Source organism: Paenibacillus sp. PvR133, from assembly GCF_017833155.1.
Lineage (GTDB): Bacteria > Bacillota > Bacilli > Paenibacillales > Paenibacillaceae > Paenibacillus > Paenibacillus polymyxa_B.
Map to the genome: position 1 here is coordinate 535,001 of NZ_JAFIBS010000001.1, position 56,374 is coordinate 591,374.

Sequence of the window (56,374 nt, forward strand, 5' to 3'; positions counted from 1 at the left end):
TAGAAAGAGCGATAAGCTCATTTTGAAACTGACGAGATAAAATATCTCTTGTTTGCTTCCATTTTATACAGCCTGACGGCATGTACCAAAATTTCAGCGTTGGATTTTGTAAACAAAATCCGTACTCACTCGTTGTTCAGTTTTCAAAGATCAAACTTGCATAATGTCTTACTTTGCTTCGTCACCGCGTCTCAGTGGCGACCTTTATAATATATCATCTCTTTTTAGAATTTGCAAGAGTTTTTTTAATTTCTTTTTTTCGAGCAAATCCTTCAAAAAGGAACGAAAATTAATTTACCATGAATATTGAATAGAGTCAATACTTTTTTTGATATCAGAAAGTATAATCTTTTTAAAATAGTTTACTTCCTGATATCTCTGATATAGTTTCATCTTATCTTTTCATTGTTTGGTTTGTGGGACTCGCCCTCTGCGAGCATATTTTGATAGTTCCTTGGCGGGTGCAAAACGGGCATACATGCGAAAGACTGTTTTATATCGTAGTGCGATTGCGTAGCGAATATCTTGATCCAATCGAGTATCGCTCATATCAAGCAGCATTTCATCTAGCTCCTTACGAAGAACGTAGTCAAGTTCCTTGCATTCTTTTTCGTTAAACAGCATTCCCAACATATGACCATACTCCCTTATCAGCAGATTATATAGTACTTATATTTGCTCAACTATTGTTCCAATCTTTACCTGTTTTTAAACTCAACTGCTAAGGTTTCAAACTTACCCCGATTAATCTTCAGCTTCTCTTTAGGCTCTCCCCTTTGTTATGTTCAATTTTCAGGAAATATATAAATAATTGGCCATAATATTTTATTGTGACAATAAACGATAAGTTATGCCACTCTCAATTGCAGCTGCTATAAGCAGTAAGATGACAGACCATATGGACACCCTCAACGTTTGTTTCATAAATAAATCCCACACTGGGCCAGTTCCTTTGCGCTTTAGCCCTATGCTTGTACCTACAGTAGACATTATGTTGATTCCAAACTTCAATCCGAAGGCACAGGCGATAATCAAAACAGGCAATTCAATCACACCGTGAGGCAGTAACCCTTTGACAACAACTTCATACATACTTCTTCCCATATCTGTCTGCAAGTGTACTACAAACCCTAAAACCATACCGTTCACAATTAAAAATATAAACGGTACGATTCCAAATACTGCCCCCATAAATATAACCAGCACACATTTAATTGCATTATTGAAAAAGATGAATACAAAAAAACTCCATTGTGGATGCTCAGAATTCTGCAAGCGCTGCGCTACTTCTCCCAGTCCCTCCATTTGTTGCGCCAGCATGGATTGAATAGTGCCTGTACTTAACCATCCCACCATAATACTTGTGCAGAAAAGAAATGCAGAGATTAAAATTAACCGTCTTGTCGTGTGTAAATCGTGAAAAAATGCTTTTAATCCCATTTGATAATTCCTCCTATTGGTTCAATGGAATAATTGACAACCCCCGGCATAGCTTTAAGTAAACAAGCACTTCGATGAAAGGGGCGTTATTAACCATGAATTCTTTTTTCTATGTATTGAACGGTAAAAAAATCAAACGATTCTTAATCGTAATGGCTGCAGCCGTCTTTACTGTTGGAGTCATTTATGTAGAAACCGATAATGTTACGGTTTTTTCCGAGGAAGCACCAACCGCTATTTATAGTGTACCCACGGACAAAAAGCTGATCGCTCTCACCTTTGATATTAGTTGGGGTGATAAGCGTACTGCCCCCATCTTAAAAGTCCTTGAGGATAAAAAAGTGACTAAGTCCACCTTTTTTCTTTCTGCCCCTTGGAGTAAAACACATCCAGAGCTTGTGAATCAGATTAAAGAAAGTGGATTTGAGATCGGCAGTCATGGCCATAAACACGAAAATTACAGTAGCTTAAGCGATGAAGATATTCGTAAGCAGATTTCCATTGCTCATACCACATTAACCGAACTGACGGGACAGTCCCCGAAGTTGATCCGTATGCCTAATGGCGACTTTGATAAAAGGGTCCTTCAGGTTGCCAGCACTTTAGGCTACAAAACCATTCAGTGGGATACAGATTCCCTGGACTGGAAAAACCCTGGTACTCAGGTCATAATCGACCGTGTTGTAAATAAAGCGCATCCTGGCGATATCGTCCTTCTGCATGCCAGTGATTCCTGTAAACAAACACATGAAGCCTTGCCCGTCATTATCGACAAGTTGCGCGCACAAGGCTATGAATTCGTGACTGTATCTGAACTGCTCCAACAGGGTACAGTAAAAGGCAAAGAGGTGCGCGATCAGGCACTGGGTCTTTAAGGAGTTATTTTACATCGTTCTCAGCTAAAAACCAAAAGCAAATCGACATATTTCCCCGCATTCATCCGCATACTATCCACATTCATGATGAAGGAGGAATACGGCCATGAATTGGACTCGTTTGCGATTTGTTAGCACGGTATGCGTACTGGGCGTTGCACTGAGTGGCTGCGGCTCGGATCAGGGTTCTGCGCCCCCCCAGAACAGTTATAAAGAGATGAAAACGATGGTTGTCGATATCTTGAAAAGCGATGACGGAAAAAAAGCCGTAGAGGAAGCTTTAACCGGGGAAAGCACTTCAAAAGAAGGACAATCCGGTCAAAGCAGTGAAGAGGGTGGGGCTGGTGGTGGATCTGGTGGAAGCATGGGAATGAAAATGCTTATGCCCATGCAATCGGCTGAACAGATGAAGATCGCAGTCAAAGATACTTTGGTATCACCTGAATATAAAAAAGAAATCGAAAAAATTATGACTGATCCGCGTTTTGCCGGAGAATTTGCCAAAGCCATCAACAGCCAAAGCAAACAGCTTCATATGCAACTTATAAAAGACCCTTCTTATCAAAAATCAATTGAAGCGATGCTTAAGTCGCCAGAACTGACCAAGATGTATATGGACTTAACTAAAACTCCTGAATATCGCAAACAATCTATGACAGTCATGCATGATGCCATGCAGAATCCGATTTTTCGGCTTGAAGTCATGAATTTACTTAAAACTGTCGTACAAGAGGAACTCCAACCTAAGGTTGAGAAAAAAAGCGGTGAGCAAGGTGGCTCTGCTGATCAGAAGCAAGATGGTGGTGGTGGTGGAGGCGAAGGAGAACAAGGTGGAGGCCAATAATAAAAAGGCTGGTTCAAACAACCAGCCTTTTTTTCTTATTCAAATTCCGCGTGCAACGTCGTAATTTGAGCAGCAATATCATTGTAAATTGCCCCTGTCGCCGACTCGGATTTATATACGGATGGAGAAAAGTCGGCTTCTGAAGGGTGATTGTCTGGGATACCCAGCGGAATTTGCGCCAGCAGCTTCGTATGAAGGGTATCTGCCAGCATAGCCCCGCCACCGCGTCCAAAAACATAGTCCTTTTCTCCGGTGGAGGATACATAATAGGACATGTTCTCCACAACACCAATGACCTTATGATCTGTTTGGAGCGCCATAGCCCCTGCACGTGCAGCTACAAAAGCTGCAGTTGCATGTGGGGTAGTGACAATGATTTCTTCACTCTGCGGAATCATTTGATGTACGTCAAGCGCTACATCGCCAGTCCCTGGTGGTAAATCGAGTATCATATAATCCAGTTGTCCCCATTCAACATCACTAAAAAACTGTCTGAGCATTCTCCCCAGCATGGGACCTCTCCAAATCACCGGATTGTTCTCTCTGACAAAGAAGCCCATAGACATGATTTTGATACCGAATCGCTCCACCGGCTGAATGATACCATCTTCGACAGAAGGAACCTCCTCCACCCCGATCATATCCGGCACGCTAAATCCATAGATATCCGCATCAATTAAACCCACACGCTTCCCCTGTCTAGCTAAAGCAGCAGCCAAATTTACAGCTACTGTCGATTTTCCGACACCACCTTTTCCGCTTGCAATGGCAATAAACCGGACGCCAGATGCTGGGCTAAGCAGCTCATGTTCTTCCATACCGACAGCATGTCCTTTGGTCAAAACCGGGTCAGCGGCTTCCTCGGTATTCTCCACAGCTTGAATTGCGGACTTTTCATGCTCAGATGCCTCACGAATACGAATATGGACGTGGCTTAATCCCGCCTCTTCTAACGTCTGCCGGATTTCCCGCTCCAGTTCTGCACACGTCTCTTCCTGGCTATTCAAACTAATAGCGGTCAGGGATACCCGATCCTCTTTAACAACCACATCCCGAATAAAATGGAGATCGACTAGACGGCGTCCTGTTTGAGGCTCCCGCACTTGTTGAAGTAGCTCTATAACTTGCTCTCTTGATTGCATGAATTATCAGCACCTCTGCTTTAATGAATTACGGAGTGGTAAACACTTACAGTATACCACTATCTGGCCTCAGGTGCTGGTGAGATCCCCTTTTCCCCGGCACTGTAACGCAAAATCCCCTTATATATGGACGCCGCCACCTGCCTTTGATAGTTCACGTCACTTAGTCGTCTAGCTTCCTCTGGATGGGACAAAAATCCGACTTCTACAAGGGCTGATGGCATTTTGAGAGCTTTCAATAAATAAACTGTGTTCACGGTCTTAGCCACTCTGTCCGTATTTTCCAAGTTGCGTTTGATTTCTTCCTGAATTAAAGACGCCAAATTCTCGTTATCTGCATGGTTAGGAACGTAAAAGGTCTGGGCTCCACTCCAACGGCTCGACGGAATACTGTTCATATGAATACTTAGAAAGAGGTCCGCTTTCTGCTCCTCAATTATACGCACACGCTGCTTCAAATCCTCCGTTTTTCTTCTGGAATAACCTTTAGTTTCTTGCTGCGCCAGGTCGCGGTCATCCTCACGTGTCATGACAACAACAGCACCTGCTTGCTGCAAATAATCCCGCAAATAAAAAGCGATTGCCAGATTAATATCCTTTTCAATAATTCCTTCTTTGCTAACCGCCCCTCCATCAGGCCCTCCGTGTCCAGCATCTATAGCAATTACTTTACCAGTAAGGGGTAAACTCCAATGGGTCCAAGCTCTCGAAGCAGGTATCTCATACAATGCCAGTGTAATAAATAGAACGGCGAGACAACAGCCCAACAGCATTTTTTGCAACGTCCGATAGCGAATCCACAGTGTAACCTCGTTTTTACGATTATTTTTTTGCATAACAAAACGCCTCCGTCCTATACAGATACTAATAATCTATATGGGACGAGGCGTGTAGATAGTACAACTCAGGCATGAACAAATTCCTTCATACCTTCAATCAGCACTTGAGCAACTTCCGGTCGTGTAAATTCAGGTGGCGGGCAAACCCCAGAGCGCAACAATTCCCGTACCTTGGTGCCCGAGAGCGTCAAATGATGCTCCTTGGGATGTGGGCATGTTTTACTTGAGGCCATATTTCCACATCGAGTGCAATAAAAGCTGTGTTCAAAGAACAATGGAGTAATCCCCAGCTCTTCAGGTGTAAAGTGCCTGAAAATTTCCTGTGCTTCGTAGGTACCATAATAGTCTCCTACCCCGGCATGATCCCTTCCAACAATAAAATGGGTGCAGCCATAGTTTTTTCGCACAATAGCATGGAAAATGGCCTCTCTAGGACCCGCGTATCGCATGGCAGCAGGAAATACCCCCAGAAAAGTCCGATCAGCCGGATAATAATTGTCCAGCAGCACCAGGTAGCTCTTCATACGCACATCTGCCGGAACGTCATCTGACTTGGTTTCACCAACGAGTGGGTTTAGAAACAAAGCATCCACAATCTCCATCGCGCTTTTCTGGATGTACTCATGCGCCCGGTGTACGGGATTTCGTGTTTGAAAACCGACCACTGTTTTCCAGCCTTTTTCTACAAAATAGTCGCGTGTCTGTGATGGTGTATAGTAAAACTCACTAAATTGTGTGGGCTCCGGCCGATTCAGCACTTGCACAGATCCACCAACATATGTAGAAGGTCGATCTAACAGTTTGTTTACGCCAGGATGAGCAGGGTCATCGGTCTTGAATACTCGTCTGGCTTCCTCAGCCTGATCTACCTGATAAATACTTTCAATATCAAGTACAGCATAGATAATATCGTCTGTTTCACCCACCAAAGCCACCTGCTGACCTAATTTCAGTTCACTGGCTACACTTTCTACAACTGCAAGAGTAATGGGAATACTCCAGACTGTACCATCGGCAAGACGCATATCTGTTACCACCGACCGATAATCAGATTCATTCATAAACCCCGTCAAAGGAGAGAAAGCTCCCACTCCAATCAAATCCAGATCAGAAATGGTCCATGAGTTTACACGGATAGGAAACAATTCTCCTGCAGCCTGCAAAAGTGCTTTTTGCTCCGGTCCTGTAATGATTTTATCAACAAGTGTTCCGCCATGCGGAAGAATTGCAGTCATAATGCACTTCCCTTCTCTTCATAAATACGACTCATAGTTACCTGAATACCATTTTATTGATGGAGCCCACACTCTGTTTTCTCATTGCCTGACCAGCGACCTGCACGAGGGTCTTCACCTGGTAGAACTTCACGGGTACATTGCTCACAACCGATACTGGGATAATTGCGGTCATGCAATGGATTATACAGTACTTCATGAGTACGGATATAGTTCCATACATCCTCGGATGTCCAGCTTGCCAAGGGATTAAATTTAACGAGTCCAAACTTTTCATCATACTCTACCTTTTTTGAATTCGCACGGGTAGGGGCCTGATCCCGGCGAATACCAGTAATCCATGCATCGTATTGTGACAAAATGCGTGTCAGGGGCTCAACTTTGCGTATACCACAACATGTGTTAGGATCTGTTTTCCACAGTTCCTCTCCATGCTCAGCCGCTTGCTCTTCAGGAGTAATTAAGGGAGAGACCCTGACAAAATCCAAATTATATCTGGCTTTCATCTGATCTCGCGTATCGTAAGTTTCTTGAAAATGAAAGTCGGTGTCCAAGTAAAAAATGTCGGTGGAAGGGCTAATTTTTTGAAGCATATCTACTAGTACTACATCTTCTGCTCCGAAGCTACAAGCAAAGGTAAGATTGGGAAATGTAAGAACAGCATACTGGATAACTTCCTCTGGCGTAGCCTCTTCCAGTTCAATTGCCTTGACTCTAATCAACGCTTCTTTCTCCAATAAATTCATTATCAATGCGCCTCCATATGAAGATTCATAAATAAGTGGCATTTCAATACCGACTAAACTAATAAGATTAAATACAGTATAAAACTTTCACAATCATTGTCAATCCAAGGCAAAATGTCCTGATGTAAGCATTTATCTACCCAAATTTGCAGGAATGTTGTTCTGTCAGCATTCTTTAATGCTTTCTTGCGTATCCAACCAAGTTCATTGGCTTTATATAAAATATTCTTATACCAAACACTTGAAAATGGTCCATAGGCTCTTTGGTTACTAAAAATAACTAGTGTAGCTGAAGGTATGCTTGAATGGAGGCTTTTTACGTCAACAAAGACGGCTTGTTCTCTACTCTGCTGAAGACAAAGGCGTACCACCAGTACGCTTTTAAACAAAGGGCTTTCTTATATAACATTATATGGGAATAGTTTGGTCCTTGAAGGAATACATCCTATAGTTTTGACTTTGGAAGAGCAAGCCGAACGTGCGGATAAGCATTTTTTTGACAACCTACCTTGCTACGCAAAATTACTTAGTTGAATGATTTCTATAGCCAAAATGTATTATTGTACTATACATATGCTTGTGGATCTTCTGAGTGAAATGCTTTAGAGGCATCTAGGAGCAGCGTATCCTAATCTTGGCCTAGTGCGCGGCAGCCATCGATAATGCTGAACAGCTTTGGGTTGCTTGATCAAGCAAGAATCATCTGTAGAAGAAAGCAACATCGTTTCTGAATCTAAGATTATCGAAGGGTGCTAACCGAGGGAATTGAAAATAACTTTAGGTTTCAAAGCTCTTATTTTGCATTCCAAAGATGAAGTCCGTATGTGGACGAGTTCAGATGAAGGCAAACTAGCCTTTACTCGAATTTTTAACCAGATGAAATCGACTACACTATTCTGGAGCTCTGGCGTCAGCGATGCTTTCATTGTCTAAATTATAAAAGAAATGACTGCGCGCTGAACTCTTATTATGCCTCTATCCAATCCTAAAGTGCTTATAGAGGCAATTCCCGAGGGATTGATCCCTGGACACAAGCAAGACTCTTATCGCTACTGGAAGCCTATTTAAAGCCTGACATCAAGATGGGTCAATTTTATAAGGGTAGACACAGTCGGACAATACATAGTGCTCCCGGTTATAGTTTGGAGCGATTGCTGTGTAGACTATTTCCATTACCAGTAACATGTACATCGCCGTTGCAATTGCAGTAGCCTAGGAAGCAGACAGTGCTAGGCTAAGGAGCGTCCTTCTCTCAGTGCACACAAATAAAAAGAGGTATTCCTTGCCGTATCCCTAGCTGCGCCCAAAACAGCTGTACAAGAGGCATAGACAGTACCAGCCAGAACATATCAAGGGACTTTACATAAACAAGTGAAAGCAAAGTATCTCGTGAAACAGCAGTTAGCAGAGAATATTAAGATGAGGCTATATTGAATAGTCGAACATTATATTTTAGTCACAGGTTATAAACATTACAGAATAAACTCCGTGGAAATAGCCAACTGTATTTGTGTATAACAATATCGTCTTCAATTACATCGTGGATAACTTTTCGTGTTCCATGCATTTGCATGCGGTTATTTATGTATTCGCAGAAACATGCTGAAGCCTATGAATTTTAGAGTAGGTCTACTTATCCACATGTGGATAATAATCAGGAAATGACTAAATAAAAAAGAACCCTTTCCATAAGGAAAAGGTTCTTCTGTATTCGAAATATTAACGTTTCGAGAACTGTGGTGCACGACGAGCGGCTTTGAGACCGTATTTTTTACGTTCTTTCATACGTGGGTCACGAGTCAAGAAGCCTGCTTTTTTCAAAGCTGGACGGAATTCCGGATCTGCTTTCAACAGAGCACGGGAAATACCGTGGCGAATTGCGCCGGCTTGACCAGAGATACCACCACCATGAGCGATAACGAGTACGTCATAGCTGCCAACTGTTTCTGTCAGGTTCAGTGGTTGTTTTACGATCAGTTTGAGAGTTTCCAAACCGAAATATTCATTAATATCACGCTTATTGATGACAATGCGTCCTTCACCCGGTACGAGACGAACACGAGCTACCGAATGTTTACGACGACCTGTCCCATAGTATTGTACTTGTGCCATGAAACTGTCCTCCCTTTTAATTATCCGCGAAGTTCGTAAACTTCAGGTTTTTGTGCTGCATGTGGATGCTCAGTGCCTCTGTAAGCTTTAAGTCTCAGCTTCATTTTCTCGCCTTGACGAGTTTTAGGAAGCATACCGTGAACAGCCAATTCCAACATACGCTCAGGCTTGTTCTTAACCATTTCTTGTGCAACCGTTACTTTCAGACCACCCGGATGCAGGGAGTGACGGTAGTATTTCTTGTTCTCCATTTTTTTACCGGTCAATACGATTTTTTCCGCATTGATTACAACAACAAAATCACCTGTGTCCACATGTGGTGTAAATTGTGGCTTGTGTTTGCCGCGAATCAACGCAGCCGCTTCGCTTGCCAGACGGCCGAGCGTTTTGCCTTCGGCATCAATGATGTGCCAGTTGCGCTCAACTTCATTTGGCTTCGCCATATACGTAGTACGCATGAAAAGTATCCTCCTTAAGTTCGTTAACAGAAATCATCATTTATCTTCGTTCGTTAAGTTGCTGCATTATTGATGGATTAGATGTTAATTTAAAGTGATTATCTTAATTGGGGCTGTGGGAAAGCCATTAAGAAAACACAACTTTTATATTACAGGATAACCATCAATTCCGCAAGGGTAAAATCAATGTTTTTTGATGTTTTCGTCGTACTCTACATTCCAGAGCGTTAAAGCGTGTCCAACGGCCGTAGGTCCGGCCTTTGAACGATTTTTCGCCTCCAAAATGGAAGGAATATCATCCGACGATTTTTTGCCTTCTCCCACTTCCAGCAAAGTACCCATAATAATCCGAACCATGTGCTGCAAAAATCCGCTACCTGTAATATAAGTATGGATAATTCCCTGATCATCCGAGTCCGGACGTGAAAAGGAATGGTCTACTGTCATATAGGCTTCGTAAATAGTGCGAACATGATTCGTCTTTTGGGAACGTCGAGATGCGAACGAAGTATAGTCAAAGGTGCCAACTAAATGAGCTAACCCTTCCTCCATCGCTCTTACATCCAGACTCGTTGGATGATGGGCCTGTGTACGACGGTGAAAGATGTCCGGAAACCGGTTCGCATTAATACTGTACCGATATGTCTTCCGCTTCGCCATGCGGCGTGCATGAAAGGACAGTGGCACCTCTCTCGCATCCGTAACGATGATATCACGAGGCAACCAGGCATTAAGTGCCAGACACCAGCGCTGTAACGGAATCGGCGATTCAGTGTGAAAATTGAATACCTGCCCGTATGCATGTACACCTGCATCTGTACGGCCTGAGCCTGTAATTTTAAGACGCTCGCCCGTCAATGAGTAAATAGCATGTTCAAGGCAGTCCTGAATGGTGTTACCGTTAGGCTGCGTCTGAAAGCCATCATAGTGGGTTCCGTCATAGTTCACCTTCATGCACAAGTTCCGCATGCTTCTCACACCTTTGTAGGGGTAGTCTCTGGCCTTACAAGGAATAACCGAACATAACAAAGGAGAAGCCCCTCAAGGACTCCTCCAAGAGAAAAAAAGGGTTGTTCAGAATCAAGCCGATTCTGTCCACCCTTCCCTCATCTTCGCCTGTTTACGCGCGGTCAACCAATTCCAGATATACCATTGGAGCGGCGTCGCCACGACGAGGTCCCAATTTCAGGATACGAGTGTATCCACCTGGACGCTCAGTGTAACGTGTAGCCAATTCGCTAAACAGCTTTTGGATTGCATCCTGCTCACCATCCAAAGTTTCACGGCGAACGAACGCAGCCACTTGACGACGTGCGTGCAGATCTCCTTTTTTCGCTTTGGTGATCAGTTTTTCAGCAATAGAACGAACTTCTTTCGCTTTAGCCTCAGTAGTTTGGATACGCTCATACAAGAACAGATCGGTTACCAAATCACGAAACAAAGCTTTACGGGCACTGGAGTTACGGCCCAATTTTTGGTATGCCATGTAATTTCCCCTCCTTCACAAAAACGTTGCTGTACTATTCTTCCGTACGAAGTCCTAAACCAAGTTCCTCGAGCTTCTCTTGTACTTCTTCCAAAGATTTGCGACCCAAGTTACGGACCTTCATCATATCTTCTTCAGATTTAGTCGTGAGTTCTTGTACCGTATTGATACCAGCGCGCTTAAGGCAGTTATAAGAACGGACGGAGAGATCCAGCTCTTCGATCGTCATTTCAAGAACTTTTTCTTTCTTGTCTTCTTCTTTTTCAACCATAATTTCAGCATCTTTTGCCTCGTCCGTGAGACCCACGAACAACATCACATGCTCGGTCAAAATTTTGGCTCCAAGGCTCACTGCTTCCTCGGGACGAATACTTCCGTCAGTCCAAACCTCAAGTGTCAGCTTGTCATAATTCGTAACCTGGCCGACACGCGTATTTTCTACGCCGTAGTTCACGCGTGCAATCGGAGTGTAGATGGAGTCGACGGGAATGACGCCGATCGGCTGGTCATCACGTTTGTTCCGATCCTGCTTAACGTAACCGCGACCGCGATTGGCAAAAATACGCATGTGAAGTCTCGAACCCGGTCCGAGCGTAGCAATGTGAAGATCCGGATTAAGAATTTCCACATCACTATCCGCACGGATATCTCCTGCCGTTACAACTCCTTCGCCTTCCGCATCGATTTCGAGTACTTTCTCTTCATCCGAGTGGATTTTAAGCGATAAAGCTTTCAAGTTCAGAATGATCTCCGTTACGTCTTCCTTCACACCGGGAACCGTTGCAAACTCGTGCAGAACCCCATCGATCTGAACCGATGTGACTGCTGCCCCCGGTAACGAGGATAACAGAATACGGCGAAGCGAGTTTCCCAGCGTCGTACCGTATCCGCGTTCCAGCGGTTCTACTACGAATTTTCCATAGGTGCCATCATCATTGACGTCAACCGTCTCAATTTTCGGCTTTTCGATTTCTATCACTGCAATATCCCTCCTTCAAAACGTCGCTCCTATATGAAACATTCACCTTATCCATAGTCTATCATGCAGTATACCTAAACATCCATTCTTGGCAGTTTGTGCCGGATCTATACTACACGCAGAGGAGAAATCTCATTAGACGCGACGACGTTTTGGAGGACGGCATCCGTTATGAGGTACCGGAGTTACGTCTTTGATCAGGTTAACTTCCAAACCAGCAGCTTGCAAAGAGCGGATTGCTGCTTCGCGACCTGCACCAGGTCCTTTAACCATGACTTCGACAGTTTTCATGCCGTGTTCCATAGCAGCTTTAGCAGCAGTTTCTGCGGCCATTTGCGCTGCAAATGGAGTAGATTTACGGGAACCACGGAATCCCATGCCGCCTGAGCTGGCCCAAGAGATTGCGTTACCGTGTGGATCTGTGATCGTAACGATCGTGTTGTTGAACGTGGAACGGATGTGTGCCACGCCAGTTTCGATATTTTTACGGTCACGGCGTTTTGTACGTACAACTTTTTTCGGTTTAGCCATTGAATGTTATCCTCCCTTCTTATTTCTTTTTGTTCGCTACAGTCCGACGAGGACCTTTACGGGTACGAGCATTAGTTTTAGTACGTTGTCCGCGAACAGGCAACCCACGACGGTGACGAACACCACGGTAGCAGCCAATCTCAGTCAGACGTTTAATATTCAAGGAAATTTCACGACGCAGATCGCCTTCTACTTTAACTTCTTTGTCGATCGTTTCACGTAATTTGCTCACTTCATCTTCAGTCAAATCACGAACACGCGTGTTTGCACTGATGCCTGTTTCCTTCAAGATTTTCTGAGAAGTCGTTTTACCGATTCCGAAAATGTAAGTCAAGGCGATCTCAACGCGTTTGTCACGTGGCAAATCCACACCAGCTATACGAGCCATTTTACGCTACACCCCCTTCTATTAACCTTGTTTTTGTTTGTGTTTCGGATTTTCGCAAATAACCATTACGTTCCCTTTGCGGCGAATGACTTTGCATTTTTCGCAAATAGGTTTTACAGAAGGTCTTACCTTCATGTTGATTACCTCCTCCAAGCTTTACCCTGGTAAAACTCGCTTCGTGAACATTCACATCGTTTTGCCGAGCAAAACAAGTTTTTTAAATGACATACGTTTAATAAAAACCTGCATGAATTACTTGCGGTACGTTATACGGCCTTTGGTTAAATCGTAAGGCGATAACTGTACAACCACCTTGTCGCCTGTCAAAATACGGATAAAGTGCATCCGCAGCTTTCCGGAAACATGAGCAAGAATTTGATGACCGTTCTCCAGCTCTACCTTGAACGTAGCGTTCGGCAGTGGCTCGATTACCGTACCTTCAACCTCAATGACATCTTCTTTGGCCAAAGTCAGTCTCCTTTCTCTTCAGCTTGGTATTCGGACGAGTCCAGGAAAGTTTTCACTGCATGGCGCAGCTTTCCATTCGTCACCCGACCGCTTTCGTTTAAACTGTTTACAATCTCGCTACTAATCTTTGGCTGAGGCACCAAATGAAGAACATTTTTCTTCTTCGCTTGATCAAACTTTCGTTTATCCCCATCCGCAATATATACAAACCTGCTATCTGCTACTGAAACGACAACCGCAATCTGTCCGGCACCTCTGCCTTTCAGAATCTTCACCAGCTGACCGATTTGCAGGTTTCCTTGCTGAATCATTCCAATCACCTACGCACTCAGTTTCGTGAAAATGTCCATGCCGCCCGTTTCGCACGTCACCGCTTGCTCGTTATGAGCACATGAGGTTACGTTCATCGTAACGACCGTCCAGTTGTCTTCCAGCGTCCCTACATGGTGAGAACCTATCTGAATCATTGATTCAATAGCCAGCCCAATGCCGGTTTTCAGCCTCGGCCCCTGCTCAGGAATACCACGGTTTGGATTCTCAATATATTGCCGAATGGCATGCGACATTGTAAACTGGCGAGTTTTCGCGATGATATCGCCTTTGTTTAACTTGCGTTTGCCGGGAAATCCGTGCACCAGTTGTTCGTTGACTGAAGCGCAAATGCTAGCAGGAAAACCGTTATAACCTTTAAAAGACGGCACAGCTCCCTGACTGCGAATATACCGATCAGCTAAATGATCAAGTTCACCGGTCGTAATACCGGGCTCGATGTGTCCTGCCAAGAGATGATCCGTTTCCGTATCTATTCTCTTAGCTTTCCTCATAAAGCTTGATTCCGTCCCCGACTTGCAAATGATCATTACAGCTAACCCCGCAACAAGGACACGATATTTTGGGAAACCACATCAATATCCTGTTCTCCGTCAATATGACGCAGAAGATTCTGGTTCTCATAAAACGTGAGGAGTGGTGCTGTTTTATTACTATATTCGTCAAGTCGTGTTCTTACGCTATCTTCATTATCGTCAGGACGCTGATAGAGTTCCCCACCGTCTTTATCGCAAATGCCTTCAACCTTAGGAGGATTAAAGACAATATGATAGCTAGTTCCGCAGCTTTTACAAACCCGCCGTCCTGTGATTCGTGCCAACAAGTTGTCACTATCCACTTTCAGGTTGATGACGTCATCTAGCTTCGTATTCAAACGACCCAAAATTTGATCCAAGGCTTCAGCTTGAGTCAAAGTTCTTGGAAAACCGTCCAGCAAGAACCCTTTCTTGCAATCTGGCTGTTGTAGCCGTTCTTCAACGATACCGATTGTTACGTCATCCGGAACAAGTTCACCCTTGTCGATATATTCTTTAGCTTTAATGCCAATAGGTGTTCCCTGTTTCATCGCTAGGCGAAAAGCATCACCTGTCGAGATATGAGGAATGCCGAATTCCTTCACAATGACATCTGCTTGTGTACCTTTACCAGCCCCCGGAGGGCCCATGATCAAAATATTCACAATCTGTCACTCCTCAAGACGACCCCTACACAAGAAACAGCACAAAAGGTGCCGGTAAGCATGCGAACATCCTAAGCCGGTACCTATTGCCTATTTGTTGATGAAGCCTTTGTAATGGCGTTTGATCAGTTGGCTTTCGATTTGCTTCATTGTATCCAATGCTACACCAATGATAATGAGCAATGAAGTACCGCCAATTTGCACGGAACGAGGCAAGCCCGAAAGCGAACCGAAGAATACCGGCAAAACGGATATGACTGCCAGAAACAAGGCTCCTGTCATTGTCAAACGTGACATTACTCGTGTCAAGTATTTCTCCGTGGCTTTACCCGGGCGAATTCCCGGAATATAACCGCCGTTTTTCTTCATATTGTCGGCCATTTGCTGCGGATTCATCTGTACAAAGGTATAGAAGAATGTGAAACCGATAATCATTACGACATACAAAACCATGCCCAGCGGCTTGTCATAATACAAATAAGTGGTAACCCACTTAGCCCAAACATGATCTGCCCAGAAACTCGCAATAATTGTCGGGAATTGCAGCAATGATACCGCAAAGATTACCGGAATAACGCCTGCCGCATTAATTTTCATCGGAATATGCGTATTCTGGCCACCGTACATTTTGTTGCCAACTACACGTTTCGCGTATTGTACCGGGATTTTCCGAATACCTTGCTGGATGTAGATAACACCAACAATAATCAGAACAATCACCAGGGCAATTATAATTGCCTTCAGAATATTCATAAACAGCTGATCTGCCTGAATAAACTGAGATTCTACAACCGTCCGAATATGTCTTGGAATACCCGCTGCAATCCCTGCGAAGATAACAATAGAGATACCATTGCCGATTCCCTTTTCGGTAATTTGCTCACCGAGCCACATAAGGAACGTAGTTCCTGCTGTAAGCACAATGGCAATGACCAGATAATCTGCAAAAGTGGCTCCTGGAATCATCGCTGCACCGTACAGTCGATTAAAGCCAATCGATGTTCCGAATGCTTGAATCAGGCCAAGTATTACCGTACCATAACGCGTAATTTGAGCCAACTTCTTTTTACCATGCTCTCCTTGTTTAGCCCATTCCGCAAGTTTCGGAATCACGTCCATTGACAGCAACTGTACAATGATGGACGCTGTAATATATGGCATAATCCCGAGGGCGAAGATCGAAAACTGATACAATGCGCCCCCTGAGAAGGTGTTAAGGAGTCCAAACAACTCGCTTCCTGCCTGATCCTGAGAAGTAAAGACTTGCTTGTTCACGCCGGGAACCGGCACGAAGGAGCCAATACGATATACAAAGAGTATAAACAGGGTGAACAGGATTCGGGTTCTAAGATCCTCAACCCGCCATATATTTTTCAGGGTCTTGAACATTAGATCACCTCGGTTTTACCGCCGGCAGCTTCAATTTTCTCTACCGCAGATTGAGAGAACTTGTTCGCTTTAACTGTCAATTTCACAGTGATTTCACCGTTACCCAGAATTTTGATTCCGGATTTAGCGTTTTTCACAATGCCATTGTTCAGCAAAAACTCAGGGCTTACTTCTGTACCCGCTGCAAAACTGTTCAAATCTTCGATATTCAAAACCGCATACTCTTTACGAGTAGGATTTACGAAACCGCGTTTAGGCAAGCGACGATACAGTGGGTTTTGACCACCCTCGAAGCCCGGACGTACACCACCGCCGGAACGAGCGTTTTGACCTTTATGACCACGACCAGAAGTTTTACCCGTACCGCTACTAGGACCACGACCCAAACGTTTACGTTCTTTGCGGGAGCCTGGAGCTGGGGAAAGCTCATGTAACTTCATCGTTCGTTGCACCTCCTTGATTATTGTTAAAATACTTTATTTCTTAAGCCTCAATTTCTTTAACAGAAACCAAATGGCTAACTTGATTAATCATCCCGCGAATAGCTGCATTGTCGGGTTGAACTACTTTATGGTTGATTTTACGCAAGCCGAGCGTTTTAACAGTCGTTCTCTGATTACCAGGACGGCCGATCAACGAACGAACGAGGGTAATTTCTAATTTCGCCATGATATTCCCTCCTTAGCCCAGCAGCTCTTCGATGGATTTGCCGCGCAATTTTGCAACTTCTTCAGCGCGTTTCAAGCGGGACAAACCTTCCAAAGTCGCATTGACCATATTCATGGAATTCGAAGAACCCAAAGATTTTGTCAAGATATCACCTACACCAGCAAGTTCCAGTACAGCACGAACCGGACCACCAGCGATAACTCCAGTACCTTCCGATGCCGGTTTCAACAGAACCCGGCCAGCACCGAACTTACCTGTAACAAGGTGAGGAATTGTTGTTCCTACGAGTGGAACGTGAACCAGGTTTTTCTTAGCATCTTCAATACCTTTGCGAATTGCATCAGGTACTTCGCCAGCTTTACCGATTCCAGCGCCTACCCAGCCGTTGCCGTCGCCCACTACTACCAGAGCACTGAAGCTGAAACGGCGTCCGCCTTTGACAACTTTAGCTACACGATTAATATTTACTACTCTTTCAGTCAGTTCCAAAGTATTCGGATCTACACGCAAGTCGTTAACCTCCTTTTGAGAAATGTCTTAGAATTCAAGGCCTGCTTCGCGAGCTGCATCAGCCAAAGCTTGAATCCGTCCATGATACAAGTATCCACCACGGTCAAATACGATGTTAGCATGGCCTTTTTCTTTCGCACGTTTAGCAACGAGTTCGCCAACTTTACGAGCTGCTTCTACACTACCGCCGTTTTTGATTTCGCTGCTCAGTTCTTTATCCATAGTGGATGCAGATACCAATGTTACACCAGCTACATCATCAATCAGTTGTGCGTAGATATGCTTGGAAGAGCGGAATACGTTCAAACGAGGACGTACAGCCGTACCTTCGATTTTCTTACGTACACGCAGATGTCTTCTGACACGTGCTTTATTTTTATCTTGTTTTGTAATCATCTCAAGTTTTCACTCCCTTCAGTTTGCCTTTTAAAACTTTATACTAAGACGCACTGGGTAAAAAAGAAGTACGAAGTCTTTCCTGCAGAAAGACCGCACAAAGTCGGTAAGAAACTTATTTCTTCTTACCGGCTTTACCTTCTTTACGAATGATGCGCTCGCCTTCGTATTTAATCCCTTTACCTTTGTACGGTTCAGGTTCACGAACGGAACGAATTTTAGCAGCGTAGGCACCTACACGCTCTTTATCAATTCCGCGAACGATGATTTTAGTGTTCGAAGGAACTTCGAATTCGATGCCCGCTTCCGGTGTGATTTCAACCGGGTGAGAGTATCCAACGTTCAGAACGATTTTATCTCCGGATTTGCTTGCACGATATCCGACCCCAACCAGCTCCAGAGATTTTGAAAACCCTTCAGTTACACCACTTACCATGTTGTTGACAACGCTGCGGGTTGTTCCATGCAAAGAGCGGTGAAGTTTGTTGTCCGAAGGACGAACTACATTAATTTCATTGTTTTCCACAGTAACGGACATGTCTTTATGAAGCTCACGAGTCAATGTTCCTTTAGGACCTTTAACTGTGATCGCTGTGTTGTTCAAAGTCACGTCAACACCACTTGGTACTGTGATTGGTTTACGACCAATACGGGACATATCTGTTGCACCTCCTATCTTTTAAACGTTATCTTACCAAACGTAGCAAACAACTTCTCCGCCGGCTTTTGACTGACGTGCTTCTTTGTCGGTCATGATACCTTTGGATGTTGAAATGATTGCGATCCCGAGTCCACCCAATACGCGTGGAATCTCATTGCTCTTCGTGTAAACGCGAAGACCTGGTTTACTGATTCTTTTCAAACCTGTAATAACACGCTCGTTGTTCGCACCGTATTTCAAGAAAATACGGATAATCCCTTGTTTGCTATCTTCAACAAATTCCGCATCACGAATGAATCCTTCACGTTTCAGGATGTCGGCGATTTGTTTTTTCATTGTAGATGCAGGCATTTCTACTGTTTCGTGACGAACTGTGTTCGCGTTACGAATACGAGTAAGCATATCTGCAATTGGATCAGACATAGTCATTGTGTATAAACCTCCTTCCCAAACAGGACTTTTTACCAGCTTGCTTTTTTCACGCCAGGAATCTGGCCTTTATAAGCTAATTCACGGAAGCAAATTCTGCAGATCTTAAACTTTTGCAGTACCGAATGTGGACGACCACAACGCTCGCAACGAGTGTAAGCACGAACTTTAAACTTTGGTGTGCGTTGTTGTTTGACTTTCATTGAAGTTTTTGCCACTTAGCCTGACACCTCCTAAATAGTTTCGGAGAACAGGGTGTCTTTAAAATCAGACGCCCGAAACGTTATGCCAACATTATTTTGCGAAAGGCATGCCCAGCTGAGTCAGAAGCTCACGGGACTCTTCGTCAGTTTTGGCAGTCGTTACGATAACGATATCCATACCACGAACTTTATCAACTTGATCATACTCGATTTCCGGGAAGATCAACTGTTCTTTCAGACCAAGCGTGTAGTTACCACGTCCGTCGAAAGCTTTTGTCGATACACCATGGAAGTCACGTACGCGAGGAAGAGTAATGTTGAACAATTTGTCCAAGAAATAATACATACGCTCGCCACGAAGTGTTACCTTTACACCGATCGGCATGTTTTCACGCAATTTAAAACCTGCAATAGATTTTTTTGCGCGAGTGATTACTGGTTTTTGACCAGCAATCAGCTGCATGTCGTTGAGAGCTGAATCAAGTACTTTGGAGTTTTGGACTGCGTCGCCAACACCCATGTTGATTACAACTTTCTCGATTTTAGGCACTTGCATCACTGTTGTATAGTTGAACTTCTGCATCAAAGCAGGAGTGATTTCTTTCAAGAAACGTTCTTTCATTCTTGTTGTAGCCATGAATCATATACCTCCTTTCTTCAAAAAATAATTAGTCGATCACTTCGCCAGAACGTTTTGCAATGCGCACTTTTTTTCCGTTGTCCAAAACTTTGTAACCAACACGGGTTACTTTTCCGCTCTTCGGATCAATGTGCATAACGTTGGAAACGTGAATCGGAGCTTCTTTCTCGATGATGCCGCCTTGTGGATTCAGCTGATTAGGCTTTTGGTGTTTTTTAATCATGTTAACACCTTCCACAAGCACACGGTTTTGACGAGGGTAAGCAGCGATAACGCGACCTTTTTTACCTTTATCTTTACCTGTAATCACCAGAACAGTGTCGTCTTTTTTGACGTGCAGCTTGTTGTTATGGGATTCCAGAACTTTTTTCACTTTTGGCATTTCGTACACCTCCTACGGGCACATTTTAAGGTGAGTTTAGATCACTTCCGGAGCCAAGGAAACGATTTTCATGAAGTCCTTGTCACGAAGTTCGCGTGCAACTGGTCCGAAAATACGAGTACCACGTGGGCTCTTGTCTTCTTTAACGACCACTGCTGCGTTCTCGTCAAATCCGATGTAGGAACCGTCTTTACGGCGGATAGAACGTTTAGTACGAACAACAACCGCTCTTACTACATCACCCTTTTTGACAACGCCGCCTGGTGTTGCTTGTTTTACGGAACAAACGATCAGGTCACCAATTTGAGCTGTACGACGTCCCGTACCACCGAGCACACGGATACACATCAGTTCCTTCGCGCCGGAATTGTCAGCTACAGTCAAACGTGTAAATGGTTGAATCATTTATTTATCCTCCTTTCGGAAAAACTACACTACATTAGATTATAACAGCTTTTTCAACGATTTCGACCAGTCTCCAGTTTTTGTCTTTGGACAAAGGGCGAGTTTCCATGATTTTAACAGTATCACCAATTTGTGCAGTGTTGTTTTCATCATGAGCTTTGAATTTCTTAGTTACTTTAATACGTTTATGGTAGAGATCATGTTTTTTGTAAGTTTCTACAGCAATCACAATCGTTTTATCCATTTTGTCGCTGACTACTTTACCGACTAATACTTTACGGGCATTACGTTCGCTCATTGTTGGCCTCCTTCCTAATTACAGGCGGATTTTCCACCCGGTCTGATATCTTAGCTAATCCCAAGTTCTCTTTCACGGATCACAGTTTTAGCACGAGCAATTTCCTTACGCACAGCGCCGATCCGAGTCGGGTTATCAAGCTGACCGGTAGCGAGTTGAAAACGAAGGTTGAAAAGTTCTTCTTTAAAACCGGAGATCTTTTGTTCGATTTCAGCAGTGGTTAGATTGCGGAATTCACTAGCCTTCATTTGCTTCACCACCCAATTCTTCACGTTTCACAAACTTAGTTTTGATTGGCAGTTTGTGAGCGGCAAGACGCATTGCTTCACGAGCAATCTCTTCCGGAACACCAGCAAGTTCGAACATAATCTTGCCTGGTTTCACTACTGCAACCCATTTTTCTACGTTACCTTTACCACTACCCATACGAACCTCAAGAGGCTTCTGAGTAATTGGTTTGTCAGGGAAAATTTTAATCCAAACCTTACCACCACGTTTGATGTAACGAGTCATCGCAATACGAGCAGCTTCGATTTGACGGTTAGTAATCCATGCAGGTTCAGTAGCTTGCAAACCGTACTCACCAAAGTTCAGTGTAGTACCGCCTTTTGCACGACCTTTCATATGACCACGTTGTTGTTTACGATGTTTTACGCGTTTTGGTACCAACATGATTAGTTGCCTCCTTCCTGAGGAGCTTGTTTCTTAGCTGGAGGAAGAACCTCTCCACGATAGATCCATACTTTTACGCCAAGACGACCGTAAGTAGTATGAGCTTCCGCTGTACCATAGTCAATGTCGGCACGAAGCGTATGCAGTGGAACAGTTCCTTCGCTGTACCCTTCGGAACGAGCGATTTCGGCACCGCCAAGACGTCCGCCTACTTGAGTTTTAATTCCTTTTGCTCCGGAGCGCATAGTTCTTTGAATCGCTTGTTTCAAAGCACGACGGAAAGAAACACGACGTTCCAATTGTTGTGCAATGCTTTCAGCAACCAGAATTGCGTCCAGTTCAGGATTTTTAATTTCAGAAATATTGATGTGTACCTTTTTACCGCCTGCGATTTTAGTAATTTCATTACGCAGATTTTCAACTTCGGAACCACCCTTACCGATAACCATACCTGGTTTCGCAGTGTGAATCGTTACGTTGACACGGTTAGCTGCTCTCTCGATTTCAACACGGGATACAGCGGAGTCTTTCAATCTTTTTTTCAGATGTTCACGAATTCTAACGTCTTCCAGCAAAAGATCACCGAAATCTTTGCCTGCATACCATTTGGATTCCCAATCACGGATAATACCGATTCGGAGTCCGACGGGATTTACCTTTTGGCCCACACGTTTTCCCTCCTTATTTTTCAGATACCACCAGAGTAATATGACTGGTGCGCTTGTTGATGCGACTTGCACGACCCATTGCACGCGGGCGGAATCGTTTCATTGTAGGACCTTGGTTTACAAAAACCTGAGATACTACCAATTTATTTACGTCCAAAGAATAGTTGTGATCTGCATTTGCAATCGCAGAATTCAACAATTTCTCAACGACTGGAGAAGCGGACTTTGGAGTGTGACGAAGAATTGCGATCGCCTCACCAACCTGCTTACCGCGAATCAAATCGATAACAAGTTTCACTTTGCGAGCAGAAATCCGTACGGACTTAGCATGTGCTTTTGCTTCCATTGAGTTTACCTCCTCTCAAACACTACGCTGTGTTGATTATCTTCTTGTTTTCTTATCGTCATCCGTATGGCCTTTGTACGTACGTGTTGGAGCAAATTCGCCCAATTTGTGTCCGACCATATCTTCCGTTACGTATACTGGCACGTGTTTACGACCATCGTATACACCAAACGTATGTCCGATAAATTGCGGGAAAATCGTAGAGCGACGGGACCAAGTTTTGATTACCACTTTTTTGTCCGACTCGTTCAAAACCTCTACTTTTTTCAACAGGTAACCATCAATGAATGGTCCTTTTTTGAGACTGCGACCCATTTATGAATCCTCCCTTCGTTAAAACGTAGTCGTTCCTTAATATGTTAACGTGCGACTTAAGCGCACGTTTTATTACTTAGTACGACGACGAACGATGTACTTATCAGATGCTTTACCTTTTTTACGTGTCTTGTAACCAAGGGTTGGTTTACCCCATGGAGACATTGGAGATTTACGTCCGATTGGAGCGCGACCTTCACCACCACCGTGTGGGTGATCGTTAGGGTTCATTACAACACCGCGAACTTCAGGACGTTGTCCCAACCAGCGACTACGACCGGCTTTACCGATTTTCACCAGTTCGTGGTCTTCGTTACCTACAGAACCGATTGTAGCGCGGCAAACTTTCAGAATGCGGCGAACTTCACCAGAAGACAAACGAATTGTAACATACTTTTCTTCTTTACCAAGAAGTTGGGCTTCCGTACCAGCAGCGCGAACGAGTTGGCCACCTTTACCCGGTTTCAATTCGATGTTGTGGATAACCGTACCTACTGGAATGTTTTCCAATGGCAAGGAGTTACCGATTTTGATATCCGAACCTGCACCGGATACCACTTCGTCTCCTACTTTCAGACCTTTAGGAGCGATGATGTAACGTTTTTCACCATCCACATAGTGGATAAGTGCGATGTTGGACGTACGGTTTGGATCATATTCGATCGTAGCAACGCGGCCCGGTATTCCATCTTTGTTACGTTTGAAGTCAATAATACGGTATTTACGTTTGTGTCCGCCGCCTTGATGACGAACTGTAATTTTACCTTGGTTATTGCGTCCAGCTTGCTTGCTCAGAGGTGCCAGCAACGATTTCTCGGGCTGATTAGTTGTAATCTCCTCGAAAGTAGATACAGACATAGCACGTCTGGCCGGGGACGTTGGTTTATACTTTTTAATTGGCACTGAGTTTCCCTCCTTACTTTACAGTTTCAATTATACCGTTTCAAAAAACTCAAGCGGCTTACTGTCTTTGCTCAGCGTTACGAACGCTTTCTTCCACTCGCTCGTATAGCCGGAATGACGTCCGTAGCGTTTTGGTTTTGCAGGAACACGAAGCGTATTTACGTTACTTACTTTCACGTTAAAAATGGCTTCGATTGCTTTTTTAACTTCGACTTTGTTAGAACGAATGTCAACCTCGAAAACGTATTTCAAGTCATTCATCATACCAGCCGTACGTTCGGTGATAACCGGACGTTTGATAATATCACGAGGATCCTTCATTACGCGAGCACCTCCTCTACCTTCTGAACTGCTTCCTTCGTAATGATCAGTTTGTCGTGTCCAAGCACATCAAGAACATTAATGCCGTCTGCGGCTACAAACTTCACACCAGGAATATTACGAGCGGACAGTGCTACATTATCATCATAGCTAGGAGCTACGATCAATGCTTTACGATCAGCTTTAAGGTTATTCAAAATGGCTGCGAATTCTTTCGTTTTAGGTCCGTTCAGTGTAAGAGCGTCCAATACGATAATTTCATTCTCAATCACTTTAGATGACAACGCCGATTTGATCGCCAGACGACGAACCTTTTTAGGCAATTTGTAAGCATAGCTGCGTGGAGTGGGACCGAATACAGTACCGCCACCAACCCATTGCGGTGCACGGATCGAACCTTGACGAGCGCGGCCAGTACCTTTTTGTTTCCAAGGTTTACGTCCGCCACCACGTACTTCAGAACGTCCTTTTACTTTGTGAGTACCTTGACGCAGGGAAGCCAATTGCATAACAACAGCGTCATGAAGAACGTGCTTATTCGGCTCGATACCGAACACTGCGTCGTTCAATTCAATTTCACCAACTTGGCTGCCGCTAATATTAAATAGTGCTACTTTTGGCATTTCGTGTTCCTCCTTTCTTCAGTTGTTTATTTTTTCACCGTTTCTAATACTTTAACGAAGCTATTTTTAGGTCCTGGAATGGAACCTTTCACGAGCAATACATTACGTTCTGTATCGATCTTAACAACTTCAAGACGTTGGATCGTTACCGTTTCATGCCCCATGTGTCCTGGAAGGTGTTTACCTTTAGGAACGCGGTTAGCTTGAATGGAACCCATAGAACCTGGACCTCTGTGGTAACGCGAGCCGTGTGCCATTGGTCCGCGGCTTTGTCCCCAACGTTTGATAACGCCGGCAAAACCTTTACCTTTAGAAATACCTGTCACGTCAACGAACTCGCCTTCTGTGAAGACATCAGCCTTCAGTTCTTGGCCAACCTCGTACGCAGCAAGGTCGATGCCACGAAGTTCACGAACGTAGCGCTTAGGTGCAGTATTTGCTTTTTTCGCATGTCCTGCTTCAGGCTTGTTGGATCTTTTTTCTTTCTTATCAGAGAAACCGAGTTGGATAGCTTCGTATCCATCGTTTTCCAGATCTTTCTTTTGCAGAACAACACAAGGGCCTGCTTCGATAACCGTAACAGCAAGTACGTTACCTTCAGGGGTAAACACTTGAGTCATTCCGAGTTTTTTTCCTAAGATACCTTTCATGTTGACACCTCATTTCTTTTCCTAATTACATATTACAATTTAATTTCGATATCTACACCGGACGGCAGGTCCAAGCGCATCAAGGCATCCACAGTTTGTGGAGTCGGGTTAACAATGTCGATCAAACGCTTGTGTGTGCGCATTTCGAACTGCTCCCGGGAATCCTTGTACTTGTGTACCGCACGGAGAATAGTAATGATTTGTTTTTCAGTTGGCAGCGGAATTGGCCCGGATACACCTGCGCCCGAACGTTTAGCTGTTTCAACAATTTTCTCAGCGGATTGATCAAGAATTCTATGATCGTAAGCTTTCAAACGAATACGAATTTTTTGCTTTGCCATTTTAGTCCCTCCTTCTATCGCCCAATTTGGTATCGGACATACTCCGTGAAAATTTTCCGACAGCCCTCCCATGGCAAAGGGGCCGGGTGTGTCAGTAACCTCTCACATCATCGCACAGTCACAAACAACATTAGTTATTATATCGAATAGTTCTGCCTATTGCAAGCAAAAACGAAAAAACAATGCATCTTATTTTCAAAAGATACAATTGTGTTCGCAGCTTGCGATTTTTCCAAGAGAAAAGCCCCCGCACCAGGGCAGGGGCTCGTTTAGCTTCGTTCCAATACAATGTTACTCGTTCCAGTACACTGTTGCTCTATTTAAAGGCTAAAGCCTTCTTATTTGGAGATTGTTGCTACGGCACCAGCGCCAACTGTACGTCCACCTTCACGAATAGAGAACTTAGTTCCTTCTTCGATAGCGATCGGGTTGATCAGTTGAACAGTAACCGTAATGTTATCACCAGGCATTACCATTTCGGAACCTTCTGGCAAAGTAATGATACCAGTTACGTCAGTTGTACGGAAGTAGAACTGTGGACGGTAACCAGTGAAGAAAGGTTTGTGACGTCCACCTTCTTCTTTAGTCAAAACGTAGATTTGAGCAGAAAATTCTGTATGTGGGTTAACAGAACCTGGTTTAGCCAATACTTGACCACGCTCGATTTGTGCACGATCTACACCGCGAAGCAGTGCGCCGATGTTGTCACCAGCTTGAGCGGAATCAAGCAATTTACGGAACATTTCTACGCCTGTTACTACGGATTTACGGGATTCTTCTTGAATACCGATGATTTCGATTTCGTCGCCCACTTTAACTGTACCACGCTCTACACGGCCTGTAGCAACTGTACCACGACCAGTGATGGAGAATACGTCCTCGACAGGCATAAGGAAAGGCTTGTCAGTGTCGCGTTCTGGAGTTGGGATGTAAGTGTCGATTGTTTCGAACATTTCAACGATTTTCTTAGCCCAGTCGCCATCTGGGTTTTGCAGTGCTTCACGAGCGGAACCGCGAGTGATTGGAGTGTCGTCGCCTGGGAAGTCATACTCGCTCAGCAAGTCGCGAACTTCCATTTCAACCAATTCCAGCAACTCTTCGTCTTCAACCATGTCGCATTTGTTCAGGAATACAACGATGTAAGGAACACCAACTTGGCGGGACAACAGGATGTGTTCGCGAGTTTGCGGCATTGGGCCGTCAGCTGCGGATACAACCAGAATAGCTCCGTCCATTTGTGCAGCGCCAGTAATCATGTTTTTAACATAGTCGGCGTGACCTGGGCAGTCAACGTGTGCATAGTGACGGTTAGGTGTTTCATATTCCACGTGTGCAGTGGAGATTGTGATACCGCGTTCGCGCTCTTCTGGAGCTTTATCGATTTGATCGAATGCTACAGCAGCACCACCGTAAGTTTTGGACAATACAGTTGTGATTGCAGCAGTCAAAGTAGTTTTACCATGATCGACGTGACCAATAGTACCGATATTAACGTGCGGTTTGTTACGTTCAAACTTAGCCTTTGCCATTTGAACAATTCCTCCTCAATAACTTGTTTTATTTTAGGCTGCCGGATGCCCTTTTGGTAAAACCTTAAGTATACCGGTCAGCTGATACATTGTATTACTCGCCGCCTTTAGTTTTGGCAACGATCTCTTCAGCAATGCTCTTCGGCACTTCTTCATAATGAGAAAGTTCCATAGAGAACACGCCGCGTCCTTGTGTACCGGAGCGAAGTGTAGTCGAGTATCCGAACATTTCGGACAAAGGCACCTTCGCACGAATGATTTGAGCTCCACTACGGGAATCCATACCTTCAATCCGACCACGACGGGAGTTCAACATACCCATTACGTCACCCATGTATTCCTCAGGAACCGTTACTTCAACTTTCATAATCGGTTCAAGCAAAACTGGTTTACATTTGTCTTTCGCTGCTTTCAGCGCCATTGATCCGGCAATTTTAAATGCCATTTCATTGGAATCGACATCATGGTATGATCCGTCCACGATTGTAGCTTTAACGTCCACAAGCGGGAAGCCTGCGATAACGCCGTTTTTCATTTGTTCCTCAATACCAGCAAGAGCAGGTGCGATGTACTCTCTAGGAACAGAGCCGCCGACTACCTTACTTTCGAATTGACTACCAGTACCTGGTTCGAGTGGTTCGAACTCAACCCATACGTGACCATATTGACCACGACCACCGGACTGACGAACGAATTTACCTTCGACACGTGCTGGAGCACGGAACGTTTCACGGTAAGCAACCTGTGGTTTACCCACATTCGTTTCTACCTTGAACTCACGACGCATACGGTCAATGATGATGTCCAAGTGAAGCTCACCCATACCTGCCAAGATGGTTTGACCTGTTTCTTCGTTAGTATGAGCGCGAAGAGTTGGATCCTCTTCAGTCAACTTACCGAGAGCTACAGACATTTTATCTTGGTCAGCTTTGGTTTTAGGCTCAACCGCGATTTCGATAACCGGATCAGGGAAATTCATGGACTCGAGAATAACAGGACTCTTCTCATCACACAGTGTATCACCTGTACCCGTATCTTTCAAACCTACGGCAGCCGCAATATCACCAGAGTAAACTACAGTGATTTCTTGACGACTGTTCGCATGCATTTGAAGAATACGTCCGATACGTTCGCGTTTACCTTTTGTTGCATTCAATACGTAAGAACCGGATTGAAGAACACCGGAGTATACGCGGAAGAATGTCAACTTACCAACGTAAGGATCCGTCATGATTTTGAAGGCCAATGCGGAGAATGGCTCTTCATCGGAAGAGTGACGTTCAACTTCCGTACCGTCTTCCAAATGCCCTTGAATACTTGGCACGTCAGTAGGAGCCGGCAAATAGTCGAGAACAGCATCCAACATCAGCTGAACACCTTTATTACGGTAAGAAGATCCACAGATAACTGGGAAGATTTTAACTTCTACAACACCTTTACGGAGAGCGGCTTTAATTTCGGCAACCGAAATTTCTTCGCCTTCCAGGTATTTCATTGTCAATTCTTCGTCCAGTTCAGCAACCTTCTCGATCAATTCATTACGGAGTTCCTCAACCTGATCTTTGAATTCCGCAGGAATTTCTACTTCTTCGATATCTTGACCAAGATCATCTTTGTACATATGAGCTTTTTGTTCAACGATATCGATAATACCAGTAAAATCATTTTCCGCGCCGATTGGCAATTGAATCGCAACTGCGTTCGCTTGAAGGCGATCACGCATGTCGGAGACAACATTCAAGAAGTCGGCACCAATGATATCCATTTTGTTTACATATGCGATCCGTGGAACGCCGTAGCGATCAGCCTGTCTCCATACGGTTTCGGACTGAGGCTCAACGCCTTCTTTCGCACTGAAAACACCAACTGCTCCGTCCAATACACGAAGGGAACGTTCAACTTCAACAGTGAAGTCAACGTGCCCCGGGGTGTCGATGATATTGACGCGGTGACCTTTCCAGGCAGCGGTCGTCGCAGCGGAAGTAATCGTGATTCCGCGCTCTTGTTCTTGTTCCATCCAGTCCATTGTCGCAGCGCCTTCGTGAACTTCACCGATTTTGTGCGTACGGCCTGTGTAGAACAAGATCCGCTCTGTTGTTGTGGTTTTACCCGCGTCAATATGAGCCATGATCCCGATATTACGTGTATTTTTCAAGGAGAACTCTCTTGCCATGAAATGGGTCTCCCTTCAAAATTGAAGTTATTTTTTTGAGCTGAATCCTACCAACGATAGTGAGCAAACGCTTTGTTTGCTTCAGCCATTTTGTGCGTGTCTTCACGTTTTTTCACGGAAGCGCCTGTGTTGTTGGAAGCATCGATAATTTCAGCCGCCAAACGCTCTTCCATGGTTTTCTCACCGCGGTTGCGGGAGTAGTTTACGAGCCAACGTAATCCCAGGGACGTACGTCTTTCTGGTTTTACCTCGATTGGTACTTGGTAGTTGGCACCGCCGACACGGCGTGCTTTAACTTCCAGGACTGGCATGATATTCTTGATAGCTGCTTCAAAAACTTCCATCGGGTCATTCCCCGTACGTTCTTGGATAAGCTTGAACGCATTGTACAGAATGCTTTGAGCAACGCCTCGTTTTCCGTCGAGCATGATGCGGTTGATCAAGCGGGTAACCAACTTGCTGTTGTATACCGGATCTGGCAACACGTCTCTTTTGGTAACTGGACCTTTGCGTGGCATGGATATCCCCCTTTCTTACATGTTAAACCGACATATGCGGTTTATATCTCATTAGGATTTTTTAGCTTTAGGGCGTTTTGCGCCGTATTTGGAACGAGCTTGCATGCGGTTGTTTACGCCTGCAGTATCCAAAGCACCGCGAACGATATGGTAACGCACACCCGGAAGGTCTTTTACACGACCGCCGCGAATCAGCACTACGCTGTGTTCTTGAAGGTTATGTCCAATACCTGGAATGTAAGCAGTCACCTCTACACGGTTCGTCAAGCGAACACGAGCATATTTACGAAGTGCGGAGTTTGGTTTTTTCGGAGTCATAGTACCTACACGAGTGCACACTCCGCGTTTTTGCGGGGCACTGATGTCGGTAGCTTCACGTTTCAAGGCATTAAAACCTTTTTGCAAAGCCGGTGATTTCGATTTCTCGATTTTGGCTTGACGTCCTTTACGAACCAGTTGGTTAATAGTTGGCATGTTGGTTGCCACCCCCTTCCTCAATTTTTGCTGTTACTTTACAAACCTTATCTAAGCCCACAGACCCAGGCGGTTCATAAAAGAACAAATGAAAAGTCTTTGCCGCCAAGAATAACAATTCCTTAGACAAAAACGTTCCTTACCCTATTGTTTTACGATAGCAGCCATTGCGGCTCCCACTTCAATCCCACATGCAGCTCCGAGATTTTTCATTGTGTCTACGAGAGTCACTTTGACTCCTTGCTTGTTGCACAAAGCAATGATGTTGGAAGTGAGACGCTGATCTGCGTCTTCTGCCACATATACTTCTGAGGCAAAGCCCAATTCTACCATACGAATGGTTTGTTTGGTACCGATTTTGACATGAGCATCTTGCAGTCCCTGTTCTTTAGACATATCTCATTCCTCCGAAAAGACCCAATAGCATATAGGCTGCTCACGCACCTTTGCTATATTAGCATTGACTATAAGTAATGTCAAGACAATTATAAACTATAATTCATTTAAACAGAATAGTACGATTCATTTTTGAAAAACACCGGAGCACCGTCTGCTATAGCTTTTATGCAAAGCTTATGTCTACGGTGTTCCGGCAATCATACTATTTTTATATTACTCGGCCGAAATTGGTTCGAGCTCCTCAGATGGAAACTGCCCCTCTTCCGGTTGGGCAAATTTCACGCTACGGTAACGGTTCATACCTGTTCCCGCAGGAATCAATTTACCAATAATTACGTTCTCTTTCAGCCCAAGCAACTGATCGACCTTGCCTTTAATAGCTGCATCAGTCAAGACACGAGTAGTTTCCTGGAAGGATGCTGCTGACAAGAAGGAGTCAGTTTCCAGAGAGGCCTTGGTAATACCGAGCAGTACCGGCTTAGCTACCGCTGGTTCTTGGCCGCTGAGAATCGCTATCTTGTTTGCATTTTCATACTCATGGACATCAACAAAGGAACCTGGAAGTAAGATCGTGTCGCCCGCATCAATGATACGGATTTTACGCAACATTTGACGAATCATAACTTCTACGTGCTTGTCGTTGATTTCTACGCCCTGGTTCCGGTATACGCGTTGAACTTCCTGAAGGATATAGTTCTGCACCCCGCGAATACCTTTAATACGCAGCATTTCTTTAGGATCAATCGAACCATCCGTCAGTTCGTCCCCAGCTTCAACAGTCATACCTTCGCTTACGCGCAGGCGGGAACCATATGTTACTGAATATGTTTTCGTTTCAGCTTCACCCTGAATGTCGATCTCACGGCGGTCTTTACCTTCACGAACTTCTTTAACTGTACCGTCAATTTCACTAATAGTTGCCTGACCTTTAGGATTACGTGCTTCAAAAAGCTCCTGGATACGAGGCAAACCTTGTGTAATATCGTCACCCGCTACGCCGCCTGTGTGGAACGTACGCATAGTAAGCTGTGTTCCTGGCTCACCAATGGATTGTGCAGCGATAATACCAACTGCTTCACCAATCTCAACGTGTTTACCAGTAGCCAGATTGCGACCGTAGCATTTCTTGCAGACGCCATGTTTAGCACGGCAACTTAGTACAGAACGAATCTGAACTTTGTGTACACCGGCTTTAACAATCGCTTCAGCTTTGTCGGAGTCAATCAGTTCGTTACGTCTAGCCAAAATCTCGCCAGTCTCAGGATGACGTACCGTTTCAAAGCAATAGCGACCTTCCAGACGGTCATAGAGATCCTCAATCACTTCTTTACCGTCCTGAATACGACTTACTGTGAAGCCTTTATCCGTTCCGCAGTCTTCTTCGCGCACGATAACATCCTGTGCCACATCTACGAGACGACGAGTCAGGTAACCGGAGTCAGCCGTACGGAGGGCTGTATCCGCCAAACCTTTACGCGCTCCGTGAGTGGAGATGAAGTACTCGAGTACTGTCAGACCTTCACGGAAATTTGATTTGATTGGGAGTTCGATAATACGTCCGGATGGATTGGCCATCAGACCACGCATACCACCGAGCTGAGTAATCTGTGACTTGTTACCCCGCGCTTTGGAGTCCACCATCATCATGATAGAGTTGTAGCGATCCATGGACTTCATCAATACTTCGGTAATATCATCTTTCGCTTTAGACCAAATGTCGATAATCCGGTCATAGCGTTCTTCATTCGTAATCAGACCACGACGATACTGATTCGTCACAACTTGCGCTTTGTCCTCAGATCCCTTAAGAATCTCTTGTTTTTCCACCGGCACGATTACGTCCGATACAGCAACGGTTACCCCTGCACGAGTGGAATACGTAAAGCCAAGCTGCTTGATTTTATCCAGAATTACAGCTGTTTCTGTTGTATGGTAAGTCTCAAAACAACGGGCAATGATATTACCAAGGTAATCCTTGCCTACTCCGTTAGCTTGCGGAGCGTTTTGAATGGCTTCTGTAAGATTTACACCCTTCTCGTAAACAAAGAACTCCTCCGCAGTACCATAAAGCAGGTTCGCACGGGTCGCATCATTGATGTACGGGAAGCTTGCCGGGAAAATTTCATTAAAGATAATTTTACCAACCGTTGTGATCAACATCGCTTCCTGTTGTTTTTCCGTAAAGCTCGTTTTATTCAAAGCTTTAACCGGAATAGCTACACGAGCATGAAGACCAGCTGTACCGCGTTGATAAGCCGATATAGCTTCATTCATGTTGCGAAGGATCATATTGCTTCCTTCTTCTTCTTTGTTATCCATAGTCAGATAGAAAGAACCAAGAACCATATCCTGGGAAGGTGTAACAACTGGCTTGCCGTCTTTCGGATTCAAAATGTTGCCGGATGCTAGCATAAGCAAACGAGCTTCAGCTTGAGCTTCCGCAGACAACGGAACGTGAACAGCCATTTGGTCACCGTCAAAGTCGGCATTATATGCAGTACATACGAGCGGATGCAGACGAATCGCACGACCCTCAACCAAAATCGGTTCGAACGCCTGGATACCGAGTCTATGCAACGTAGGGGCACGGTTCAGAAGAACTGGATGCTCCTTGATTACTTCTTCCAGTACATCCCATACTTCTGCACTCACACGTTCTACTTTACGCTTGGCGCTCTTGATATTGTGCGCCAAACCTTTGTTCACTAGTTCTTTCATAACAAAAGGTTTGAACAGTTCAAGTGCCATTTCTTTCGGCAAACCGCATTGATACATTTTCAAGTACGGACCTACAACGATAACGGAACGACCAGAGTAGTCAACACGTTTTCCGAGCAAGTTCTGACGGAAACGTCCTTGTTTACCTTTCAGCATGTGGCTGAGGGATTTCAAAGGACGGTTACCTGGACCTGTAACAGGACGACCACGACGACCATTATCAATCAAGGCGTCAACAGCTTCCTGCAACATCCGTTTTTCATTTTGTACGATAATATCTGGCGCACCTAGATCTAACAGACGTTTCAGACGGTTATTACGGTTAATAACACGACGATACAAGTCGTTAAGGTCAGAAGTAGCGAAACGACCACCATCCAACTGTACCATTGGACGAAGCTCAGGAGGAATAACAGGAAGTACGTCCATGATCATCCAATCCGGTTGGTTGCCGGAGTTACGGAATGCCTCAATAACTTCAAGGCGTTTGATTGCACGGTTACGACGTTGTCCTTGAGCTGTACGCAGCTCTTCTTTCAAGAATTCCAACTCTTTGTCTATATCCAAATCTTGAAGAAGCTTTTTAACCGCTTCAGCACCCATACCTGCCTGGAATCCATAGCCATATTTCTCACGATAACTACGGTATTCTTTCTCGGACAGGAGTTGCTTTTTCTCCAAAGGCGTATCTCCTGGATCGGTTACAACATAAGATGCGAAGTAAATGATCTCTTCCAGAGATCTTGGAGACATATCAAGAGCAAGACCCATACGACTTGGAATGCCTTTAAAGTACCAAATGTGCGATACAGGAGCAGCCAACTCAATATGGCCCATACGCTCACGGCGAACCTTAGCGCGAGTAACTTCTACTCCACAACGGTCACAGACAACACCTTTATAGCGTACACGTTTGTACTTACCGCAATGACATTCCCAGTCTTTCGTAGGTCCGAAAATTTTCTCGCAAAATAGTCCTTCTTTTTCCGGTTTAAGCGTACGATAGTTAATCGTCTCCGGTTTTTTGACTTCTCCGCGGGACCAAGAACGAATCTTTTCGGGGGAAGCAAGCCCGATTTTCATATATTCGAAATTGTTAACGTCCAACAAGGAGCAACCCTCCTTAACCAAATCCTGAGTTTTTAGGTTTGATACCGCCCAGCAACACCGGGCGGTATCAAGAAACCTGATCCATTCTAGAATGGATCAAGGTATATAACAAAGCTGATATGAGTCAGTCAGCAGTCAAACTACTCTACGCCAACCTCAGAGCCTTCCAGATTCAAACTCAGCTTATCGCTGGTTGTGTCATCCTCATCATCAAGCTCTCTCATTTCGATCTCTTGTTCGTCTTCAGACAGAATCTTCACGTCCATACCCAAGCTTTGGAGCTCTTTGATCAAGACCTTAAATGATTCTGGAACACCCGGTTCAGGTACATTTTCACCTTTGACAATGGATTCGTAAGTTTTAACACGTCCAACCACATCATCGGATTTCACAGTCAAAATTTCCTGAAGCGTGTACGCTGCGCCGTAGGCTTCCAATGCCCATACTTCCATCTCCCCGAAGCGCTGTCCACCGAATTGAGCTTTACCACCCAATGGTTGTTGCGTAACGAGAGAGTAAGGACCTGTAGAACGAGCATGGATTTTATCATCGACCATGTGCGCCAGTTTGATCATGTGCATGACACCGACAGTAACTTCACGTTCAAAACGATCACCCGTACGTCCGTCATACAACACAGTCTTACCATTACGTTGCATGCCTGCCTCTTCCATTGTATCGAATACATCATACTCCTTGGCACCATCGAATACTGGAGTTGCAACATGAATACCAAGACGCATTGCAGCCATACCCAGATGGACTTCAAGCACCTGTCCGATGTTCATCCGTGAAGGTACGCCCAGCGGGTTCAGAACGACCTGTACTGGTGTGCCATCCGGCAGGAACGGCATATCTTCTTCAGGCAAAATACGGGCAACGACACCCTTGTTACCGTGACGTCCAGCCATTTTATCGCCTTCGGAGATTTTACGTTTTTGAGCAATATATACACGAACCAACTGATTTACACCTGGTGGCAATTCATCACCATTTTCACGTGTAAACACCTTTACATCTACAACAATCCCGTCTGTTCCGTGAGGAACTCTCAAAGAAGTATCGCGAACCTCGCGTGCCTTCTCACCAAAGATTGCATGTAAGAGACGTTCTTCAGCTGTCAATTCAGTCACACCTTTAGGTGTAACTTTACCAACGAGAATGTCACCTGCGCCGATTTCGGCACCAATACGAATGATTCCACGCTCATCCAAGTTGCGAAGCGCTTCTTCACCGACATTTGGAATGTCGCGAGTGATTTCTTCAGGTCCAAGCTTCGTGTCACGAGCCTCGGATTCGTATTCCTCAATATGGATTGAGGTGTATACATCTTCCTTAACCAGTTTCTCACTCAGCAGGATCGCATCCTCGTAGTTGTAACCTTCCCAAGTCATGAAGGCAACGACAACGTTACGTCCCAACGCCAACTCACCCATCTCTGTAGATGGACCATCCGCAAGAATATCGCCAACTTTGACAATATCTCCTCTGTTCACAATCGGACGTTGGTTGATGCAAGTTCCTTGGTTAGATCGCATAAATTTGTGTAATTTATACTTAACAATGTCGCCCTTCACTTCAGCGCCATCTACAGTTTCGATACGACGCAACCAAATTTCGTTAGCCGAAGAACGTTCGATAACTCCGTTGTATTTGGATACAACGCAAACACCAGAATCTTTCGCAGACTTGTGCTCCATTCCTGTTCCGACCAATGGAGACTTCGGAATCAGAAGTGGGACAGCCTGACGCTGCATGTTGGAACCCATCAATGCGCGGTTAGAGTCATCATTCTCCAGAAACGGAATCAACGCAGTCGCGACCGATACGACCTGTTTAGGCGATACGTCCATGTAATCGACACGGCTACTAGCCATCGGAATAATGTTATCAGACTGTTTGTTATAACGGACAATGACGACCTCATCCTTAAAGGTGCTTTCCTCCGTCAATTCCGCATTCGCCTGAGCTACGATGTAGTTATCTTCTTCATCAGCAGTCAGGTAATCAATCTGCTCTGTAACCTTTCCGGTTTTTGGATCTACCCAACGATAAGGCGCTTCGATAAATCCGTACTCGTTGATGCGTGCAAAAGTGGACAAAGAGTTGATCAAACCAATGTTTGGTCCCTCTGGTGTCTCGATAGGACACATGCGGCCATAGTGACTCGGATGGACGTCACGCACTTCCATGCCCGCGCGTTCGCGCGTCAAACCGCCGGGTCCGAGTGCGGACAAACGACGTTTGTGCGTTAATTCAGCAAGCGGGTTCGTCTGATCCATAAACTGAGACAGCTGCGAGCTACCAAAGAACTCTTTAATCGAAGCAATTACCGGACGTATGTTAATCAGCGCTTGTGGCGTAATTACATTAGCATCCTGAATCGACATTCTTTCACGCACCACGCGTTCCATACGGGACAAACCGATACGGAACTGGTTTTGGAGCAACTCACCTACAGAACGCAAACGACGGTTACCCAAATGGTCAATATCGTCCGTACTTCCGATTCCGTGAAGCAAGTTAATAAAATAACTGATGGAGGAAATAATATCGGCAGGCGTAATATTCTTAACCGATTTATCAATATTTCCGTTAGCAATCAGTTTTACTACTTTACCATCCTCAATTGGTGAGAATACATCGATCGTTTGAAGTGGAATATCATTGCTTTCTAGCACACCACTCGCAACATGATACGTACGATGTCCTACTGATTCCTCCAGTTGGGCCAAAATCTCGTCCAACAGGCGGCGATCTACCATTTGTCCGGCTTCAGCGATGATTTCACCAGTTGTTGTATCAATCAAAGTCTCAGCAAGTCGTTGATTGAACAGACGATTTTTGATGTGAAGCTTTTTATTGATTTTGTAACGGCCTACGTTGGCCAGATCATAACGTTTTGGATCAAAGAAGCGCGCAACCAGCAAGCTCTTTGCGTTATCCAGTGTAGGCGGCTCACCCGGACGAAGACGCTCATAAATTTCAATCAGCGCTTTCTCGGTGGAATCCGTGTTGTCTTTATCAAGTGTGTTGCGGATATATTCGTCATTGCCGAGCAAATCCAGAATCTCAGCATCAGTGCCAAAACCCAGCGCACGCAGCAACACCGTAACCGGAATTTTACGGGTACGGTCAATCCGGACATAGATAATATCCTTCGCATCCATCTCCAGTTCGAGCCAAGCCCCCCGGTTAGGAATTACCGTTGCGGTGTATGTTGTTTTCGCATTCTTGTCGACTTTTGTGCTGAAATAGACGCTGGGAGAGCGAACCAACTGGCTGACAATAACCCGTTCCGCACCGTTAATAATAAACGTACCCGTTTCAGTCATCAGCGGGAAGTCTCCCATGAATACTTCCTGCTCTTTCACTTCCCCGGTTTCTTTATTAATAAGCCGGACTTTTACCCGAAGCGGTGCTGCATACGTAACGTCGCGTTCCTTTGCGTCGTCAACGGTATATTTGGGTTCTCCGAGAGAATAGTCGATAAACTCCAGAATCAGATTTCCAGTGAAATCCTGAATTGGAGAAATATCCCGAAACATTTCCCGTAATCCTTCCTCCAAAAACCAATCATAGGATTTTTGTTGGATCTCAATCAGGTTCGGAACCTCGAGTACCTCATTAATACGTGCATAACTGCGCCGAGTGCGTCGACCATATTGAACAAGATGTCCTGCCAACTTAAACTCACCCCTCATGTCTACTCACTTTAAAAATACATTGCGAACCTCTGTTTGTGACCTTATAATAAGACACATACAGAAGATTCAATCTTACAAATACAGAAAAGCCCTTACTCGAATGCATTCGAAAAAAGAGCAACGTATCTGCAGAATCCTCTTACCGGAAGATCTTCATCACTTGTAGATTTGCCCAAAATGGTTGTATTATACGTAATAGAGATAAATACTATACCTACTACGCATAAATCTATTGACATTTCAACAAACTAAAGCCATGGAGGGCATCCTAATACTGACATTTTATAATAATATCACAGACCTGGATTCAAGTCAATGGTCCTATTGCATTTTCTCAAAAACTTTTTTCAGCCTTCAAAATTCGATAACCTTTATCCTTTGTAACTTCCTCTACATAACCGAAAAGGCTCTCTATCTTAGCACTCGCCGAAGGGGCCCCCTGCTTTTTCTGAATGACTACCCACAAAGCTCCACCCTCGTTTAAATGCTCATAAGCAAGCTCAAAAATAGTATGCACTGTTTCTTTCCCTGCACGTATAGGAGGATTCGTCAAGATCACGTCAAAACGTTCATTCTTCACTTCCGCAAACAAATCGCTTTGCTTAATGGTGACATTCTTAACCCCATTACGTTCCGCATTCTCTATCGCTAGTTGAACGGCTCGCTCATTAATATCAACCATTGTGACGTGTCCCTCGGGGACAAGCGCGGCTGCCGCCAAACCGATCGGCCCATAACCGCATCCTACATCCAATACCGAAGCTTGTGCAGGAAGCTGCATCGCTTCAATCAGCACACGACTCCCGTAATCAATTCCCTGCTTCGAAAAAACGCCTGAATCGCTGGCAAAACGGTATGACCGCCCCCGAAGCACTGTTTCCAGGCTCCGTCGTTCATGCGCCGTCTCTGGCCGCTTGGAGTAATAATGATCAGCCATTCATGCCCACCTCTTTCGGTTGTACTACCATCATAGCCTTTACAATAACCTTTCAGACATGCTGGTACTACCGTTTTACAGCAACAAACCCCTTGAAGATCACCTCAAGGGGTTTGTTTTAGTTCATTATCTGCTAGAAAGCAGTCAATTATTTTACTTCTACAGAAGCGCCTGCTTCTTCCAATTTTGCTTTAATGGATTCAGCTTCTTCTTTAGCGATTTTTTCTTTCAGTGGTTTTGGAGCGTTGTCAACCAGTTCTTTTGCTTCTTTCAGGCCAAGACCTGTGATTTCGCGAACTGCTTTGATAACGTTGATTTTGGAAGCGCCAGCGCTTGTCAAGATTACGTCGAACTCGGATTGCTCAGCTTCTGCTGCGCCACCTGCTGCGCCACCTGCTACAGCTACTGGAGCTGCTGCAGTTACGCCGAATTCTTCTTCGATTGCTTTCACGAGATCGTTCAGTTCCAATACGGACATACCTTTAATTGCTTCCAAGATTTGCTCTTTACTCATGGTTGAACCTCCATTTAAATTCGTATTTTTTTGTTTTCAACTGCTATACAGCAGATTTAATCCCTAACTTATGCGCTTTGCTCTTCTTTTTCTGCAACAGCTTTAACTGCAAGCGCGAAGTTGCGCACAGGAGCTTGAAGCACGCTGAGGAGCATGGAAAGAAGACCTTCGCGGGATGGCAGTTCTGCCAGTGCTTTGATTTCCTCAACACCGATAACGCGACCTTCTACAACTGCACCTTTCAGTTCCAGTGCATTGTTCTTCTTAGCGAAATCGTTCAAGATTTTAGCTGCAGACACTGCATCATCTTTGCCGAACGCGATTGCAGTAGGACCTGTCAATACTGCGTCCAGTTCAGTCAATTCTGCTGCCGCAGTTGCACGGCGGAGCAGTGTGTTTTTCAGCACTTGAAATTCGATTCCGGCTTCGCGAAGCTGCTTACGCAGCTCAGTTACTTGGGCAACATTCAGACCGCGATAGTCTGCAACCACAGTTGTTACGCTCTCGCGCAATTTTGCAGCTACAACTTCAACAGCTTCTTGTTTTGCTTGAATCACCTTTGCATTTGCCAAACTGTACACCTCCTGATCAATTTATCCGCTTTGTTCGAAGCACCCGATCTGGTGATCTTACAAAGCTTGCTTTCATAAGCATGAAAAAAGCCTCCGTAGAGTACGAAGGCTTGATAAATCTACATGGACGGGACAAGCCCGTCACATGAAACGTTCTATCATAACACCTCGGTAGGAAATTAAGCCCGAAGGCACCTACTGTCTACGGTAAGCATATTCAACTTTAATGGTCAGTCACAAGGACTCACAACTTTTATAGAATAACAAATTTGATTGAGTGTGTCAATCAAAATATTATCTGTAAACAGATGCGTTCACACGTGCACTTGGTCCCATAGTCGAAGAAATAGCGATGTTTTTCAGGTATACACCTTTAGCAGCCGCTGGCTTCGCACGGTTCAAGGCTTCAACCAAGGCTTTAAGGTTCTCGTTCAGCTGTTCAGCACTGAAGGAAGCTTTGCCGATTGGCGCATGAATTTGACCGGCTTTGTCGAGACGGTATTCGATTTTACCGGCTTTAATTTCTTGAACAGCCTTGGCAACGTCGAAAGTAACTGTGCCTGCTTTAGGGTTAGGCATCAAACCTTTACCACCGAGCAAACGACCCAGTTTACCAACCTCACTCATCATATCAGGTGTCGCAACGCAGACGTCGAATTCGAACCAGCCTTGTTGGATTTTGTTGATCATATCTTGATCACCAACAAAATCAGCGCCAGCCGCTTCCGCTTCTTTCACTTTGTCACCTTTTGCAAATACCAGAACACGTTGTGTTTTACCCGTACCATGCGGCAGGACAACAACACCACGAACAGCCTGGTCTTGTTTACGGGAATCTACGCCCAGACGAACTGCTGCTTCAACGGTTTCGTCGAATTTAGCAGTCGCAGCCTTTTTCACCAGTTCAACGGCTTCTAAAGGCTCATAAGTTGCTTCGCTGTCAATCAGCTTAGCAGCTTCCAGGTACTTCTTACCATGTTTAGCCATAATGTTTTCCTCCTTATGTGGTATTAGCGGATATTCCTCCCACACTTGCCGGACAGTCAAACTGCCGGCACACGTAGATTAATAAAATTAATCTACGATGGTGATACCCATGCTGCGAGCAGTACCTTCAACCATACGCATTGCCGATTCTACGGAAGCTGCGTTAAGGTCAGGCATTTTTTGCTCTGCAATTTGACGAACAGCAGCGCGATTTACAGTTGCAACTTTCGTTTTATTCGGTTCACCGGAACCTTTTTCGATTTTAGCAGCAACTTTCAACAGAACAGCAGCCGGTGGAGTTTTGGTGATGAACGTAAAAGAACGATCCTCAAATACCGAAATTTCAACCGGAATAATCAGGCCTGCTTGATCAGCAGTACGAGCATTGAACTCTTTACAGAATGCCATGATGTTGACACCTGCTTGACCCAAAGCTGGACCTACTGGAGGCGCTGGATTAGCTTTCCCTGCAGGAATCTGCAGTTTTACCATTTTAATTACCTTTTTTGCCATGGATGACACCTCCTTGACTCAATAGTGGTAGACGGACCTATCGATCCTCCCACAAGAAACCTGTAAGAAAAATCTATATTTTCTCCACTTGAGTATAATCCAACTCAAGCGGGGTTTCCCGTCCAAACATGTTGACGTGAACCTTAAGCTTGCTCTTCTCAACCAAAATTTCTTCCACGGAGCCCACAAAATTCGCAAAAGGACCAACTTTAATTCGCACGGATTCCTTAACATCGAATTCAATCTTCGGTTTCGGCTCTACCATGCCCATATGCTTCAGAATCTGTTCAACTTCTTCTGGAAGCAATGGCGTCGGTTTGGAACCCGAGCCTGTCGACCCTACAAATCCCGTAACACCTGGTGTGTTGCGTACAACATACCAAGAGTCGTCGGTTTGGACCATTTCGACTAAGACATAACCAGGGTAGACTTTACGCATAACGGTTTTTTTCTTACCGTCCTTGGTTACCAGTTCTTCTTCCATAGGAACAAGAACACGGAATATCTTGTCTTCCATGCCCATGGACTCAACGCGTTTTTCCAAATTGGCTTTGACTTTGTTCTCATACCCTGAATAGGTATGAACGACGTACCATCTTTTTTCCATATCAAGCCACCTGGAACCCTTCCTAGATAATCGCTTCGATCACAGCGGAAATGCCGATATCGAGAACCCAAAAATAAATCGTGACGAACGCAATTGTCCCTATGACAATCAGCGTATAGTTGGTCAGTTCTTTACGATTGGGCCAGCGAACCTTCTTGAGTTCAGCCCAGCTTTCAGAGAAAAAGGAAAACAGAGACTTGAAACTGCGTTTCACGCCGACTACACCTCCAAAAACTATCTGGTTTCCCGATGAGAAGTCTGTTCGTTACAGGACTTACAGAATTTCTTCATCTCCATGCGGTCGGGGTGATTACGCTTGTTTTTCGTCGTTGTGTAATTTCTTTGTTTGCATGTTGTACAAGCCAAAGTAATAATTACCCGCATGATGTGCACCTCCCGAAGACATCCAACACCGGAAGTCTCATAATTGATCCTAAAAAAAACCGCGAATTTAGGCCTACCTAAAACACTTTATCACACGGGGTTTTCCATGTCAACGAATGTTTGCATACAATTCGCAGTCCCGGCTGTGGTGCATTTTAACATCTGTGCATCCTTTAAAACTGTTCTCTGAAAAGCTGCTTCAAAAATCAAGGCGATATCTATTATTCATCTTTTTTAGTATAAATCATTTGTAACACTTATAAACCTGCATAGCCTACCTATAACGAATAAAAAAAGACTCGGACTCGAGCCTTTTCCTTGTCAGCCTCTACTTTCAACTATCTCTTACTTCCAGATACTTTTCAAGTTTACGCTTGACCCGTTGCAGCGCGTTATCAATGGATTTCACATGGCGGTCAAGATCCTCTGCAATCTCCTGATACGAACGTCCGTCCAGATACAACATAAGTACCTTGCGTTCCAGCTCGCTCAGAATCTCGGACATCTTGTCCTCAAGGCCCACAAACTCTTCCTGATTGATTATCAGCTCTTCAGGGTCACTTACTTGTGTTCCGCAAATCACATCGAGCAACGTCCGGTCTGACTCTTCATCATAGATGGGCTTGTCCAGAGATACGTAAGAGTTCAGAGGAATGTGCTTTTGTCGTGTAGCCGTCTTAATTGCCGTAATAATCTGTCGTGTAATGCACAACTCGGCGAAAGCCTTGAACGAAGCAAGCTTGTCTCCCTTAAAATCACGAATGGATTTGTAGAGACCAATCATGCCCTCCTGAATAATATCCTCGCGATCAGCACCAATCAGGAAGTAGGATCTGGCCTTGGCCCGCACAAAGTTTCGGTATTTGTTAATCAGAAACTCCAGCGCTTCCCCATCACCTTCATGGACTGCTCCGACAATGTCTTCATCATTTTTGTAATCAAACTTTGACAACATGATATCCTTGAGGTCCACACTCACTAACAATCCCTCCGGCTGCAACGCAAGGTACCCGTTACTCTCTCAAATATACGACAAGTATACGCGATGTAACCTGATACCGTCAACCACAACAACCTAAAAAAGAAGAGCGCTAACAAAATTGTCAATGGTTTCAAAATGGAGAAGGGTCCAATTATTGGTTTATTCTCTTCTCCATCGTTCAAACAACTTTCGAAGCTCCGGACTCAGTTTGGCATCTAGCGAGTTACGGGACAATTTGGCACTATCCTGCTGGATTCGCTTCTGCACTTCCCTTTCGGATTCCTCAATCTCGATCAGTAATTCCCGCGCCGACACCCTGAGTGCACCTTGTCCAAATGCGACATGTTGCTCTACCTGATCGCTTGTGGCTACGTAAATACTTCTTCTTTTACTGCTCAGCTCTCGAACCAATCGCTCGATGCACTCATCAGCAGTTTCTTTTTCTCTGGTAAAATAAATCTGGACTTTGCTCTGGGCAAAAGTTTTACCTAATCCTGGCACCCTGTAAGCATCAAATACGACGATGACTCTTCTGCCGGAATACGCCTGATGATCCGCCAGCCGTTCAAGAAGTCTGTCCCTCGCTTCCTGCATACCAGATTGTACCAGTGCGGAAAGTTCGGGCCAGGCTCCAATCATATTGTAACCGTCCACAAGCAGAACATCCCGCATGTCAGCCATATCGTTAGCCCCGTGCCTGTCGTCCGCGCAATACTTCGTACATGACAACACCTGCAGCTACAGAAGCATTAAGGGAATTAATTTGCCCCGCCATTGGCAGCTTGACGAGTACATCGCATTTCTCACGGATCAAACGGCCCATCCCTTTATTTTCGTTACCAATGACAATGGCTACCGGTCCCGTGAATACTCCATTCCCAAAGACAGGGTCTTTCGCTGTAACATCCGTACCAACTACCCATACACCCTCTTCTTTAAGACGGTCAATGGTTTGTCCCAGATTGTTTACACGCGCCACCGGGACGTACTCCACAGCACCTGCCGATGTTTTGGACACCGTTACAGTTACAGCTGCAGAACGCCTTTTCGGCACAATAACACCATGCGCTCCAGTACAGTCCGCTGTACGAAGGATGGAGCCCAAATTATGAGGGTCTTCAATCTCATCCAGCAAAATTAAAAACGGCTCTTCTCCCTTATCACGAGCAGTGGCGAGCAATTCTTCCACTTCAACATAGGCAAAAGGCGCAGCTTGCGCGACCACTCCCTGATGCTGAATGCCCGGAACCATTTGATCCAGCTTACGCTTGTCCACCTGCAAAACAATGATTCCTGCTTTTTTCGCCTCAGCTGTAATCGGCAGCGTCAAATGTTTTTGTGCATTATCCGCAATCCATATTTTATTTATCGTTCTGCCTGAACGCAATGCCTCCGTTACCGAATGCTTACCGGCAATCCATTCTTCTTCCATCTCTAGCTTCCTCCCGGGAAACGGACGATGCTTGTTCCATCCAGTCCGTTCCCATTTATGATTTTTCTGTATTTTCCATTTGTGCAATTCCGAACGTAATCAACTCTCTTAATCTGTCCAAATGTCCATCACAATAAAGAGATCCAACCAACCCTTCCAGTGCAGTGGCATGCCGATACTCAAGCACATCAGCATTTTTGGGCAAACTTCCTGATTTAGCATTTCTTCCTTGTCGGACAATATCGCGTTCTTCTTCCGTCAGTACCTTTTCCAATAGCCCCAACATGCGACTCTGCGCCTTGGCGGAGACTAGCCCTGTGGCTCGCCGATGCAGATGGTTTGGACGCAGGTTAGGCTGAGCCAACAAATATTGCCGGACAGCTACCTCGTACACTGCATCACCAATGTAAGCTAGTGCAATGGGGGGCATCAAACGGGCTGGCTTGGATGCAGGGTACGGGAACCAGTTCCCCGTACCTTCCGATGCTTCTGAGTTCATTGGCTTATCACTCATTTTCGCCGCCACCGCATACCCTGCGCCGTATCTTCAAGCACAATGCCTTTTGCAGCCAACAGATCGCGAATTTCGTCAGCTCTACCCCAGTTTTTGGTCTTACGAGCTTCGACACGTTCTGCAATTAACTGCTCGATTTCGTCATCCAGCAACTCTTCACTCGGTTCCGAATAAATGCGAAGTACGCTATTCATCGAATGAAAGGTATGCAATACAGCTTGTAGTTCCGCCTGATGTACGACATCTCGCTGCAACAAATGGTTTGCTTCGCTAACCCAATCAAATACAGCAGTAATCGCATCAGGTGTATTGAAATCATCATTCATTTTTTCGCCAAACTGCTGCAAAATTCCGTCGAGCTTCGTTTGCAGTTCCGTCGATACTCCCCCATTACCTTCCAGCGCATTAGCTAAACGATGCTTCACATTGGCAACTGCATTGGCGATCCGCTCGACACTGTTCTCCGCCTGACTCATAGTCTCTTGGTTATAGTTCAACGGATTCCGGTAATGTGTCGACAACATAAAATAACGTAAAGCCTCCGGCTTGTGGTGAGCGCGCAAATCTTTAACCAAAATACCATTACCGAGTGATTTCGACATTTTTTCATTATCTATGCGAATATATCCGTTATGCATCCAGTAGCGAGATAAAGGCTTACCCGTAATCACTTCAGATTGTGCGCATTCACATTCATGATGCGGAAATTGCAGATCCTGTCCTCCCCCATGAATATCCAGTGTATCCCCCAAATAATGGCGAGCCATAGCAGAGCATTCAATATGCCAGCCTGGTCGTCCATCTCCCCAAGGGCTCGACCAATGAATTTCACCCGGCTTCGCTGCCTTCCAGAGTACAAAGTCCTCAGCATTTTCCTTGCGTTCATCCACATTGATGCGAATTCCGAACTGAAGCTCTTCCAGATTTTGACCTGATAGTTGTCCGTAATCTTTGAACTTTTTGGTCCGATAAAACACATCGCCATCATTTTCATAAGCATAGCCTTTATCTACCAATTCCTTAATAAAATCAATAATCAGGTCCATACTCTCTGTTACACGAGGGTTCATGCTGGCAGCAGGAACATTCAATCCTGCCAGATCCTCATGGTAGGCAGCAATAAATTTCTCAGCAACTGCCGAAACATCCATATCAAGTTCCCGAGCTTTGCGGATTAGTTTATCATCGACATCCGTAAAATTCACCACATAGTTTACATCATAGCCCAAGTACTCCAGGTAGCTCCGCACCACGTCAAATACAATTACAGGTCGTGCATTGCCAATATGAATGTAATCATACACGGTAGGTCCGCATACATACATTTTAACCTTTCCAGGCTCCAGTGGCACAAAAGGCTCCCGACTCCTCGTCATTGTATTATAAATTTGAAGCGGCATTGTTATGTTCCTCCCTCATGAAAATCATTTTTCTAATTTATTCTCTTGGGTCACCTGATGTTTCTGAGCGGATGGCCCATCCTTCAAATCAGATATTTCTGCACGCAAACGTTCAATTTCCCGTTGAAGTTCTCTCATAGAGTCCACAACCGGATCAGGCAATTGATGACTAAGTCGGTCTGGCCGCCTACCATCCTGTCTGACAACTCGCCCCGGGATGCCCACCACCGTACTGTTTGGTGGGACTTCTTTGAGCACAACCGAGTTGGAGCCAATGTTGGACTGTGCCCCAATCGTGAAAGAGCCCAATATCTTCGCACCAGAGCCGATAACAACATTATTCCCAATGGTCGGATGGCGCTTCCCTTTCTCTTTCCCAGTCCCGCCGAGTGTGACCCCCTGATACAATACGACATCGTCGCCAATCTCACAGGTTTCACCGATGACAACTCCCATGCCATGGTCAATGAACAGCCGATCTCCGATACGAGCGCCAGGATGAATTTCAATGCCTGTCATAAACCTCGATACCTGGGATATAACACGAGCTAGAGTACACCAGTTTCGCAAATAAAACCAATGTGCGATTCGGTGTGCCCAAAGGGCATGAACGCCGGAATACGTAAAAATGACCTCAAGCTTACTCCGGGCGGCCGGATCATTATCCAAAACAGTCTGAATGTCGGATTTGAAATGTCTGAACATGTCGCCCTCCTATTCCCTTCATATCCTTGCCGCATCATCACAACACTTCACGTTCCGCCAATTTTCGCATCCACCAGCACTCTTCGACATTTTTCTATCTATAATGAGTCTGAGTCTGATAAAAAAGAAAAAGCGCCTCCGCAGCCTAAGCTGCAGAGACGCATGAACGTGGTCCCACTCTGCTTCGAACATACCTGCTGCATAAAAAAGCAGAGCAGTTCGTCTTTAGCGTCCTGTAACGGGAACGACTCGGCACGCCCTTGTCACATCAGCATTTGACGCTAATGAGAGTTTGGGCGCACGGCTCCCAGGCGCATTTCCTCCGCAGGTCATCTGGACGGCTCTCAGCCTGGGGTTTCCCCTCGACCGTCCTCTCTGGCAGATGCCCTTATGCAGTGTACTTCTCCTGTTCGCAGCCTTTACACGTAAATATCAATCCGTATCAATGGAGTCATTATAGCGAAAAGACAACAAATTGACAAGAAATATCAGCCTTTAATTTGTGCCTTAAGACGATCCAGTACCTTGTCACGTCCGAGCAAAAAGATGGTTTCATTCAGATCCCGTCCATGAGTTTGGCCTGTAAGAGCCACACGAATCGGCATGAATAGTTGTTTTCCCTTAAAACCAGTTTCCTTTTGAACTTCCTTGATCAGCTTAGCCATTTGTGGAGCTGTAAATTCCTCGCTCGTTTCAACTTTACCTGCAAAAGCTCTAAGCACCTCCGGAACCTGCTCTTCGGCCAATACAGCTGCTGCTTCAGCATCCAGTTCCAGATGTGAACGGAAAAACAACTCAGACAACGCTACAATGTCGGATGCAGAAGTCATCTGTTCCTGGTATAAGCGAACCAGGGCCTTAGCCCAATCCAGTTGTTCCGCAGACAGTTCAGTCGGCAACAGCCCCGCTGCCTGGAGATGTGGAATCGCCATGCTTGCAATTCGCTCAGGATCAGCCTTTTTAATATAGTGATTGTTCAGGTAAGCAAGCTTATTTGTATCAAACACAGCTGGACTTTTGGACAAACGATTAGGATCGAAAATCGAAATCAGTTGTTCCCGATCATAGATCTCTTCTTCACCTTCCGGGGACCAGCCCAGCAGTGCAATGAAGTTGAATATAGCTTCTGGCAAATAGCCCAACTTGTCATACTGCTCCATGAACTGAATAATGGATTCGTTACGCTTACTGAGCTTTTTGTGATCCTCGCCTACAATCAGCGTCATATGACCGAAGCGTGGCGGCTCCCAGCCAAGAGCTTCAAAGATCATCAACTGCCGCGGTGTATTGGAAACATGGTCTTCACCCCGTAGTACATGCGATATTTTCATCAAATAATCGTCAACTGCTACAGCGAAGTTATATGTCGGAATACCATCCTTTTTGACGATAACAAAATCGCCGCTTTCCTTGGAATTGAATGTAATTTGACCTTTAACGATATCGTCAAACGTATATTCACGATCTTCCGGTACGCGAAAACGAATACTTGGTACACGGCCCTCTGCTTCAAATGCCCGGCACTGTTCTTCTGTTAAATCACGATGTTTCCCAGAATAGCGTGGTGTCTCCCCACGTGCCGTCTGCTCTTCACGCTCGCGCTCCAGCTCTTCTTCAGTGCAGTAACAACGGTAAGCCAAACCACGGTCCAGCAAATCCTGCCAGTATGTTTTATATATGTCCAAGCGTTCAGTCTGACGATAAGGTCCAAACTCGCCTCCCACGTCTACGCTCTCATCCCAGTCCATACCCAACCATTTCAAATATTTAAGTTGGCTTTCTTCTCCGCCCTCAATATTGCGCTTCACATCTGTGTCTTCGATACGAATAATAAATTTCCCACCTTGATTGCGGGCAAACAAATAATTAAATAATGCCGTTCTGGCATTTCCAATGTGCAGATGCCCTGTAGGGCTTGGTGCATAACGTACACGAACTTCCGTGCTCATATAATCTCCTCCAAATTGAATTACTCAAGATGATAGCATTTACTTGATAAGACAGACAACCGATTGAGCCGCGATTCCTTCACCCCGTCCGGGAAACCCGAGTTGCTCTGTCGTGGTCGCCTTGACGTTCACCTGGGATAGCTCCTCTGCTTCCAGCGCTCGAGCGATGACTTCATTCATCTGCGGAATATACGATGCCATTTTGGGCTTTTGTGCGATAATCGTAGAATCAATATTCCCCAAGCGATATCCTCGCTCTTTAGCTAGTCCCCACACATGCTCCAGTAGCTTAAGACTGTCGGCATCCTTAAATTCTGGGTCGTTATCCGGAAAATGCTTCCCGATGTCTCCCAAGCCAAGCGCGCCCAAGATGGCATCGCTAATGGCATGCAGCAGCACGTCTGCATCGGAATGGCCCAACAAACCTTTTTCATACGGTATATTCACACCTCCGATGATGCATGGCCTTCCTTCCACCAGCTGGTGGACGTCAAATCCTTGTCCCACTCTGATCACTTGATATCCTCTCCCTCTGTTTTTACCCATAACGCCGCCATATCCAAATCCTCAGGCGTAGTAATTTTGATGTTCTTGTAGCTGCCTTGAACGACAGTAACCGGAATTCCTAGCCGTTCTATCAGCATAGAATCATCTGTTCCCAAGAATCCCGACTGCTCCGCTTCCTCATAGGCTCGCAGCAGATCGGAAAGACGAAAAGTCTGTGGCGTTTGAATACTCCACAGACTTCGGCGATCCGGCGTAGCTGTAATGATACCATCCCCGTTCACTTGCTTGACCGTATCCTTTACAGGTACTGCCGCTACAGAAGCACCAGTACGCTGGGCTACCTCAAGGCATGAACGTACAAGCTCAGGTTGAATTAGTGGACGCACACCATCATGCACCATCACCCAATCCGCTTGTAAGTGGCGCAGACCGCGATAAACCGAATGCTGGCGTTCACTGCCACCAGCCACCACCCGTACATTTTTACCGATTTTGTATTGATGAATCCAATCTCGGCAGCGTTCCACATCTCCTGTCCCAGTCACCATCACCATTTCATCCACTTCGGGCATAGCTGCGAATATTTCAAGTGTATGTATGAAGATGGGCTTGTCCCGCAAAAGCAGAAATTGCTTGCTCTCCTGCGTCCCCATACGGGAGCCGCGCCCTGCTGCCACAATGACAACTCCTACCCGATTGTTCATTCAAATAACTCCTGCCCTGACCGCACTTGGACGATCCGTATGATAACACATCTACTTCATCATACCGCGTTTATTGAGCTTTTTCCAATAATTTCGGTTTGGCAAAGATCATACGGCCGGCTGAGGTCTGAAGTACACTCGTGACCAGCACCTCCATCAGAGAGCCAATATAGTCACGTCCGCCTTCTACAACAATCATCGTGCCATCATCCAGATAGGCTACACCCTGCCCATGCTCCTTGCCGTCTTTAATAATCTGCACCATAATTTCCTCACCGGGCAGTACGACAGGCTTCACTGCATTCGCCAAATCGTTAATATTCAGCACTGATACACCTTGAAGTTCGCATACTTTATTCAGGTTAAAATCATTAGTTACAACTTTACCCTGTAACACCTTTGCCAGCTTAACCAACTTACTGTCGACCTCTGAAATTTCCTCAAAATCACCTTCGTAAATGAGTACATTTACATCCAGTTCTTTTTGGATTTTATTCAAAATATCCAGACCTCTCCGTCCACGATTACGCTTAAGTAAATCTGATGAATCTGCAATATGCTGAAGCTCCTCCAGCACAAATTCAGGAATTACAATTGTTCCTTCAATAAAACCTGTCTTGCAAATATCCGCAATACGCCCATCTATAATGACGCTGGTGTCCAATATTTTATGTTCCTCCAGCTTGCGTTCTTCTACACCCGTTCCCCGACCAAAAAAACCAGAACTCCAAAAGGATGACAGCTCGTCCCGCTTTTCTAGCCCAACCATCAATCCTACATATCCGCATATCACGGTAACAGCCGTCTGGATAAGTTGACCCGGGGCCCCCAACCATGAAAAAAGCGGGTAAACTGCTAAGGAAAGTATCAATCCCACCGCTAAACCAATCACACCTGCCATCATCTCGTTCATCGGAATTCGTACCAAGCCTTCAATGCCCTGCTGCAACCGATTCGCCACGGATGCCCCTGCGAATGAACACCCAGCCATAAATAGCACTGCTCCCGCCATCATCCAAACAATCATTCCTGGTAAAGACCCATCACTCAACCATTGCGGCATCCACGTTACAATGCCTCCTACCCGCTGGTATAACGTATAGCCAAACCATGCTCCGCACAATCCTGTAAAAGTTAAAATAGCCTTTCTCCACATTGAGTCTCTATACCTCCTTTATTTTCTTTTCATATAGTCTGCTATTTATTGGATACATAGCATTTCTCTTACCAGTATGATCCATTTTCATCATAACTAACCCTGTGTTTTCACTTTTTATGCATAAAAAAAAGCATTTATCTCCCTGAATGCTTCAAGGAAATAAATGCTTATTCTTATTCTTATTCTTATTCTTGCTTGATACTAACGCTGTGAATGACGATATTGATCGTCCTGTTCTTCCTGACTGGAACGCTCCCGACCACGTCCACGTCTGCGTGACAGCTTACGAATGTTCAGCTTCATGCCATACAATGCATACAGCACCAGCGGTACAAAAATCAGCTTCGACAGCTGGTCAGGGAATTTAACAGCCAACACCACCGCTGCAATTACGACCCATGGAGCAACCCAGATCGCTTTTTTGGGGAGGCCGACCTTTTTAAAATTAGGATATCTCATGGAGCTGACCATCAAATAAGAAACCAGCAACATGGCAATCGACATGTATAACAATGAAATATCGTTATGGAATAAGGACAAAGTCGCTAATACCCCACCTGCTGCCGGAATTGGCAAACCCGTAAAATAACCTGGTACACCAGGACGTACGTTAAATCGAGCCAAACGCAACGCTCCGCACATCGGGAAAATGGCAGTAACCGTCCAAGCGAGAGCCGAATTCGCATCATGAAAAGCAACCATGTACATAATAACTGCGGGAGCAACACCAAAAGATATCATATCTGATAAGGAGTCCAGTTCTTTACCGAATTCGCTTTGGGCATTCAGGACCCGGGCCATCCTTCCATCCAGTCCGTCCAACAACATGGCGACAATAACCATAATAGCGGCAAGACTGTATTTTCCGTCTACAGCCAATAAAATGGCGATCATTCCGAGAAACAAGTTACCTAAGGTACACATGTTCGGAATTGATTTGGTAATCATCTCTTCACCTCAATGTATGAATTGTTCCATTATAATCCTTTCACTGTATTACATTTACATTTGCCTGTCAATGAAAACTTGTTCCTGCAAACGTTTAAGACCTTCTTTAATCGTACGCGCACGAACCTCTCCAATACCATCCACTTCATCCAGTTCTTCTATCGTTGCTGTCATGACATGCGGAAAACGTCCAAACCGCTCCACCAGATTATGAATAATCACATTCGGCAAACGCGGTATCTTGTTCAGTACCCGATAGCCGCGTGCAGCAATATACTCTTCTGATGTCGCAGCTGAAGAAGGGTAGCCTAGTAAACGTACAATATGATTCACATCCAACAATTCGTCGTCCGTAGAACGTTTGAGTCCCAATATAATTTCACGAATCTTCTCGTCGCTATCGTCTTTGGCATAATCCTTATACAGCAACCATGCTTCTTCCTCAATGTTGCTGACAAGCTCTTCCATCTGCATACTAATCAGACGGCCCTCATTTCCGAGCTCGTTAATAAATCGTTTGATCTCCATTTTGATGCGTAGCACCATTTCGATCCGCTGGATGACATTAACGACCTCCGGCATGGTAACCAGCTCTTCAAATTCAGATGCTGTCAAATTCGTAGAGGCTTGCCCCAACACGGATCTATATTTTTCTAACGTCTGAATAGCCTGATTGGCTTTCGTTAAAATAACCCCGATTTCCTTGAGCGCATACCGTAATGTCCCCTGATACAAGGTAATAATATTACGCCGCTGGGAAATAGACACCACTAGTTTGCCAGTCTGCTTTGCAACTCGTTCTGCTGTCCGGTGCCGAATTCCTGTTTCAATTGAAGAAATGGAGGAGTCCGGAATCAGTTGCGTATTGGCATATAAAATTCGTTTTAAATCCTCGCTCAATATGATTGCGCCGTCCATTTTAGCCAACTCATACAAATAGTTCGGCGAAAAATCACAATTAATGGAGAAACCGCCATCCACGACTTCCATAACTTCTGGGCTATAGCCAACGACCAGAAGAGCACCCGTTTTGGCACGCAAAACGTTTTCCAACCCGTCGCGAAAGGGAGTTCCCGGTGCCACAAGCCGCAGCAAATCGTTCATTTTATCCAGTTGGCTCGCTTCTTTCATTCTCAATGCCCCCTAATCTAATGCGGCTGCCAGTGCATCTGCCACCGTTCCTACTCCTATGATTTGAATCCCTTTCGGATGTGTCCAGCCCTTCAAGCTTTTCTCCGGCATAATCACCCGTTTGAAACCTAGTTTCTCCGCTTCCCGTACTCGCTGTTCTGCTCGGGATACCGCACGTACCTCACCTGTCAGTCCCACCTCGCCAAAAATCACATCGTACGGCTTGGTAGGAGCATCCCTAAAGCTGGAAGCAATGCTCACAGCTATAGCCAAATCCACCGCCGGTTCATCCAACTTCACGCCTCCAGCTACGTTGAGATAGGCGTCCTGGTTTTGCAAAAACATGCCCATCCGCTTTTCTAGCACGGCTATGATTAATCCCATTCGATGATGATCGACTCCTGTGCCCATTCGGCGCGGAGATGGAAAATGCGTAGCTGCAATCAATGCTTGCAGTTCAACCAATACAGGTCGGGTTCCTTCCATACTGGCTACAACAGTAGAACCCGCTACCCCCAATGGTCGTTCAGACAGGAATAGTTCAGAAGGATTTGACACCTCACGCAAACCGCTTTCAGCCATTTCAAAAATACCAATTTCATTTGTAGAACCGAAACGGTTTTTAACTGCACGTAAAAGCCGATACGTATGATGACGCTCTCCTTCAAAATAAAGCACACAATCAACCATATGTTCCAACAAACGTGGACCTGCAATGGCCCCTTCCTTGGTCACATGTCCTACCAATACCGTAGCAATACCTAGCCCCTTGGCAATTCGCATAAAGCGTGAAGTACACTCCCGCACCTGAGCCACACTACCTGGTGCACTCGTCACCTCAGGCAAATATACGGTCTGTATCGAGTCGATGACCAAAAACTCCGGCTTCAAGCTGTCCACTGCTTCTTCAATCGTCTCCAAATTCGTCTCACATAATACGTATAGGCTGGGGGACAAGGCACCGAGCCGATCTGCACGTAGTTTCGTTTGACGGACAGATTCCTCACCAGACACGTACAGCACCTTTAAACCAGTTAAAGCCAGCTCATTAGATGTTTGCAGCATAAGCGTAGATTTACCGATTCCCGGATCACCGCCCACCAAAACGAGTGAACCCGGTACCACACCTCCACCGAGTACTCGATTCAATTCGCCAATTCCCGTCAAAATTCGTGTTTCTTTGCCACTCTCCACCTCTATAATAGGCAGTGGCTTGTCTTTTGTGCTATGAGTAAGAAGGGAAGACCCCATTCCTTGAGTTTTTACAACGCTTTCCGTTTCTTCGACCATGGAATTCCACGCCTGGCATCCAGGACATTTTCCGTACCATTTGGGCGATTCATAACCACATTCCGTACAGGAAAATTTAGTTTTCACTTTAGCCATACTTTATTCCTTGGCTCCTTATTGACGACGATGATGTCAAATTTATGTTCATACAGCCCAGAAAGAGCTGTAACAATAAAAGTTTACCATTGAAGCTTGGCGGACGTAAAGCAATATCACAAACTTTCCCAAAGCATTTACCCAACCTTTTCACCGTGTTTTATACACAAAAAGGGTGTCTTCGCAATAGCTTTCCAGCCTGCGAGACACCCTTTTCTACTATTTATTTAGTAAACTGCTTAGGACTTGGCAGATACATTATCCTTTTTCGTTACAGTCAATGCGCCATTCTCCTCATCAATGAAGAGAGAGTCACCTTTAGTAATGTTGCCAGTCAACAGTTCCTCGGACAGGCGATCTTCAATATGCTTCTGGATTGCACGACGCAATGGACGCGCACCATACGCTGGATCAAAGCCTTCCTTGGCAAGGAATTTTTTAGCGTTGTCTGTCAACTCGAAGTCCACCTCATACTCATTCAGGCGCTTACGCAGCTCCTCAGACATGAGTGACACAATTTCGGCAATATGTTTTTCTTCGA

71 protein-coding genes and 1 other annotated feature (1 of these 72 only partly in view) are annotated in these 56,374 nt (G+C 45.1%); of the genes, 2 read left to right on the top strand and 69 right to left on the bottom strand.

Features of this window, described 5'->3' with window-relative positions; all coding sequences use genetic code 11:
• Positions 1-402 precede the first annotated feature (402 nt).
• On the bottom strand, positions 403-633 hold the full coding sequence (locus JOE49_RS02350; protein ID WP_013312131.1) for a hypothetical protein: 231 nt from the start codon (positions 631-633) through the stop codon (positions 403-405).
• Between the two features lie 192 nt (positions 634-825).
• A complete protein-coding gene (locus JOE49_RS02355) occupies positions 826-1,440 on the bottom strand; it encodes a stage II sporulation protein M (RefSeq protein ID WP_209940503.1) in 615 nt (204 codons plus the stop codon).
• Between the two features lie 95 nt (positions 1,441-1,535).
• Here JOE49_RS02355 and pdaB point away from each other — a divergent pair, with 95 nt between their 5' ends.
• Both pdaB and gerD read left to right on the top strand, forming a co-directional pair.
• Complete coding sequence (gene pdaB, locus JOE49_RS02360; RefSeq protein WP_053326182.1) at positions 1,536-2,315, top strand: polysaccharide deacetylase family sporulation protein PdaB; 780 nt, start codon at positions 1,536-1,538, stop codon at positions 2,313-2,315.
• Between the two features lie 106 nt (positions 2,316-2,421).
• A complete protein-coding gene (gerD, locus tag JOE49_RS02365; protein WP_069080584.1) occupies positions 2,422-3,159 on the top strand; it encodes a spore germination lipoprotein GerD in 738 nt (245 codons plus the stop codon).
• A gap of 35 nt (positions 3,160-3,194) precedes the next feature.
• On the opposite strand, the gene JOE49_RS02370 is transcribed toward gerD, so the two are convergent.
• The 67 genes from JOE49_RS02370 to clpC form a co-directional block, all read right to left on the bottom strand.
• Positions 3,195-4,301, bottom strand: a complete 1,107-nt coding sequence (locus tag JOE49_RS02370; protein ID WP_023990487.1) for an Mrp/NBP35 family ATP-binding protein — start codon at positions 4,299-4,301, stop codon at positions 3,195-3,197.
• A 59-nt stretch (positions 4,302-4,360) separates the two neighbouring features.
• Positions 4,361-5,137 (bottom strand): N-acetylmuramoyl-L-alanine amidase CwlD, encoded by a 777-nt coding sequence (gene cwlD / locus JOE49_RS02375; protein ID WP_103050278.1) that lies wholly within the window; start codon positions 5,135-5,137, stop codon positions 4,361-4,363.
• A gap of 68 nt (positions 5,138-5,205) precedes the next feature.
• A complete protein-coding gene (sat, locus tag JOE49_RS02380; protein WP_209940504.1) occupies positions 5,206-6,375 on the bottom strand; it encodes a sulfate adenylyltransferase in 1,170 nt (389 codons plus the stop codon).
• 53 nt (positions 6,376-6,428) lie between these two features.
• Entirely contained in the window at positions 6,429-7,121 is a 693-nt protein-coding gene (locus JOE49_RS02385) for a phosphoadenylyl-sulfate reductase (protein ID WP_068939394.1), read from the bottom strand.
• A 1,719-nt stretch (positions 7,122-8,840) separates the two neighbouring features.
• Positions 8,841-9,233: a 30S ribosomal protein S9 gene (gene rpsI / locus JOE49_RS02390; protein ID WP_013312140.1), complete on the bottom strand. Its 393-nt coding sequence runs from the start codon at positions 9,231-9,233 to the stop codon at positions 8,841-8,843.
• A 20-nt stretch (positions 9,234-9,253) separates the two neighbouring features.
• A complete protein-coding gene (gene rplM, locus JOE49_RS02395; protein ID WP_013312141.1) occupies positions 9,254-9,691 on the bottom strand; it encodes a 50S ribosomal protein L13 in 438 nt (145 codons plus the stop codon).
• Positions 9,692-9,874: 183 nt separating this feature from the next.
• Positions 9,875-10,660 carry a tRNA pseudouridine(38-40) synthase TruA gene (gene truA, locus JOE49_RS02400; protein ID WP_023990555.1) on the bottom strand — a complete coding sequence of 262 codons (786 nt, stop codon included), beginning with the start codon at positions 10,658-10,660 and terminating at the stop codon, positions 9,875-9,877.
• 151 nt (positions 10,661-10,811) lie between these two features.
• Positions 10,812-11,177 carry a 50S ribosomal protein L17 gene (gene rplQ, locus JOE49_RS02405; RefSeq protein WP_013312143.1) on the bottom strand — a complete coding sequence of 122 codons (366 nt, stop codon included), beginning with the start codon at positions 11,175-11,177 and terminating at the stop codon, positions 10,812-10,814.
• 34 nt (positions 11,178-11,211) lie between these two features.
• Positions 11,212-12,156 carry a DNA-directed RNA polymerase subunit alpha gene (locus JOE49_RS02410; RefSeq protein ID WP_007432558.1) on the bottom strand — a complete coding sequence of 315 codons (945 nt, stop codon included), beginning with the start codon at positions 12,154-12,156 and terminating at the stop codon, positions 11,212-11,214.
• A gap of 135 nt (positions 12,157-12,291) precedes the next feature.
• A complete protein-coding gene (gene rpsK / locus JOE49_RS02415) occupies positions 12,292-12,687 on the bottom strand; it encodes a 30S ribosomal protein S11 (protein WP_013312144.1) in 396 nt (131 codons plus the stop codon).
• A gap of 19 nt (positions 12,688-12,706) precedes the next feature.
• Entirely contained in the window at positions 12,707-13,075 is a 369-nt protein-coding gene (gene rpsM, locus JOE49_RS02420) for a 30S ribosomal protein S13 (RefSeq protein WP_007432560.1), read from the bottom strand.
• Between the two features lie 21 nt (positions 13,076-13,096).
• Positions 13,097-13,210 (bottom strand): 50S ribosomal protein L36, encoded by a 114-nt coding sequence (rpmJ, locus tag JOE49_RS02425; RefSeq protein ID WP_003333770.1) that lies wholly within the window; start codon positions 13,208-13,210, stop codon positions 13,097-13,099.
• Positions 13,211-13,327: 117 nt separating this feature from the next.
• Positions 13,328-13,543: a translation initiation factor IF-1 gene (gene infA / locus JOE49_RS02430; RefSeq protein WP_006212898.1), complete on the bottom strand. Its 216-nt coding sequence runs from the start codon at positions 13,541-13,543 to the stop codon at positions 13,328-13,330.
• A gap of 2 nt (positions 13,544-13,545) precedes the next feature.
• Entirely contained in the window at positions 13,546-13,854 is a 309-nt protein-coding gene (locus tag JOE49_RS02435; RefSeq protein ID WP_013312145.1) for a KOW domain-containing RNA-binding protein, read from the bottom strand.
• A 9-nt stretch (positions 13,855-13,863) separates the two neighbouring features.
• The gene (locus JOE49_RS02440) at positions 13,864-14,403 is read right to left on the bottom strand and encodes a M24 family metallopeptidase (RefSeq protein WP_049827765.1); all 540 of its coding nucleotides are present in this window, start codon (positions 14,401-14,403) and stop codon (positions 13,864-13,866) included.
• A gap of 5 nt (positions 14,404-14,408) precedes the next feature.
• A complete protein-coding gene (locus JOE49_RS02445; RefSeq protein WP_209940505.1) occupies positions 14,409-15,053 on the bottom strand; it encodes an adenylate kinase in 645 nt (214 codons plus the stop codon).
• A 90-nt stretch (positions 15,054-15,143) separates the two neighbouring features.
• Positions 15,144-16,442: a preprotein translocase subunit SecY gene (secY, locus tag JOE49_RS02450; RefSeq protein ID WP_013312148.1), complete on the bottom strand. Its 1,299-nt coding sequence runs from the start codon at positions 16,440-16,442 to the stop codon at positions 15,144-15,146.
• Positions 16,442-16,882: a 50S ribosomal protein L15 gene (rplO, locus tag JOE49_RS02455; protein ID WP_013312149.1), complete on the bottom strand. Its 441-nt coding sequence runs from the start codon at positions 16,880-16,882 to the stop codon at positions 16,442-16,444. Before rplO ends, secY begins: the two co-directional genes overlap by 1 nt.
• 43 nt (positions 16,883-16,925) lie before the next feature.
• Positions 16,926-17,111: a 50S ribosomal protein L30 gene (gene rpmD / locus JOE49_RS02460; protein ID WP_013312150.1), complete on the bottom strand. Its 186-nt coding sequence runs from the start codon at positions 17,109-17,111 to the stop codon at positions 16,926-16,928.
• Positions 17,112-17,123: 12 nt separating this feature from the next.
• Entirely contained in the window at positions 17,124-17,621 is a 498-nt protein-coding gene (rpsE, locus tag JOE49_RS02465; RefSeq protein WP_013312151.1) for a 30S ribosomal protein S5, read from the bottom strand.
• Between the two features lie 27 nt (positions 17,622-17,648).
• Positions 17,649-18,017, bottom strand: a complete 369-nt coding sequence (gene rplR, locus JOE49_RS02470) for a 50S ribosomal protein L18 (RefSeq protein ID WP_007432568.1) — start codon at positions 18,015-18,017, stop codon at positions 17,649-17,651.
• A 115-nt stretch (positions 18,018-18,132) separates the two neighbouring features.
• Complete coding sequence (gene rplF, locus JOE49_RS02475; protein WP_013312152.1) at positions 18,133-18,675, bottom strand: 50S ribosomal protein L6; 543 nt, start codon at positions 18,673-18,675, stop codon at positions 18,133-18,135.
• A 33-nt stretch (positions 18,676-18,708) separates the two neighbouring features.
• Positions 18,709-19,107, bottom strand: coding sequence for a 30S ribosomal protein S8 (gene rpsH / locus JOE49_RS02480; protein WP_007432570.1), 399 nt, complete (start codon positions 19,105-19,107; stop codon positions 18,709-18,711).
• A 32-nt stretch (positions 19,108-19,139) separates the two neighbouring features.
• Positions 19,140-19,325, bottom strand: a complete 186-nt coding sequence (locus JOE49_RS02485) for a type Z 30S ribosomal protein S14 (protein ID WP_013312154.1) — start codon at positions 19,323-19,325, stop codon at positions 19,140-19,142.
• 76 nt (positions 19,326-19,401) lie between these two features.
• The gene (rplE, locus tag JOE49_RS02490) at positions 19,402-19,947 is read right to left on the bottom strand and encodes a 50S ribosomal protein L5 (RefSeq protein WP_007432571.1); all 546 of its coding nucleotides are present in this window, start codon (positions 19,945-19,947) and stop codon (positions 19,402-19,404) included.
• A 31-nt stretch (positions 19,948-19,978) separates the two neighbouring features.
• Positions 19,979-20,332, bottom strand: coding sequence for a 50S ribosomal protein L24 (gene rplX, locus JOE49_RS02495; RefSeq protein ID WP_013312155.1), 354 nt, complete (start codon positions 20,330-20,332; stop codon positions 19,979-19,981).
• 36 nt (positions 20,333-20,368) lie between these two features.
• Complete coding sequence (gene rplN, locus JOE49_RS02500; RefSeq protein ID WP_007432573.1) at positions 20,369-20,737, bottom strand: 50S ribosomal protein L14; 369 nt, start codon at positions 20,735-20,737, stop codon at positions 20,369-20,371.
• A 34-nt stretch (positions 20,738-20,771) separates the two neighbouring features.
• Positions 20,772-21,035, bottom strand: a complete 264-nt coding sequence (gene rpsQ, locus JOE49_RS02505; protein WP_007432574.1) for a 30S ribosomal protein S17 — start codon at positions 21,033-21,035, stop codon at positions 20,772-20,774.
• A gap of 50 nt (positions 21,036-21,085) precedes the next feature.
• On the bottom strand, positions 21,086-21,283 hold the full coding sequence (gene rpmC, locus JOE49_RS02510) for a 50S ribosomal protein L29 (protein WP_007432575.1): 198 nt from the start codon (positions 21,281-21,283) through the stop codon (positions 21,086-21,088).
• Entirely contained in the window at positions 21,273-21,707 is a 435-nt protein-coding gene (gene rplP / locus JOE49_RS02515; RefSeq protein WP_007432576.1) for a 50S ribosomal protein L16, read from the bottom strand. The genes rpmC and rplP overlap by 11 nt, the downstream gene beginning before the upstream one ends.
• Positions 21,708-21,709: 2 nt before the next feature.
• Complete coding sequence (rpsC, locus tag JOE49_RS02520) at positions 21,710-22,375, bottom strand: 30S ribosomal protein S3 (protein ID WP_013312156.1); 666 nt, start codon at positions 22,373-22,375, stop codon at positions 21,710-21,712.
• 13 nt (positions 22,376-22,388) lie between these two features.
• On the bottom strand, positions 22,389-22,721 hold the full coding sequence (gene rplV / locus JOE49_RS02525) for a 50S ribosomal protein L22 (RefSeq protein WP_013312157.1): 333 nt from the start codon (positions 22,719-22,721) through the stop codon (positions 22,389-22,391).
• Positions 22,722-22,757: 36 nt separating this feature from the next.
• A complete protein-coding gene (rpsS, locus tag JOE49_RS02530; protein WP_007432579.1) occupies positions 22,758-23,036 on the bottom strand; it encodes a 30S ribosomal protein S19 in 279 nt (92 codons plus the stop codon).
• Between the two features lie 72 nt (positions 23,037-23,108).
• Positions 23,109-23,939 carry a 50S ribosomal protein L2 gene (gene rplB / locus JOE49_RS02535; protein WP_023990557.1) on the bottom strand — a complete coding sequence of 277 codons (831 nt, stop codon included), beginning with the start codon at positions 23,937-23,939 and terminating at the stop codon, positions 23,109-23,111.
• Positions 23,940-23,969: 30 nt separating this feature from the next.
• Positions 23,970-24,260, bottom strand: a complete 291-nt coding sequence (rplW, locus tag JOE49_RS02540; RefSeq protein WP_013312159.1) for a 50S ribosomal protein L23 — start codon at positions 24,258-24,260, stop codon at positions 23,970-23,972.
• A complete protein-coding gene (gene rplD, locus JOE49_RS02545) occupies positions 24,260-24,883 on the bottom strand; it encodes a 50S ribosomal protein L4 (RefSeq protein WP_013312160.1) in 624 nt (207 codons plus the stop codon). Before rplD ends, rplW begins: the two co-directional genes overlap by 1 nt.
• A 26-nt stretch (positions 24,884-24,909) precedes the next feature.
• A complete protein-coding gene (gene rplC, locus JOE49_RS02550) occupies positions 24,910-25,533 on the bottom strand; it encodes a 50S ribosomal protein L3 (protein ID WP_013312161.1) in 624 nt (207 codons plus the stop codon).
• 32 nt (positions 25,534-25,565) lie between these two features.
• Entirely contained in the window at positions 25,566-25,874 is a 309-nt protein-coding gene (rpsJ, locus tag JOE49_RS02555; RefSeq protein ID WP_005544556.1) for a 30S ribosomal protein S10, read from the bottom strand.
• Between the two features lie 338 nt (positions 25,875-26,212).
• Positions 26,213-27,403: an elongation factor Tu gene (gene tuf, locus JOE49_RS02560; protein WP_023990558.1), complete on the bottom strand. Its 1,191-nt coding sequence runs from the start codon at positions 27,401-27,403 to the stop codon at positions 26,213-26,215.
• A gap of 94 nt (positions 27,404-27,497) precedes the next feature.
• Positions 27,498-29,576: an elongation factor G gene (gene fusA, locus JOE49_RS02565; RefSeq protein ID WP_023990559.1), complete on the bottom strand. Its 2,079-nt coding sequence runs from the start codon at positions 29,574-29,576 to the stop codon at positions 27,498-27,500.
• 47 nt (positions 29,577-29,623) lie between these two features.
• The gene (gene rpsG / locus JOE49_RS02570) at positions 29,624-30,094 is read right to left on the bottom strand and encodes a 30S ribosomal protein S7 (protein WP_007432586.1); all 471 of its coding nucleotides are present in this window, start codon (positions 30,092-30,094) and stop codon (positions 29,624-29,626) included.
• Between the two features lie 51 nt (positions 30,095-30,145).
• The gene (rpsL, locus tag JOE49_RS02575) at positions 30,146-30,568 is read right to left on the bottom strand and encodes a 30S ribosomal protein S12 (protein ID WP_007432587.1); all 423 of its coding nucleotides are present in this window, start codon (positions 30,566-30,568) and stop codon (positions 30,146-30,148) included.
• Between the two features lie 144 nt (positions 30,569-30,712).
• Positions 30,713-30,964: a ribosomal L7Ae/L30e/S12e/Gadd45 family protein gene (locus JOE49_RS02580; protein WP_007432588.1), complete on the bottom strand. Its 252-nt coding sequence runs from the start codon at positions 30,962-30,964 to the stop codon at positions 30,713-30,715.
• 216 nt (positions 30,965-31,180) lie between these two features.
• Positions 31,181-34,795: a DNA-directed RNA polymerase subunit beta' gene (gene rpoC, locus JOE49_RS02585; protein ID WP_209940506.1), complete on the bottom strand. Its 3,615-nt coding sequence runs from the start codon at positions 34,793-34,795 to the stop codon at positions 31,181-31,183.
• Between the two features lie 140 nt (positions 34,796-34,935).
• On the bottom strand, positions 34,936-38,481 hold the full coding sequence (rpoB, locus tag JOE49_RS02590) for a DNA-directed RNA polymerase subunit beta (RefSeq protein WP_209940507.1): 3,546 nt from the start codon (positions 38,479-38,481) through the stop codon (positions 34,936-34,938).
• 355 nt (positions 38,482-38,836) lie between these two features.
• The gene (locus tag JOE49_RS02595) at positions 38,837-39,439 is read right to left on the bottom strand and encodes a class I SAM-dependent methyltransferase (RefSeq protein ID WP_209940508.1); all 603 of its coding nucleotides are present in this window, start codon (positions 39,437-39,439) and stop codon (positions 38,837-38,839) included.
• Between the two features lie 148 nt (positions 39,440-39,587).
• Positions 39,588-39,953: a 50S ribosomal protein L7/L12 gene (gene rplL, locus JOE49_RS02600; protein ID WP_010348819.1), complete on the bottom strand. Its 366-nt coding sequence runs from the start codon at positions 39,951-39,953 to the stop codon at positions 39,588-39,590.
• Between the two features lie 68 nt (positions 39,954-40,021).
• The gene (gene rplJ / locus JOE49_RS02605; protein WP_013312168.1) at positions 40,022-40,525 is read right to left on the bottom strand and encodes a 50S ribosomal protein L10; all 504 of its coding nucleotides are present in this window, start codon (positions 40,523-40,525) and stop codon (positions 40,022-40,024) included.
• A gap of 74 nt (positions 40,526-40,599) precedes the next feature.
• Positions 40,600-40,751: a sequence feature (ribosomal protein L10 leader region), on the bottom strand.
• 68 nt (positions 40,752-40,819) lie between these two features.
• The gene (rplA, locus tag JOE49_RS02610) at positions 40,820-41,512 is read right to left on the bottom strand and encodes a 50S ribosomal protein L1 (protein WP_013312169.1); all 693 of its coding nucleotides are present in this window, start codon (positions 41,510-41,512) and stop codon (positions 40,820-40,822) included.
• A gap of 87 nt (positions 41,513-41,599) precedes the next feature.
• Positions 41,600-42,025, bottom strand: a complete 426-nt coding sequence (gene rplK, locus JOE49_RS02615; RefSeq protein WP_007432595.1) for a 50S ribosomal protein L11 — start codon at positions 42,023-42,025, stop codon at positions 41,600-41,602.
• 73 nt (positions 42,026-42,098) lie between these two features.
• Complete coding sequence (gene nusG, locus JOE49_RS02620) at positions 42,099-42,632, bottom strand: transcription termination/antitermination protein NusG (RefSeq protein ID WP_007432596.1); 534 nt, start codon at positions 42,630-42,632, stop codon at positions 42,099-42,101.
• 22 nt (positions 42,633-42,654) lie between these two features.
• Positions 42,655-42,846: a preprotein translocase subunit SecE gene (gene secE, locus JOE49_RS02625; protein WP_013312170.1), complete on the bottom strand. Its 192-nt coding sequence runs from the start codon at positions 42,844-42,846 to the stop codon at positions 42,655-42,657.
• 20 nt (positions 42,847-42,866) lie between these two features.
• Positions 42,867-43,016, bottom strand: a complete 150-nt coding sequence (gene rpmG, locus JOE49_RS02630; RefSeq protein ID WP_023990562.1) for a 50S ribosomal protein L33 — start codon at positions 43,014-43,016, stop codon at positions 42,867-42,869.
• A 334-nt stretch (positions 43,017-43,350) separates the two neighbouring features.
• Positions 43,351-43,995, bottom strand: coding sequence for an RNA polymerase sporulation sigma factor SigH (sigH, locus tag JOE49_RS02635; protein WP_016324748.1), 645 nt, complete (start codon positions 43,993-43,995; stop codon positions 43,351-43,353).
• A 162-nt stretch (positions 43,996-44,157) separates the two neighbouring features.
• Positions 44,158-44,679, bottom strand: a complete 522-nt coding sequence (locus JOE49_RS02640; protein WP_023990563.1) for an NYN domain-containing protein — start codon at positions 44,677-44,679, stop codon at positions 44,158-44,160.
• Between the two features lie 4 nt (positions 44,680-44,683).
• The gene (gene rlmB, locus JOE49_RS02645; protein ID WP_023990564.1) at positions 44,684-45,430 is read right to left on the bottom strand and encodes a 23S rRNA (guanosine(2251)-2'-O)-methyltransferase RlmB; all 747 of its coding nucleotides are present in this window, start codon (positions 45,428-45,430) and stop codon (positions 44,684-44,686) included.
• Between the two features lie 55 nt (positions 45,431-45,485).
• Positions 45,486-45,944, bottom strand: a complete 459-nt coding sequence (locus JOE49_RS02650; RefSeq protein WP_028542623.1) for a Mini-ribonuclease 3 — start codon at positions 45,942-45,944, stop codon at positions 45,486-45,488.
• Positions 45,941-47,344: a cysteine--tRNA ligase gene (gene cysS, locus JOE49_RS02655; protein ID WP_025723808.1), complete on the bottom strand. Its 1,404-nt coding sequence runs from the start codon at positions 47,342-47,344 to the stop codon at positions 45,941-45,943. The genes JOE49_RS02650 and cysS overlap by 4 nt, the downstream gene beginning before the upstream one ends.
• Positions 47,345-47,368: 24 nt before the next feature.
• Positions 47,369-48,049 (bottom strand): serine O-acetyltransferase, encoded by a 681-nt coding sequence (gene cysE / locus JOE49_RS02660; protein ID WP_013312176.1) that lies wholly within the window; start codon positions 48,047-48,049, stop codon positions 47,369-47,371.
• A gap of 488 nt (positions 48,050-48,537) precedes the next feature.
• Positions 48,538-49,998 (bottom strand): glutamate--tRNA ligase, encoded by a 1,461-nt coding sequence (gene gltX, locus JOE49_RS02665; protein ID WP_160788860.1) that lies wholly within the window; start codon positions 49,996-49,998, stop codon positions 48,538-48,540.
• Positions 49,999-50,037: 39 nt separating this feature from the next.
• Entirely contained in the window at positions 50,038-50,514 is a 477-nt protein-coding gene (gene ispF / locus JOE49_RS02670) for a 2-C-methyl-D-erythritol 2,4-cyclodiphosphate synthase (protein WP_025723806.1), read from the bottom strand.
• Positions 50,511-51,209, bottom strand: coding sequence for a 2-C-methyl-D-erythritol 4-phosphate cytidylyltransferase (gene ispD / locus JOE49_RS02675; RefSeq protein WP_104495557.1), 699 nt, complete (start codon positions 51,207-51,209; stop codon positions 50,511-50,513). The genes ispF and ispD overlap by 4 nt, the downstream gene beginning before the upstream one ends.
• Before the next feature lie 70 nt (positions 51,210-51,279).
• Entirely contained in the window at positions 51,280-52,365 is a 1,086-nt protein-coding gene (locus JOE49_RS02680; protein WP_023990569.1) for a PIN/TRAM domain-containing protein, read from the bottom strand.
• Between the two features lie 204 nt (positions 52,366-52,569).
• A complete protein-coding gene (gene pssA / locus JOE49_RS02685; protein ID WP_023990570.1) occupies positions 52,570-53,316 on the bottom strand; it encodes a CDP-diacylglycerol--serine O-phosphatidyltransferase in 747 nt (248 codons plus the stop codon).
• A 54-nt stretch (positions 53,317-53,370) separates the two neighbouring features.
• A complete protein-coding gene (gene disA / locus JOE49_RS02690; RefSeq protein ID WP_013373290.1) occupies positions 53,371-54,447 on the bottom strand; it encodes a DNA integrity scanning diadenylate cyclase DisA in 1,077 nt (358 codons plus the stop codon).
• Positions 54,448-54,459: 12 nt separating this feature from the next.
• Complete coding sequence (radA, locus tag JOE49_RS02695; RefSeq protein ID WP_013312184.1) at positions 54,460-55,833, bottom strand: DNA repair protein RadA; 1,374 nt, start codon at positions 55,831-55,833, stop codon at positions 54,460-54,462.
• A 239-nt stretch (positions 55,834-56,072) separates the two neighbouring features.
• Positions 56,073-56,374: the 3' portion of an ATP-dependent protease ATP-binding subunit ClpC gene (gene clpC / locus JOE49_RS02700; RefSeq protein WP_023990572.1), read on the bottom strand. 2,143 nt of this gene lie beyond the right edge of the window; 302 of the gene's 2,445 nt are visible here — the last part of the coding sequence; its start codon lies off the right edge, out of view — the gene reads right to left on this strand; the stop codon is at positions 56,073-56,075.

Excerpts from the sequence above, each read along its gene's own strand:
- JOE49_RS02350 (WP_013312131.1), bottom strand. The coding sequence starts at position 633 with ATGTTGGGAATGCTGTTTAACGAAAAAGAATGCAAGGAACTTGACTAC.
- JOE49_RS02355 (WP_209940503.1), bottom strand. The coding sequence starts at position 1,440 with ATGGGATTAAAAGCATTTTTTCACGATTTACACACGACAAGACGGTTA.
- pdaB (WP_053326182.1), top strand. The coding sequence starts at position 1,536 with ATGAATTCTTTTTTCTATGTATTGAACGGTAAAAAAATCAAACGATTC.
- gerD (WP_069080584.1), top strand. The coding sequence starts at position 2,422 with ATGAATTGGACTCGTTTGCGATTTGTTAGCACGGTATGCGTACTGGGC.
- JOE49_RS02370 (WP_023990487.1), bottom strand. The coding sequence starts at position 4,301 with ATGCAATCAAGAGAGCAAGTTATAGAGCTACTTCAACAAGTGCGGGAG.
- cwlD (WP_103050278.1), bottom strand. The coding sequence starts at position 5,137 with ATGCAAAAAAATAATCGTAAAAACGAGGTTACACTGTGGATTCGCTAT.
- sat (WP_209940504.1), bottom strand. The coding sequence starts at position 6,375 with ATGACTGCAATTCTTCCGCATGGCGGAACACTTGTTGATAAAATCATT.
- JOE49_RS02385 (WP_068939394.1), bottom strand. The coding sequence starts at position 7,121 with ATGAATTTATTGGAGAAAGAAGCGTTGATTAGAGTCAAGGCAATTGAA.
- rpsI (WP_013312140.1), bottom strand. The coding sequence starts at position 9,233 with ATGGCACAAGTACAATACTATGGGACAGGTCGTCGTAAACATTCGGTA.
- rplM (WP_013312141.1), bottom strand. The coding sequence starts at position 9,691 with ATGCGTACTACGTATATGGCGAAGCCAAATGAAGTTGAGCGCAACTGG.
- truA (WP_023990555.1), bottom strand. The coding sequence starts at position 10,660 with ATGCGGAACTTGTGCATGAAGGTGAACTATGACGGAACCCACTATGAT.
- rplQ (WP_013312143.1), bottom strand. The coding sequence starts at position 11,177 with ATGGCATACCAAAAATTGGGCCGTAACTCCAGTGCCCGTAAAGCTTTG.
- rpsK (WP_013312144.1), bottom strand. The coding sequence starts at position 12,687 with ATGGCTAAACCGAAAAAAGTTGTACGTACAAAACGCCGTGACCGTAAA.
- rpsM (WP_007432560.1), bottom strand. The coding sequence starts at position 13,075 with ATGGCTCGTATAGCTGGTGTGGATTTGCCACGTGACAAACGCGTTGAG.
- rpmJ (WP_003333770.1), bottom strand. The coding sequence starts at position 13,210 with ATGAAGGTAAGACCTTCTGTAAAACCTATTTGCGAAAAATGCAAAGTC.
- JOE49_RS02435 (WP_013312145.1), bottom strand. The coding sequence starts at position 13,854 with ATGATTCAGCAAGGAAACCTGCAAATCGGTCAGCTGGTGAAGATTCTG.
- JOE49_RS02440 (WP_049827765.1), bottom strand. The coding sequence starts at position 14,403 with ATGATCATTTGCAAGTCGGGGACGGAATCAAGCTTTATGAGGAAAGCT.
- secY (WP_013312148.1), bottom strand. The coding sequence starts at position 16,442 with ATGTTCAAGACCCTGAAAAATATATGGCGGGTTGAGGATCTTAGAACC.
- rplO (WP_013312149.1), bottom strand. The coding sequence starts at position 16,882 with ATGAAGTTACATGAGCTTTCCCCAGCTCCAGGCTCCCGCAAAGAACGT.
- rpmD (WP_013312150.1), bottom strand. The coding sequence starts at position 17,111 with ATGGCGAAATTAGAAATTACCCTCGTTCGTTCGTTGATCGGCCGTCCT.
- rplR (WP_007432568.1), bottom strand. The coding sequence starts at position 18,017 with ATGATTACAAAACAAGATAAAAATAAAGCACGTGTCAGAAGACATCTG.
- rplF (WP_013312152.1), bottom strand. The coding sequence starts at position 18,675 with ATGTCCCGTATTGGTCGTAAACCAATCACAGTACCAAGTGGTGTTGAC.
- rpsH (WP_007432570.1), bottom strand. The coding sequence starts at position 19,107 with ATGACTATGTCTGATCCAATTGCAGATATGCTTACTCGTATTCGTAAC.
- rplE (WP_007432571.1), bottom strand. The coding sequence starts at position 19,947 with ATGGCTACAACAAGAATGAAAGAACGTTTCTTGAAAGAAATCACTCCT.
- rplX (WP_013312155.1), bottom strand. The coding sequence starts at position 20,332 with ATGCCAAAAGTGAAAAAAGTTCTGGAATCCCATAACAACAAGCTGCAC.
- rplN (WP_007432573.1), bottom strand. The coding sequence starts at position 20,737 with ATGATTCAACCATTTACACGTTTGACTGTAGCTGACAATTCCGGCGCG.
- rpsQ (WP_007432574.1), bottom strand. The coding sequence starts at position 21,035 with ATGAGCGAACGTAATGCCCGTAAAGTATTAGTCGGTAAAGTAGTCAGC.
- rpmC (WP_007432575.1), bottom strand. The coding sequence starts at position 21,283 with ATGAAGGCTAGTGAATTCCGCAATCTAACCACTGCTGAAATCGAACAA.
- rplP (WP_007432576.1), bottom strand. The coding sequence starts at position 21,707 with ATGTTGGTACCAAAACGCGTAAAACATCGTAAACAACAACGTGGTCAT.
- rplV (WP_013312157.1), bottom strand. The coding sequence starts at position 22,721 with ATGGAAGCAAAAGCACATGCTAAGTCCGTACGGATTTCTGCTCGCAAA.
- rpsS (WP_007432579.1), bottom strand. The coding sequence starts at position 23,036 with ATGGGTCGCAGTCTCAAAAAAGGACCATTCATTGATGGTTACCTGTTG.
- rplW (WP_013312159.1), bottom strand. The coding sequence starts at position 24,260 with ATGAAGGATCCTCGTGATATTATCAAACGTCCGGTTATCACCGAACGT.
- rplD (WP_013312160.1), bottom strand. The coding sequence starts at position 24,883 with ATGCCAAAAGTAGCACTATTTAATATTAGCGGCAGCCAAGTTGGTGAA.
- rplC (WP_013312161.1), bottom strand. The coding sequence starts at position 25,533 with ATGAAAGGTATCTTAGGAAAAAAACTCGGAATGACTCAAGTGTTTACC.
- rpsJ (WP_005544556.1), bottom strand. The coding sequence starts at position 25,874 with ATGGCAAAGCAAAAAATTCGTATTCGTTTGAAAGCTTACGATCATAGA.
- tuf (WP_023990558.1), bottom strand. The coding sequence starts at position 27,403 with ATGGCAAAGGCTAAGTTTGAACGTAACAAACCGCACGTTAATATCGGT.
- fusA (WP_023990559.1), bottom strand. The coding sequence starts at position 29,576 with ATGGCAAGAGAGTTCTCCTTGAAAAATACACGTAATATCGGGATCATG.
- rpsG (WP_007432586.1), bottom strand. The coding sequence starts at position 30,094 with ATGCCACGCAAAGGTCCAGTTACCAAAAGAGACGTGTTGCCAGATCCG.
- rpsL (WP_007432587.1), bottom strand. The coding sequence starts at position 30,568 with ATGCCAACTATTAACCAACTGGTTCGTAAAGGACGTCAAGCCAAAATC.
- JOE49_RS02580 (WP_007432588.1), bottom strand. The coding sequence starts at position 30,964 with ATGTCTAAAGAACAGGGACTGCAAGATGCTCATGTCAAAATCGGTACC.
- JOE49_RS02595 (WP_209940508.1), bottom strand. The coding sequence starts at position 39,439 with ATGGCTGATCATTATTACTCCAAGCGGCCAGAGACGGCGCATGAACGA.
- rplL (WP_010348819.1), bottom strand. The coding sequence starts at position 39,953 with ATGAGTAAAGAGCAAATCTTGGAAGCAATTAAAGGTATGTCCGTATTG.
- rplA (WP_013312169.1), bottom strand. The coding sequence starts at position 41,512 with ATGGCTAAACATGGTAAGAAGTACCTGGAAGCTGCTAAGCTGATTGAC.
- rplK (WP_007432595.1), bottom strand. The coding sequence starts at position 42,025 with ATGGCAAAAAAGGTAATTAAAATGGTAAAACTGCAGATTCCTGCAGGG.
- nusG (WP_007432596.1), bottom strand. The coding sequence starts at position 42,632 with ATGGAAAAAAGATGGTACGTCGTTCATACCTATTCAGGGTATGAGAAC.
- rpmG (WP_023990562.1), bottom strand. The coding sequence starts at position 43,016 with ATGCGGGTAATTATTACTTTGGCTTGTACAACATGCAAACAAAGAAAT.
- JOE49_RS02640 (WP_023990563.1), bottom strand. The coding sequence starts at position 44,679 with ATGGCTGACATGCGGGATGTTCTGCTTGTGGACGGTTACAATATGATT.
- rlmB (WP_023990564.1), bottom strand. The coding sequence starts at position 45,430 with ATGGAAGAAGAATGGATTGCCGGTAAGCATTCGGTAACGGAGGCATTG.
- JOE49_RS02650 (WP_028542623.1), bottom strand. The coding sequence starts at position 45,944 with ATGAGTGATAAGCCAATGAACTCAGAAGCATCGGAAGGTACGGGGAAC.
- cysS (WP_025723808.1), bottom strand. The coding sequence starts at position 47,344 with ATGCCGCTTCAAATTTATAATACAATGACGAGGAGTCGGGAGCCTTTT.
- cysE (WP_013312176.1), bottom strand. The coding sequence starts at position 48,049 with ATGTTCAGACATTTCAAATCCGACATTCAGACTGTTTTGGATAATGAT.
- gltX (WP_160788860.1), bottom strand. The coding sequence starts at position 49,998 with ATGAGCACGGAAGTTCGTGTACGTTATGCACCAAGCCCTACAGGGCAT.
- ispD (WP_104495557.1), bottom strand. The coding sequence starts at position 51,209 with ATGAACAATCGGGTAGGAGTTGTCATTGTGGCAGCAGGGCGCGGCTCC.
- JOE49_RS02680 (WP_023990569.1), bottom strand. The coding sequence starts at position 52,365 with ATGTGGAGAAAGGCTATTTTAACTTTTACAGGATTGTGCGGAGCATGG.
- pssA (WP_023990570.1), bottom strand. The coding sequence starts at position 53,316 with ATGATTACCAAATCAATTCCGAACATGTGTACCTTAGGTAACTTGTTT.
- disA (WP_013373290.1), bottom strand. The coding sequence starts at position 54,447 with ATGAAAGAAGCGAGCCAACTGGATAAAATGAACGATTTGCTGCGGCTT.
- radA (WP_013312184.1), bottom strand. The coding sequence starts at position 55,833 with ATGGCTAAAGTGAAAACTAAATTTTCCTGTACGGAATGTGGTTATGAA.